Source organism: Dictyobacter halimunensis (genome assembly GCF_036245075.1).
Genome location: NZ_BSRI01000002.1, coordinates 1,903,161 through 1,960,831 on the forward strand (window position 1 = coordinate 1,903,161; position 57,671 = coordinate 1,960,831).

At 54.9% G+C, this 57,671-nt stretch carries 42 protein-coding genes (1 of these 42 only partly in view); 26 read left to right on the forward strand and 16 right to left on the reverse strand.

All coding sequences use genetic code 11. From position 1 onward, the window contains the following. The 7 genes from AABA21_RS21935 to AABA21_RS21965 all read left to right on the forward strand — a co-directional run. Nucleotides 1–744, forward strand: partial view of a peptidase C39 family protein gene (locus AABA21_RS21935; protein WP_338253676.1) — the 3' portion only. 636 nt of this gene lie to the left of the window's left edge; 744 of the gene's 1,380 nt are visible here — the last part of the coding sequence; its start codon lies off the left edge, out of view; the stop codon is at nucleotides 742–744. Between the two features lie 521 nt (nucleotides 745–1,265). Then, complete coding sequence (alaS, locus tag AABA21_RS21940; protein WP_338253678.1) at nucleotides 1,266–3,914, forward strand: alanine--tRNA ligase; 2,649 nt, start codon at nucleotides 1,266–1,268, stop codon at nucleotides 3,912–3,914. 590 nt (nucleotides 3,915–4,504) lie between these two features. After that, nucleotides 4,505–5,857: a cell division FtsA domain-containing protein gene (locus AABA21_RS21945; RefSeq protein ID WP_338253679.1), complete on the forward strand. Its 1,353-nt coding sequence runs from the start codon at nucleotides 4,505–4,507 to the stop codon at nucleotides 5,855–5,857. Nucleotides 5,858–6,015: 158 nt separating this feature from the next. Then, nucleotides 6,016–8,709, forward strand: coding sequence for a baseplate J/gp47 family protein (locus tag AABA21_RS21950; protein ID WP_338253680.1), 2,694 nt, complete (start codon nucleotides 6,016–6,018; stop codon nucleotides 8,707–8,709). Nucleotides 8,710–9,197: 488 nt separating this feature from the next. Then, nucleotides 9,198–9,671, forward strand: a complete 474-nt coding sequence (gene ruvX, locus AABA21_RS21955) for a Holliday junction resolvase RuvX (protein ID WP_338253681.1) — start codon at nucleotides 9,198–9,200, stop codon at nucleotides 9,669–9,671. 19 nt (nucleotides 9,672–9,690) lie between these two features. Beyond that, on the forward strand, nucleotides 9,691–10,797 hold the full coding sequence (gene mltG, locus AABA21_RS21960; RefSeq protein ID WP_338253682.1) for an endolytic transglycosylase MltG: 1,107 nt from the start codon (nucleotides 9,691–9,693) through the stop codon (nucleotides 10,795–10,797). 34 nt (nucleotides 10,798–10,831) lie between these two features. Then, nucleotides 10,832–11,737 carry an undecaprenyl-diphosphate phosphatase gene (locus tag AABA21_RS21965; RefSeq protein ID WP_338253683.1) on the forward strand — a complete coding sequence of 302 codons (906 nt, stop codon included), beginning with the start codon at nucleotides 10,832–10,834 and terminating at the stop codon, nucleotides 11,735–11,737. A 71-nt stretch (nucleotides 11,738–11,808) separates the two neighbouring features. On the opposite strand, the gene AABA21_RS21970 is transcribed toward AABA21_RS21965, so the two are convergent. Continuing rightward, on the reverse strand, nucleotides 11,809–13,089 hold the full coding sequence (locus tag AABA21_RS21970) for an MFS transporter (protein WP_338253684.1): 1,281 nt from the start codon (nucleotides 13,087–13,089) through the stop codon (nucleotides 11,809–11,811). 856 nt (nucleotides 13,090–13,945) lie between these two features. After that, nucleotides 13,946–14,923: a methionyl-tRNA formyltransferase gene (gene fmt / locus AABA21_RS21975; protein WP_338253685.1), complete on the reverse strand. Its 978-nt coding sequence runs from the start codon at nucleotides 14,921–14,923 to the stop codon at nucleotides 13,946–13,948. 384 nt (nucleotides 14,924–15,307) lie between these two features. Between fmt and AABA21_RS21980 the strand changes: the two genes are divergently transcribed. The 6 genes from AABA21_RS21980 to AABA21_RS22005 all read left to right on the forward strand — a co-directional run bounded on the left by AABA21_RS21980 (nucleotide 15,308) and on the right by AABA21_RS22005 (nucleotide 23,580). Continuing rightward, nucleotides 15,308–15,856, forward strand: coding sequence for a hypothetical protein (locus AABA21_RS21980; protein ID WP_338253686.1), 549 nt, complete (start codon nucleotides 15,308–15,310; stop codon nucleotides 15,854–15,856). Between the two features lie 213 nt (nucleotides 15,857–16,069). After that, nucleotides 16,070–18,271 carry a tetratricopeptide repeat protein gene (locus AABA21_RS21985; protein ID WP_338253689.1) on the forward strand — a complete coding sequence of 734 codons (2,202 nt, stop codon included), beginning with the start codon at nucleotides 16,070–16,072 and terminating at the stop codon, nucleotides 18,269–18,271. Between the two features lie 50 nt (nucleotides 18,272–18,321). After that, nucleotides 18,322–19,023 carry a fused MFS/spermidine synthase gene (locus AABA21_RS21990; protein ID WP_338253691.1) on the forward strand — a complete coding sequence of 234 codons (702 nt, stop codon included), beginning with the start codon at nucleotides 18,322–18,324 and terminating at the stop codon, nucleotides 19,021–19,023. A gap of 84 nt (nucleotides 19,024–19,107) precedes the next feature. Next, nucleotides 19,108–20,388 (forward strand): M16 family metallopeptidase, encoded by a 1,281-nt coding sequence (locus tag AABA21_RS21995; protein WP_338253693.1) that lies wholly within the window; start codon nucleotides 19,108–19,110, stop codon nucleotides 20,386–20,388. Nucleotides 20,389–20,804: 416 nt separating this feature from the next. Next, nucleotides 20,805–21,707 carry an aldo/keto reductase gene (locus AABA21_RS22000; protein WP_338253696.1) on the forward strand — a complete coding sequence of 301 codons (903 nt, stop codon included), beginning with the start codon at nucleotides 20,805–20,807 and terminating at the stop codon, nucleotides 21,705–21,707. A 472-nt stretch (nucleotides 21,708–22,179) separates the two neighbouring features. Further along, complete coding sequence (locus AABA21_RS22005; protein WP_338253697.1) at nucleotides 22,180–23,580, forward strand: glutamine synthetase family protein; 1,401 nt, start codon at nucleotides 22,180–22,182, stop codon at nucleotides 23,578–23,580. 173 nt (nucleotides 23,581–23,753) lie between these two features. Here AABA21_RS22005 and AABA21_RS22010 read toward each other — a convergent pair whose 3' ends face one another. From AABA21_RS22010 to AABA21_RS22020, 3 genes are all read right to left on the reverse strand, one after another. After that, on the reverse strand, nucleotides 23,754–24,851 hold the full coding sequence (locus AABA21_RS22010) for a glycosyltransferase (RefSeq protein WP_338253698.1): 1,098 nt from the start codon (nucleotides 24,849–24,851) through the stop codon (nucleotides 23,754–23,756). Beyond that, nucleotides 24,848–25,285, reverse strand: a complete 438-nt coding sequence (locus AABA21_RS22015) for a 6-carboxytetrahydropterin synthase (protein WP_338253700.1) — start codon at nucleotides 25,283–25,285, stop codon at nucleotides 24,848–24,850. The genes AABA21_RS22010 and AABA21_RS22015 overlap by 4 nt, the downstream gene beginning before the upstream one ends. Nucleotides 25,286–25,817: 532 nt before the next feature. Further along, on the reverse strand, nucleotides 25,818–26,525 hold the full coding sequence (locus AABA21_RS22020) for an SDR family NAD(P)-dependent oxidoreductase (protein ID WP_338253702.1): 708 nt from the start codon (nucleotides 26,523–26,525) through the stop codon (nucleotides 25,818–25,820). A gap of 268 nt (nucleotides 26,526–26,793) precedes the next feature. Between AABA21_RS22020 and AABA21_RS22025 the strand changes: the two genes are divergently transcribed. After that, the gene (locus AABA21_RS22025; protein WP_338253705.1) at nucleotides 26,794–28,056 is read left to right on the forward strand and encodes a DUF4388 domain-containing protein; all 1,263 of its coding nucleotides are present in this window, start codon (nucleotides 26,794–26,796) and stop codon (nucleotides 28,054–28,056) included. 6 nt (nucleotides 28,057–28,062) lie between these two features. Here the strand turns inward: AABA21_RS22025 and AABA21_RS22030 are convergent, their stop codons facing one another. Both AABA21_RS22030 and AABA21_RS22035 read right to left on the reverse strand, forming a co-directional pair. Continuing rightward, nucleotides 28,063–29,853, reverse strand: coding sequence for an erythromycin esterase family protein (locus AABA21_RS22030; RefSeq protein WP_338253706.1), 1,791 nt, complete (start codon nucleotides 29,851–29,853; stop codon nucleotides 28,063–28,065). 189 nt (nucleotides 29,854–30,042) lie between these two features. Continuing rightward, nucleotides 30,043–31,530: an aldehyde dehydrogenase family protein gene (locus tag AABA21_RS22035; protein WP_338253707.1), complete on the reverse strand. Its 1,488-nt coding sequence runs from the start codon at nucleotides 31,528–31,530 to the stop codon at nucleotides 30,043–30,045. A gap of 348 nt (nucleotides 31,531–31,878) precedes the next feature. On the opposite strand from AABA21_RS22035, the gene AABA21_RS22040 reads away from it, so the two are divergent. Continuing rightward, nucleotides 31,879–33,540 (forward strand): peptide ABC transporter substrate-binding protein, encoded by a 1,662-nt coding sequence (locus AABA21_RS22040; protein WP_338253708.1) that lies wholly within the window; start codon nucleotides 31,879–31,881, stop codon nucleotides 33,538–33,540. A gap of 129 nt (nucleotides 33,541–33,669) precedes the next feature. Here AABA21_RS22040 and AABA21_RS22045 read toward each other — a convergent pair whose 3' ends face one another. Next, nucleotides 33,670–33,984 (reverse strand): hypothetical protein, encoded by a 315-nt coding sequence (locus AABA21_RS22045; protein WP_338253709.1) that lies wholly within the window; start codon nucleotides 33,982–33,984, stop codon nucleotides 33,670–33,672. Between the two features lie 564 nt (nucleotides 33,985–34,548). Here AABA21_RS22045 and AABA21_RS22050 point away from each other — a divergent pair. Continuing rightward, nucleotides 34,549–34,866: a type II toxin-antitoxin system Phd/YefM family antitoxin gene (locus AABA21_RS22050; protein ID WP_338253710.1), complete on the forward strand. Its 318-nt coding sequence runs from the start codon at nucleotides 34,549–34,551 to the stop codon at nucleotides 34,864–34,866. Nucleotides 34,867–34,887: 21 nt separating this feature from the next. On the opposite strand, the gene AABA21_RS22055 is transcribed toward AABA21_RS22050, so the two are convergent. Continuing rightward, nucleotides 34,888–35,373, reverse strand: coding sequence for a helix-turn-helix domain-containing protein (locus AABA21_RS22055; RefSeq protein ID WP_338253712.1), 486 nt, complete (start codon nucleotides 35,371–35,373; stop codon nucleotides 34,888–34,890). Between the two features lie 525 nt (nucleotides 35,374–35,898). On the opposite strand from AABA21_RS22055, the gene AABA21_RS22060 reads away from it, so the two are divergent. Continuing rightward, entirely contained in the window at nucleotides 35,899–37,098 is a 1,200-nt protein-coding gene (locus tag AABA21_RS22060) for a sensor histidine kinase (RefSeq protein WP_338253713.1), read from the forward strand. Here the strand turns inward: AABA21_RS22060 and AABA21_RS22065 are convergent. Both AABA21_RS22065 and AABA21_RS22070 read right to left on the reverse strand, forming a co-directional pair. Beyond that, nucleotides 37,086–37,715, reverse strand: a complete 630-nt coding sequence (locus AABA21_RS22065; protein ID WP_338253714.1) for an RsmD family RNA methyltransferase — start codon at nucleotides 37,713–37,715, stop codon at nucleotides 37,086–37,088. The genes AABA21_RS22060 and AABA21_RS22065 overlap by 13 nt on opposite strands. After that, nucleotides 37,696–38,889 (reverse strand): hypothetical protein, encoded by a 1,194-nt coding sequence (locus AABA21_RS22070; protein ID WP_338253715.1) that lies wholly within the window; start codon nucleotides 38,887–38,889, stop codon nucleotides 37,696–37,698. Before AABA21_RS22070 ends, AABA21_RS22065 begins: the two co-directional genes overlap by 20 nt. A 367-nt stretch (nucleotides 38,890–39,256) precedes the next feature. Between AABA21_RS22070 and AABA21_RS22075 the strand changes: the two genes are divergently transcribed. The 3 genes from AABA21_RS22075 (at nucleotide 39,257) to AABA21_RS22085 (ending at nucleotide 43,833) form a co-directional block, all read left to right on the forward strand. Beyond that, nucleotides 39,257–39,946: a hypothetical protein gene (locus AABA21_RS22075; protein WP_338253716.1), complete on the forward strand. Its 690-nt coding sequence runs from the start codon at nucleotides 39,257–39,259 to the stop codon at nucleotides 39,944–39,946. A 124-nt stretch (nucleotides 39,947–40,070) separates the two neighbouring features. Further along, nucleotides 40,071–42,020, forward strand: a complete 1,950-nt coding sequence (locus AABA21_RS22080) for an AAA family ATPase (protein WP_338253718.1) — start codon at nucleotides 40,071–40,073, stop codon at nucleotides 42,018–42,020. Nucleotides 42,021–42,297: 277 nt separating this feature from the next. Continuing rightward, entirely contained in the window at nucleotides 42,298–43,833 is a 1,536-nt protein-coding gene (locus AABA21_RS22085) for an ArnT family glycosyltransferase (RefSeq protein ID WP_338253719.1), read from the forward strand. A 196-nt stretch (nucleotides 43,834–44,029) separates the two neighbouring features. On the opposite strand, the gene AABA21_RS22090 is transcribed toward AABA21_RS22085, so the two are convergent. After that, entirely contained in the window at nucleotides 44,030–44,383 is a 354-nt protein-coding gene (locus AABA21_RS22090) for a DnaJ domain-containing protein (RefSeq protein ID WP_338253720.1), read from the reverse strand. A 4-nt stretch (nucleotides 44,384–44,387) separates the two neighbouring features. Beyond that, nucleotides 44,388–44,837 (reverse strand): dUTP diphosphatase, encoded by a 450-nt coding sequence (gene dut, locus AABA21_RS22095; protein WP_338253721.1) that lies wholly within the window; start codon nucleotides 44,835–44,837, stop codon nucleotides 44,388–44,390. Between the two features lie 294 nt (nucleotides 44,838–45,131). On the opposite strand from dut, the gene AABA21_RS22100 reads away from it, so the two are divergent. From AABA21_RS22100 to AABA21_RS22115, 4 genes are all read left to right on the forward strand, one after another. After that, a complete protein-coding gene (locus AABA21_RS22100; protein ID WP_338253722.1) occupies nucleotides 45,132–45,557 on the forward strand; it encodes a hypothetical protein in 426 nt (141 codons plus the stop codon). A gap of 7 nt (nucleotides 45,558–45,564) precedes the next feature. Then, nucleotides 45,565–46,407, forward strand: coding sequence for a DedA family protein (locus AABA21_RS22105; RefSeq protein WP_338258463.1), 843 nt, complete (start codon nucleotides 45,565–45,567; stop codon nucleotides 46,405–46,407). Nucleotides 46,408–46,756: 349 nt separating this feature from the next. Next, nucleotides 46,757–47,992 (forward strand): sigma-70 family RNA polymerase sigma factor, encoded by a 1,236-nt coding sequence (locus tag AABA21_RS22110; RefSeq protein ID WP_338253724.1) that lies wholly within the window; start codon nucleotides 46,757–46,759, stop codon nucleotides 47,990–47,992. A gap of 286 nt (nucleotides 47,993–48,278) precedes the next feature. Beyond that, nucleotides 48,279–48,620 (forward strand): hypothetical protein, encoded by a 342-nt coding sequence (locus AABA21_RS22115; protein WP_338253725.1) that lies wholly within the window; start codon nucleotides 48,279–48,281, stop codon nucleotides 48,618–48,620. An 85-nt stretch (nucleotides 48,621–48,705) separates the two neighbouring features. Here AABA21_RS22115 and AABA21_RS22120 read toward each other — a convergent pair whose 3' ends face one another. The 3 genes from AABA21_RS22120 to AABA21_RS22130 all read right to left on the reverse strand — a co-directional run bounded on the left by AABA21_RS22120 (nucleotide 48,706) and on the right by AABA21_RS22130 (nucleotide 54,807). Beyond that, nucleotides 48,706–51,177, reverse strand: coding sequence for a RelA/SpoT family protein (locus AABA21_RS22120; protein ID WP_338253726.1), 2,472 nt, complete (start codon nucleotides 51,175–51,177; stop codon nucleotides 48,706–48,708). Nucleotides 51,178–51,519: 342 nt separating this feature from the next. Next, a complete protein-coding gene (locus AABA21_RS22125) occupies nucleotides 51,520–53,961 on the reverse strand; it encodes a RelA/SpoT family protein (RefSeq protein WP_338253727.1) in 2,442 nt (813 codons plus the stop codon). Nucleotides 53,962–54,501: 540 nt separating this feature from the next. Further along, a complete protein-coding gene (locus AABA21_RS22130; RefSeq protein ID WP_338253728.1) occupies nucleotides 54,502–54,807 on the reverse strand; it encodes a zinc-ribbon domain containing protein in 306 nt (101 codons plus the stop codon). Nucleotides 54,808–55,255: 448 nt separating this feature from the next. Between AABA21_RS22130 and tgt the strand changes: the two genes are divergently transcribed. Continuing rightward, nucleotides 55,256–56,437, forward strand: coding sequence for a tRNA guanosine(34) transglycosylase Tgt (tgt, locus tag AABA21_RS22135; RefSeq protein ID WP_338253730.1), 1,182 nt, complete (start codon nucleotides 55,256–55,258; stop codon nucleotides 56,435–56,437). 72 nt (nucleotides 56,438–56,509) lie between these two features. Then, nucleotides 56,510–57,331 carry a lipoate--protein ligase family protein gene (locus AABA21_RS22140; RefSeq protein ID WP_338253731.1) on the forward strand — a complete coding sequence of 274 codons (822 nt, stop codon included), beginning with the start codon at nucleotides 56,510–56,512 and terminating at the stop codon, nucleotides 57,329–57,331. Nucleotides 57,332–57,671: the final 340 nt, after the last annotated feature.

The window sequence follows — 57,671 nt, forward strand, 5'->3', positions numbered from 1 at the left end:
TTCTTCACCAACAAACAACCCGCCAGCGCTTACCAGGTAAAGGTGGTCCTCTTCAGCACCAGCGCAACGGTGAGCCCACAACTGCGGCGCTTCGGCGTGGTCGCCTCTTACGACGCCAGCACAACCCCTCTCATTCAATCCGATCCAACCAGCCGGGGCATCAACCTGGCGGTGCCACAGCGCTCACAGATGCTGGCGGCCTATACAACGCAGAGCTTCGGGGGTGGCGGCGAGGCCTGGTGCAGTCCCACCTCAACCAGCATGGTCATGGCCTACTGGGCCAACCAGTTAAGAAGACCCGATCTGACGCATACGGTAGCGGAAGTGGCCAGAGATACCTATGACTATACATACAGGGGGACCGGCAACTGGCCCTTCAACGTCGCCTATGCTGGAAACGCTGGCCTGACCGCCTTCGTGACCCGCATGTACTCGTTGAGCCAGGTCGAACAGTGGATTAAAGTAGGTGTCCCCATTATCATCAGTATCGCCTATCAACCCGGCGAACTGGCCCACTCCCCCATTCCCAGTTCCAGTGGCCACATCATCGTGATACGCGGCTTCACCCACCAGGGAGACGTGATTACCAACGATCCGGCCGCCGCCTCAAACGCGGCCGTCCAGATCATCTACCCACGGGCCAACCTCCAGACCATCTGGCTCAAAGCATCGCATGGGACCGCCTACGTCATCTATCCCCAATCCTGGCCGGTCCCAACCACGCAGCGCATCACCTCCTGGTAAACCAGAGCAGCATACGATCGTCTCCCCCTGATGGAACGACAACGCGTCGATGAGCCATCCCGGATTTTTGAAAAATCCGAAAAGCGGGAGGTGCAGGAGGGCGGCGAGCCCTCCTGCCGGGGTGTGGGCGAGCATGCTCCCAGCATGCTCAAGTCCCCCCTTCTCCTCTCGCGCCGCCTGCGGCGGCGCGAGAGGAGAAGGGGGGACCCTGCACCCCAGTTTTGGGAACTTTTTTAAAAGTTCAGGATGACTCATAGACACCTCAACAACTGCAAAACACGTGGAAGCGATTCATTACAGTAGACATTTCGGTACAGAAATTGATATACTACCGTGTGTGTGAAGCTCAGAGGTTTGCCCTCAAACAGCACCCTTTTCCCGCATTTGCGCATGCCCGGTCAGGGGTGTTCACACAACGCGAGAAGCCAGCTTAGGCCATTACGATAGATACCATTCATGGAATGCTGCAGGTAAACACATTCCACCCATCATAGAACACCGATTTTACCGAGGAGGATGTTGTGTCCGTTGAAACGACCTTAACAGGAACCGAAATACGTGCGCGTTTCCTGGATTTCTATGCCAGTAAAGGCCACGTAAAAATGCCTAGTTCATCTCTCGTGCCGCATAATGACCCCACAGTATTGTTGACCACCGCTGGTATGCAGCAGATGATCCCTTACTTCCTGGGCCGTGAGACTCCTCCTGCGGTACGCATGACCTCGGCGCAAAAATGCTTTCGCACGACCGATATCGATAAAGTTGGTAACCAGCGTACGCTGACATTTTTTGAGATGCTGGGAAACTTTTCGGTCGGCGATTATTTTAAGCGCGAGGCGATCGCTTATGCCTGGGAATTTTTGACCAAAGTTCTCAATCTGCCAGCCGATCGGCTGCACCCAACGGTCCACCCCGAGGATGACGAGGCGCCACGCTACTGGCATGAGATCGCCGGTTACGCCGATGAAGCTATCGTGCGCCTGGATGAGAACTGGTGGGGACCTCCCGGAGCCTCGGGTCCCTGTGGTCCCGATTCTGAGATCTATTATGATCGGGGCGTCGAATATGGCTGTGGCGCCGCCGACTGTAAACCCGGCTGCGAATGCGAACGCTTCCTGGAGATCTGGAACCTGGTGTTCATGCAGTTCTACCAGGACCTGGATGGCACGCGTACGCCACTGCCACGCCGCAACATCGATACTGGCATGGGCCTGGAGCGCCTAACCATGGTACTGCAGGGCAAGGAATCGGTCTTCGATACCGATCTCCTGCGTACCATCATCGATCGCTTTGCCCTGATTACCAATACTCCTTATGGACAGAGCGCGAAGAGCGATACGTCCCTGCGCGTAATCGCCGATCATGGTCGCGCCCTGGTCTTCCTGGCCGCCGACGGCGTGCTGCCCAGTAACGAGGGGCGTGGCTATATCTTCCGCCGTATCCTGCGCCGCGCCGTGCGCCATGGTAAGCTGCTCGGCCTGGACAAACCCTTCCTGGCAGAGGCGGCCAACACCGTCATCGACCTGCTGGGTGATCATTATACCGAGCTCAAAACCCAGCGTGAACGCATCGTCGAGGTGCTCAGCCTGGAAGAGAAAAAGTTCAGCCAGACGCTCAACACGGGTCTCAACCTGCTCAATGAACTGCTGGCGGACCTGAGGCAACAGGACAAAAAAGTTATCCCGGGCGAAGAGGTGTTCCGCCTCTATGATACCCATGGCTTCCCCGTCGAACTGACACAGGAGATAGCGGCCGAACAGGGCTTCAGCGTCGACGTCTCTGGATTCGAGCAATCAATGCAGCGTCAGCAGGAGCGCAGCCGCGCCGGCGCGAGCAGTACCTTCACCCAGGCCCAGGATGACCGGGCGCTGACCGAGATCCTGAAACGCCTGGGGACCACAAAGTTCCTCGGCTATACCGGCCTGGTCAGCAGCAGCAAGGTCGCGGCCCTGGTCGTGAATGGCGAAGAGGTGACCGATATCAGCGCGCCCCAGCAAGCCCTGGTCATTCTGGATCAGACCCCGTTCTATGCCGAGAGCGGCGGCCAGATCGGCGATCATGGAGACCTCACGGGCCCGATGGGCAACTTCCAGGTACAGGACACGCGCCGTCCCCTCAAGGGATTGATTGTCCACTATGGCCAGTTGAACGAGGGACATCTGCGCGTCGGCGACAGCGTCCAGGCCGATGTAATCGAACGACGGCGCGAGGACACCATGCGCAACCACAGCGCCACCCACCTGCTCCACAAGGCCCTGCGCGATCTGCTGGGCACGCAGGTGCAGCAGCGCGGCTCACTGGTTGAGCCCGAGCGCCTGCGCTTCGACTTCACCAGTCCACGTCCACTCACCAGCGCGGACCTGCTGCATATCGACAGTCAGATCAACGCATGGATTCGCGCCAACTATCCGGTACAGACCAGGATCATGCCGATCCAGGACGCTATGCAGACCGGCGCGATGGCCCTCTTCGGTGAGAAATACGACGACATGGTACGTGTGGTCTCGATGGGTAACAGTATCGAGCTCTGCGGTGGCACCCATTGCGCCACCACCGGGCAGATCGGCATCTATGTCACAATCCAGGAGACGAGCATCGCCGCCGGCATTCGCCGTATCGAGGCCCTGACCGGGCGCGCGGCCGAAAACTATCTGCGCCAGAAACGCGAGACAGTCGACAGGATCGCCGCCCTCCTGCAGGTACAATCTGAACAGGTTGAGACCCGCATTGAACAGTTGCAACAGGACCTGGCCAGCGCGCGCCGCCAGATCACCCAGTACCAGCGTAACGAGGCTCAGGCACAGTCACAGAACCTGGTTCAGCAGGCCCAGGATATCGCAGGCATCCCCGTTGTCGCCGCCAGCGTCAGCGCTCCCGATGCGAAGGTGTTGCGCGATATGGGCGAAACCATACTCAGCAAGCTGGGGCAGCCGGGCGTCGTCGTTCTGGCCAGCGACCTGGGCGAGCGCATCGCCCTGCAGGTCAATATCCACCAGACATTGACCAAACGCGGGTTGCACGCGGGCAAGCTCGCCGGCACCGTTGGAGAGCGCCTGGGTGGCAAAGGAGGCGGCCGGCCGGACTCGGCCCAGGGTGGTGGTAAGGACAAAACGGCTATTCAGCCTGCGCTGGAACTTGCCAAAGCCTTCGTGCGTGATAATCTCAAGTAGGCTTGCTGCTACCTGGGAGGCGATGCTCTCCATCGCCTCCCCTCTCGCTGTTGGCGCATACAGGCTTTTTAGGCAAAGACATAGAGATATTTCTACTTAAGGGGTGCAGAGCGAGCATGCTGGGAGCATACTCAATCTCCCTGCGGGGGGTGTGGGGACATCCCCATACGCGTTAACTTAAGGGGTGCAGGGTTCTCCCTGCCAGGGTGTGGGCGAGCATGCTGGGAGCATGCTCAGTCCCCACAAAACTTCTTTTTCTCTTTTGACGCGCCGCCGCCTACGGCGGCGCGAGAGGAGGAAGGAAAGAGCGGGGACTTGAGCATGCTCCCAGCATGCTCGCCCGCACCCCGGCAGGAGGGGCTAACCGCCCTCCTGCACCTCCCGCTTTGAGGCGAGGCAGAACGCAGGGCCTCCCAGAACGGGAGGATACGTTATAAAAAAGGAACAGCCTGGCTGGTGTAATTATCAATTTTGCCAATAAAGCAATTTTTGTGCTATAAAGTAAACGAATGCCTTAGATAGCCCAACACACGGGAAAGCTGCTCAAGCGGAGTTGGCAGTGAGTGGAGCAATAATTTTGGGATGGACAAATGAAAAATCTCTTGCAACGTCTGCGTGATTTATTTACGGGATCACAGTCAGATGACTATGCTGACCTGGAGCAGGACTATGCATATGAAGACGAATACGATGAGGAAGATCCAGGTGACATAGGTAGCCAGCGTCAGCTCTTCACAGCCCTCGATATCGGGACAGCCTTTGCGAAAGCGATGATCGTTGAGGTACGCGGCGATCATGCGGAAGTATTGGGCGTTGGGCGTCACCCGCAAAGCTATGCGCATATGTCTGATGGTATCGTAACCGACATTCCAGGGGTGATCGCCAACTGTAACGAAGCTCTGCTCAAGGCAGAGCAGGCGGCTGGCGGTGTCATTGCCCCTTCGGCGGTCATTGGCATCGCCGGTGAGCTGGTCAAAGGCAGTTCCACAACGGTCAGCAAACAACGCGCGCAACCCACCAAGCAAATTACCGCCGAAGAATTAGAATCTTTAATTACGGCGGCCCAGGAGCGCCTGTTAAAGATGGCCAAGGAGCGTATCGCCGCCGAAACCGGCTACGGCAACATCGATGTCCGCCTGACCAATGCCGCCGTCATCTCGGTGCGCATCGACGGGCAACTGGTCACAAATCCAATTGGCTTCCGTGGCCGCCATTTTGCCTTAACGCTCTTTAGCGCGTTCGCGCCCTTAACACAGTTAGGGGCCATTGAAACGGTCGCCCAGGGCCTCGACCTGACGCTGGTGACCATCGTGGCCGAGCCCTACGCCCTGGCCCGTTGCTTGAGTAGCAACGCCAGCGCGGATAGTGGGGCCATCTTTATCGATGTTGGCGGTGGTACCACCGACATCGCGCTGGTGCGCCAGGGAGGGATCGAAGAGACGCGCGTCTTCGCCCTGGGTGGTCGTGCCTTCACGCGCCGCATCGCAACCAGCAAGGGTATCCCGATCAAAGAGGCCGAGCGCCTCAAGATCAGCTATAGCAATGGCGAACTTCAGGGCAGTAGCCACGACGAAATACAGGCCATCCTGGCGCCAGAATGCCAGACCTGGATGGACAGCGTCGAACTACTGATTGAAGAGCTTTCAAAGGGCGAGCTACTTCCGCCAGCCATCTACATCGTCGGTGGCGGATCAGCCCTGGTGGACCTGTATCAACGCCTGGAAGCGTTTCCCTGGACCGAGCGATTGCCTTTCTCGCGCCAACCCATTATCCGCGCGGTACAACCCGAAATGGTAGGCAGCATTCTGGATAATAATGAAATGCTGGAAAGCGGGCAGGATATTACGCCAATGGCCCTGGCTTATCAGGCCGTTGAACTGAATAACGATAATAATGTGTTGGAAAGAGCACTGGATCGCGTCATTAACAACATGCATATCTAGACAATTCGCCAGCAGCGGATTCTCTACATGATGCAGCGAGCCCGATGCGTATCCCTCTCTCCCTTCACATCGATAGCACAAAACACATCAGCCCAGAGCACATGCGCTCTGATTGTAATTTCGAGGAAGTAGGCCATTAGGGGGTGAAAGGGCTTATTATGAGTGATGAGCAAACAATCTATATTAGCCCGGAAGACGATCTGACAACTGTACGCGAACGCCTGGAACAACTACAAACCCGAAAAGTCACACTGGTGGTGCCGGCCCAGACACAACTACGCAGTCATGTGGCCTGGAAACTGCTCTATGCACGCGCGCGTGAATTGGGAAAGGATGTCCTGATTGTCAGTTCAGATCCCCAGGTACGTTCGGTCGCCCACGCGGTGAAATTCACAGTCGCCCATTCACTTGAATCGTCGCAGCAGGGGCGCTCGCGGCCTGCTGGCCGACCGGCGCGCAGTGGTACCACCAACCGCGCGCGACCAGCCAACGCCAGCCAGCGTCCCACCGGAGGACGCCCAACACGTAGCACCAACACGTTACGACAACGCCCGGCAGGCGCACGCAATTCATCCAACCTGGCCAACCGCGAGAACGCGCCGCGCGACCAGCAGCAGTCTCTATCACCTCCAATCGACAATCCGGCCACCTTTCAACTGCCACATGAAAGCTATGAAGATGGCTACAATTATGGTGTTCAGCATACAACACCCCCGATCAGACCGCTGGCGCCCGACCAGATTGAGGAGCCAGATCTGCTGCTGGAAGACTATAATCTGTCCCAGAATATCCGCGAGGCAGCGGGTGATGCGCACAGTGAGCCCGGCTTTTCGGCCTCTCCGGCGCCCCCTTCAACCCCGGCTACGCCACAGGCACCTAAAACGCACGCTTCCTATGGCGCATTGGATGAGGAGGATGACGATCCTTTCGTGCTGATGGAAGATAAGCAGCAACAGCCATCGTTCGAGCAACGCGGCGAGGCGGTCATCGAGAGTCCTGATCAGCGTCGCTATGATCACGTGATTCAAGATGTAGCCGATGTGCCCACCAGCATTATTGGAGATCATTTCAATATCGATAATGATGAAGGCGAGATTCCTGAACCTCGGCCGCGTGGCGCCCAGAATCGGGCGCGCCAGGCGTCCAGAAAAGAGGTTGAACCCCGTGAGCAGCCACGGCAGGACGTTGAGCCTGCGCGCTCGCGCCGTCCCTCTGGCAAGATGGTCTCTCCTCCGCCACCCGCCGCATTTAAGGTGTCGTCTGCACCCTCACAACGCCTGCGCGCTGAAGATCTGGATGATGATGATCTGCCGCCGATCCAGGATCGGCCAACACAGATCAAAGAGGGTGATACGTTTACCTACGAGCCACCGTCACGTAGCAGCCATAAAAGTCCGAGCATGATTCCGCTCCCTGAAGAGCGACCAAGAAACTACGGGGCGCGCAGCGGCCAGATGCAGCGGCCAGCGGCTGCAGGACGTCAGGCCACCAGTCTGCGTCCCTCCGGCGTCCTGACGTCCTCGCGCCGGCCGCCAGCGGCACGTCCCTCGCAGGAGTTGCGTCCACGTCAATCGAAGGCGCTAGCCGGGCCACGCCAATCGAAAGTGCTAGCCGAGCCGCGTCAATCGAAGGCGCTGGCCAAACCGCGTCAAAAAAAACGCAGCAATACGCTGATCTGGATCATTACGGCCGCCATTATCTGCCTGCTGCTCGCCCTGTTATTGGGCGCTTACATCTTGCCCACGGCCACCGTTACGATTACCATCGCGGCCCGCAATTATACCCATCCCGTCAGTACCCTGGCCACGCTCACGCCGACAGGTGGAAATATTCCGGCTCACCAGCTATCCCATGAGTTCACCAAAACGGGTCCCGAACCGGTAACCGGCAGCAAACTGGTCGGCACAGCCAAAGCCAAAGGCAATGTCTGCTTCAGCAACACCGGGAACTCCGACGTCATTGTTCCTACGGGCAGCGAGGTATCGACCCCTGGCGCCAACGGTGTGCTGTTCAAAACGACCGCGGAGGTTTCAATACCTAAAAATACCCTCTGCTCCAATGTGCCTTTGCCCGTTCCGGTCGAGGCGGTCAAGCCTGGAGAGAGCGGTAATATCCCTGCCGGCAGCGTCACGCTGATCCCGGACGCCAGCCTGAATAGCATCGCCAGTGCCAACAATACCAGCGTTGCGCAGCTCAAGCTCAGCGTTATCAGCCTCGATGATATCAAAGGTGGCGGCATGGAACCTGTCCCATCTATAGCCGACAAAGATCTGACCAATGCGCGCACTGATCTGCGCAAACAATTGCAGAGCCAGATCGATGCCTGGGTCAAAAGCCTGCCGCAGAACGGCGCGATCGGACCTCTGACTACGACGGATACCCTGGTCAATCCTCCGGCTAAAGATAGTGTTGTCGAGGGCGGCAAGACCTTCCAGGCGCAGATCAGCGTGAAAGCCAGCGTGCTATTCGTCAACAATAGCGATCTGCAGAACGCGGCCAAAGCACAGCTTAGCAGCGCTATGAAGACGGATAAAACGTTCAAGCAGTATGTGATTCTGAACGATGCCCGGCAGCCGGTCAGCATCAGCAAGTTGAAGCAGCAGCCCGCGGGCAAAGACGGTCTGAAGCTGAGTTATGTCGCGACCGCCCCCGTAGGAGGGGCCTTTGATGCCAATGCCCTGCGCCAGCAGATCGCGGGCCAGGGATCCGACGCGGCCAGCCGCTCACTAAAAGCGAATAACAAAGGGATTGAGGATACGCATATCGATATTCAGCCGGGTTTCTTTCCGTATCTTCCTTTCTATGCGAACCATATCGATATTAAAGTTGTGCCAGGCATAATTAAATCCTGATGGTCGCGCACCTGCGGCGCGCGACCGAGAATGGTATGGTGGTGCAACATGGGGTGCGGTCCGCACCCCATGTTGCACCACCATACCATCACCATTGTGTCCGAGGGTATGTCTGGCTCTTACGATTATCACCCACGGCGAATTTGCGTTTTCACACCCGTGGCGTTCACGAATACGAGTCCGTTGTGTGATGATGCATGGGGTGCGCACTCTCGCACCCCATGCATCATCACACAACACCGGCACGACCGCGTAGCGGACGTGGCCCTCAGGCTTAGCATACCACCTGAATCTGCTACAAAATGGGTGCTAACTGGACAGAATAAACCATGCTTGGCTACAATGCTGTATGGTGGGTAGGTTGTGTCCAACGATATCACCGAAATAGCCTTCGGGAATCAGCATCGGCGGCCGATACATCTTGATAAAAGGATTATTTACACAGCTCGAATAACATAACAGTCCAGGAGTGTCAGGAACATACTTATATGACTCGATTGATAGCTTTGGATGTCGGAGAGGCTCGCATAGGGGTTGCAACCTGCGATACCAACGGTTTTTTAGCATCTCCGTACAAGACCATTCATGTGACCCGCAATGAACAAAAGACCTGGGAAGCCATCCAAGAGCTCATCAATGAACTTGAGGCAGAGAGCCTTGTGGTAGGATTGCCTATCAGCCTGGATGGACAGATCCATGGTCAGGGGCAAAGAATACAGGCCTTTGTCGAGCGTATGAAGCAGCATATCACGCTCCCAGTGACGTTCTGGGATGAGCGGCTCTCAACGGTTGAGGCTCAGCGCCTCCTTACGCAACGTGGTCAGGATGGAAGGGAGAGGCATCAGAAACGTGATGGTGGGCGGCAACGTCCTCAGGGCAAGAAACGTCGGCGCGGTCACGAAATTGATGCATTAGCCGCGACAGTCATTCTTCAGGATTACCTGGATCACCTGGGTAAATAATCCATAAGGGGAACAAAGCATGAGACGACCTAGATCACGAGCAGCCCTTCTTTCAGTCCTTGTTGTAGGAGTGGTGATCTTTTTACTGGTACTTCTTGTCTGGAATAATGTCACTGATATTTTTATGCGGCCCATGAGCAATACCCCGGGTAATGTGACAGTTGATATCCAGCCGGGCGAGACGACGCCAGAAATCGCCAATGATTTGCAGAGCAAGGGCCTCATTCGCAACGCCTTCGCCTTTACTATCTGGGCCCGCATCAAGGGTTTAGACACCAAGCTGGAAGCCGGCGTGTATAAACAGCTCAGCCCGAATATGACCATCAGCAGCATTATTGATACGCTGCAGAATGGCCGCCCGGACGCGATCCTGGTGCTGGTCAAAGAGGGCAAGCGGCTCGAAGAGATCGCCAACTCGACTGCAAATTCTAATCTGCCCAATTTCAGCAAGACGCAATTTTTGACCTACACCAAGCATATCAATAAATTTCCCGATGCCGGCAAGTATCCCATTCTCAAGAGCGTTCCTGAAAATGGCAGTATGGAGGGCTTGCTCTTCCCCGATACCTATGAGCTTTCGCCAAAGGCAACAGCTCGAGATGTCATTAATGCTATGTTAACAGAGATGTCTGATAATATCGCTAAATATCATCTGGATCAGGCGGCTCAAAAACATAATATGAAGCTATACGATTTTCTCACCCTTGCCTCAATCGTCGAGCGTGAGGCTGGCATCCACGACGATAAGAGCAAGATCGCTAGCGTATACTGGAACCGCATCTATACCGCAAATGGTAAAGAGCAGACAGGTGGCGGCAAGATGCAGGCCGATCCCACCGTTCAATACGCGCGCGATACCGAGAATCCGCCAACCACATACTGGCAGCCATTGGCTGATAGTGGCAGCAAGATCGCGTCCAATAGTCAATGGAACACCTACATTGTTACGGGCCTGCCCCCTACACCAATCTGTAGTCCGGGCCTGGACAGTCTGAAGGCTGCCGCCAATCCAGCCAATACGAACTATATCTTCTTCTTTGCGGCTAAAGACGATGGGAAAACCTATTTCCAGGCAACCCTGGATGAATTTAACGCAGAGATGGCTAAACATGGCGGCACTCGATAGAGAGCGTTTCTATTAAAAGAGAGTTTACTATACTATGGATTTAATGCAGATTATTAAAACGGTTGTCCTGGCTCTGTTACAGGGTGTAACAGAGCTATTCCCCATCAGCAGCCTGGGACATACCGTTATCATTCCTAGCCTGGTGGGCTGGGGCGACCTGGCCGGGGGCACCGCCTGTGGTGGCAAAAGCTGCTTTCTACCGGTGGTGGTGGCCCTGCACCTGGGCACCAGCATAGCCCTGATCATTTATTTCTGGCGCGACTGGCTCCAGGTTCTTAAAACCATAGGCAACGTCGCTGTCACCCGCAAGATTACGCGCGGCACCGAAGAATGGGTCAGCTGGCTCATTATCCTGGGAACCATCCCGGCCGGTCTGCTGGGACTCCTGCTCAAAAATAAATTAGAAAACTTATTTTCAGAGCCACAGATCGTAGCCGCGTTCCTTTTCTTGAATGGCTCGGTCCTCTTCATCGGTGAAGCCATGCGCCGCCGCGCCGAGGCCAATCTCGCTTCGCTGCCGCCACGGGAACGCGAGGCGCATTTCCGCTCGCTCAAGACGCTCTCGATTAAAGAAGCCTTGCTAGTCGGATTGGCGCAGTCGCTGGCATTGATTCCCGGCTTCTCGCGCTCCGGCACCACCATCGTCGCCGGGCTGGGTGTACGCCTGACGCACGAAGACGCGGCCCGCTACTCATTCTTGCTCGGCACGCCGGTCATTCTGGCCGCCTCAGCGCTTGAGGTTCCTGTACTCTTCCATCAGAGCCAGTTTCCATTCTGGCTGATCATCTTCGGCATGATACTCTCCGGTGTCGCTGCCTACTTGAGTACGGCATTTTTGACCAAATACTTTGAAAAGGGGCGCCTCGATCCCTTTGCCTACTATTGCTGGGCAGCCGGGCTGATTACCCTGCTTCTCTTTGCCTTTGTCCTGCACGTCTAAACATAGCGGCAGCAACCAAAACGGCCATCCGACGTTCTTTGACGCGGTGGCCGTTTTAGTTTGTGCTCTCGCTAGGGGTATTGGCGCCTCCATGGGGATAGCAGCAGACAGAATGAAGCCATGGTCATGCCGATGGCGCCGCATACCAGCGTCAGGCGGATGTCATGGATAAGCTGGCTGAACAGGGCCGCCTCGATCGCCCCCAGCGGGCCGATCCCCTCCTGCAGCAGGTGCATACACGAGTTGATCCTCCCCTGCAATACCTCGGGGACCGTGCTCTGCCGCCAACTGATCTCGTTGACGATATAGATGGTCAGCGCGCAATCGCCCATGAGCTGGGTCAGCATCAGGATCGCGACGACCAGCCAGGTGGGGCCAGCGGCCAGGGCCGTGACCACAGCCATCACCCCGAACAGCAGCGTCGCGCCAATCATAGATCGACCAGGACCGAAGCGGCGCGCGACCCTGACCGCCAGCCACGCCCCCAGCAGGTTGCCGATGCCCCCCATCATCACGACCAGTCCATAGTCCAGCAACGATAGCCGCAGGGTACGCAGGAGGTACAGCATGTACAGGGTGGCGAAGGTGCCTCCGCAGAAGTTAAAAAGAGCGGTATAGGCGGCGATGGCCCTCAGCTTCGGCTGACCCAGCAGGAAGCGCAATCCATCACGCAGATCGTGCCAGATCGATAAACGCTCGGTGACGGTCGCTGCAGGACGTTCAGGAAGCCGCAGGTGCCAGATGCAGCACGCCGAGATAACAAAGGTACTGGCATCGATCAGCAGGGCCAGAGGAGCCCTGAGTAGCTGCAAGAGCCAGGAGGCGAACGGCGGCCCAGCGATCTCTGCCAGGGCGTCGCTGACACCCAGGCGACCATTGCCGATGATTAGCTCGTCCTCCTGCAACAGCGCGGGAAGCAGTGAGCGGAACGCCACCTCAAAGAAGATCGTGCAGACGCTAACCACCAGCGTCACCAGGTATAGTGCCTCTATGCGCAGGACGCCAGACAGATAGAGCAGCGGGATGATACAAAGCAGAGCGGCCCGTCCCAGGTCCGCCAGCATCATTACCGGTCGGTGTGGTAAGCGATCAATCCAGACGCCAGCGAACAGGCTGATCAACAAAACGGGCAGCGAATTACAGGCCACCAGCAATCCCAGCTGCAATGGGCTGGCCTGTAAAAACTGGATGGCAATCAGTGGCAGACCTGATCCTGAAATGTATGAGCCAAATTTCGACAGCGTCTGACCACTCCATAGCAGACTAAACTGCGGCTGCCGCAGGAAAAACGAACGCCGACTGGCAACTGGAGTGCTCTCCTCTGGCCGCGAGGCTAAGGTCTCCTGATCCATATTCCTCTCCCTGAAAAATGCTTTGGGCACAACAAAAAATCTTCCGCAGCGCACGGAATGCAGCAAAAGGGATAGTGTGCCGCAGGCACGCTTCTCAGAGGGTGAGGACATGTGCTACTACAGGGTCAGAAGCAAACGGGCCCTGAGTAAACTTGAGGTCTGCGTCATTAATCAAGAAGAGATTGATGTCTCACATGAGCGCGGCGGCACTTATGCGAGAACGATGAAGCTGGTACCCATCGGGGCACCTCCGATCTTTCGATGTATGTATCTCTTCTATATTACCGGAAAATGCACCTTTTTACAATCCCGATAATCGGAGGGGGTGTGTCATTCATGTTGTTGCAAAAAGAGAAGGCGACAAGAAACACGAAACGCCCCACCAACGAGAAACACCCATGTAGGGTCGACCTTCAACGGTCGTCCGGCCCGCTTGCGGGCCACGTACCCGGCCGGTTCGGCTTCTCGTGGAAACCATCTCGCCCCACGTGGTACCCCAGGAGGAACGCTCGCTTTTGGGTACGCCTGCGCAACGTTGGCGGGCGGGAACCACGTGGGCGGGCGTGGAAGACAAGGGAAGAGGTGTCGTGGGGGCACGAGGGCTGCCGTCGCTGGCGCTGGCAGCCCGGTCGACCGTTGAAGGTCGACCCTACATGGGCATTGCGGTTTCCGGGGGCATTGCGGTTTTCGGGGGGCGTTCCGGTTTTGCTATCTTATCTTTTTGCAAAAACATGAATGGCACCCAATCGGAGGCGAACTCCGAACCTATGGATGGTGTGTGATGGAACAGGTGCGCGAATGCGCACCTGTTCCATCACACACAAATACCTCCCGCGGCCGCCTGTGCGGGGTGGGGTTATGTTAATGTTTCACCGGCGATGTTGGCGTAACCACGCAAAAATTCATCGACGCCAAGGGCTTTTTTGCCTTCGAGTTGGAGCTGCTTGATCAGCAGGAGGCCTGATCCGGTGGTGACGACGAGCACTTTATGTCCGGCCTCTTCTCGGATGCTGACGGTGCCCGGTGTGGCTGCCACGGTTAATTCTACGTTGCTGAGTGGCTGGGCGCTGATGATCTTTAGCAGTTTGCCGCGCCAGTGCGTATAAGCACCGGGCCACGGCTGGTAGGCGCGTATCTTGCGGGCCAGCACCGCCGCGGGCCGTGTCCAATCGATCAGACCGTCTTCTTTGGTGAGCATGTGCGTATGGGTAGCGCGTCCCTCATCCTGCGGCTCAGGGGTAATTTTGCTCTCAACCCACTGTGGGAGAATTTCGAGCAGGGCCTGGGCACCCAGTTCGGCCAGTTTGCCGGTCAGGCTGCCGGTGGTCTCCTCGGCATCGATGGGGACGGCGTACCTGGCCAGTACCGGGCCGGTATCGATGCCCGCGTCCAATAGCATGATAGATACCCCGCTCTCGTGATCGCCCTGAATAATTGCCTCAGCGATCGGATCGGGACCGCGATACCTGGGCAGCAGCGAAGCATGAATGTTCAGGGTGCCATAGCGCGGCTGATCCAGCACCTTCTGCGGCAGAATCTGTCCAAAGGCCGCCACGATATACAGGTCCGCCTTGTATTCCGCCAGCGCATCGCTATTGGCCTGCTTCTTAAAAGAGCCCGGCTGCCAGACAGGGATCTCATGCTCCATTGCCACCTGCTTCACCGGCGAATAGACCACGCCCCGCCCACGACCAGCAGGCTTATCCGGGCGCGTAATCACCGTCGCAATCTCATAGCCATCAGGCAAAATCTCGCCTGGCGCCCTTCCCTTAATCAAGGTCTCCAGGGCCGGAACCGCGAAATGCGGCGTCCCCATATAGATAATTCGTAACATACAGTGTCCCCCTCTACATCAATAAACATCTTCGCGCAGCATCCACGCAATCGCTTTTTCGAGTATACATTTTCGAGTATACATTTTTTGATACGAAAGAACATCCCTCAAAATTCATACGCTAGCGCATGCAAACAATAGGTGAATGCCCTTTTATCGGCCTGAGTGGCTGGTTTAACCACCTTGTAGCTATCATTATAACTCGCGCATTACCGTATTCTCGCGCTTATGACGAAAGGGCCCAACATGGACATAAGTCACATAATATACCTGTACAACTTTTCTTTTTGGTATATACTCTCTAATATGCATCGCATTCTTCAAACTCAATAATCTAGTGGAGCGTCGTTTTTCGCCCGATACATCATAGATAAGGAGATCGCTATGTCCTGGTCATCACCCCAAGAAGCCATCATTCAACATATTCCACGTTCTCAAGCCTTACATGAAGCCATCTTTGGGCCTGCCAGCACGAGCATCCTACCTGAAACGATCCAGTTCCTCAAGGCCCACTCTGCTGCCCACTACCAGATGCATGTTATTCAATATGAAAACCAGGCACACGAGCAATGGTTAGAGACGCTGCTCGTACAAGAAGACGCCGGACACCAATGGGAGGTCCTGGGAAGCACCGTCATGGTTGACGAGTGGAATCCACTGCGAGAAGCTCCCCCAAACGCTGATTCTCAACCACAATTGCAACTGGTCTGGGAACAGCTCCCCGCCGGCCCATTCTGGGCACGAGGGAAAGTCATCCAGAACGGTTCCGAGATTTCGCACGTGCACCTGCAGGATGCCGCCGGACATCACTTCGAGGATACGGTTAGCAACGGCATTATACTTTTCGCGCACGATAACAAGATCCAGTTTCCCCTGCTGGTGCAGTTCTATAACCAGCTTGACCAGCTGGTGGGCCAGGAAACACTTCAATAGAAGGATATTTTTCAAGGAGTTGGCGGTATGGTGTGGACGCGCACGTGCGCGTCCACACCATACCGCCAACTCCGCGGATGAGGGAGTGGGATAATAGCACTGGCTTTCTACTTCACGACAGCGAAAGAAGGACTTTCAGGCTATTTTAATACCAGAGGGCACAATTCGGTTATGCTATAGGTGCATTGTAGTGTTTATAAGAAGGAGTTGTTCATGCACCAGGGGGATCAACAAGGCAGAGCTACCTCTAACCAATCTCTGGCCCCGCTGCCTTCAACCAATTATAATACGGTGCTTTCACGGACACCGATACCAGTCGAAACAGTTCAGAGGGAACCGAAGATGCTCACCTTTGACCTGAACGCGATCACCCCACCACTGCTCGATCCCCAGACGACGATGCAGCGTACTGATGAGATCAATACGGTTCAACAGATGTTCAGTGATGCGCAAACCAGCGCGGTTATGTTGATCGGCACACCCGGTACCGGTAAGTCGATGCTGGCGGCCTTGCTCTTTCGGCGCCTGCAGATGGCCAGGAATAACGGTATGCCGGCCCCCAAATACCTCGTCTGGCTGACCATCGGGACTTATACGACGCTGCCAAACATTATCGCGGCTATTCTGGCGGGCATAGAGATGCCGGATGAGGGGCTCTTTTTGCTCAAACCCGAGCAGCAGATATCGGCGCTGCTACGCGCCCTGCGCCGCCCCTCGGAAAGCGCATTGATCGTGCTGGATCAGTTTGAACTGCTTCTTCACCCCGAGACCAATCAGGGCGTGGCGGGGCGCGGCGCGCTCACGCTCTTTCTGGATATGCTGCAGACCGACCTGGGCTTCAGCCGCATCCTGCTGACCAGCTATCATTCCCCCTACGATGAAAATAAGATCAGCAATCCACGTGTGCGCTCGTACCTGGTCACGCGCATCAGCCTGCCCGAAGGAGTAGCACTCCTCCAGCAGCGAGGTGTCCAGGGAGCCCCTGAAGATATCTCATTTGTCTGGCAGCGTTGCGCGGGGCATGCCTATACACTGGTGCTCTGCAGCGCGTTAATCCATCTTAGTGGCATCTCTCTCAACCAGCTGTTAAACGCGCCCGAGTACCGACCATTGTGGACGGGCGACGTCATCACCAACCTGATTATCGCCATCCACTACTTTCTCAATCCAACCCAGAATGCCGTCATCCATGCCCTCAGCCTCTTTCATGAGCCGGTTCCCCAGGAAGGCATCTTTATGACCATCACCGGTGATACCATCGAGTCTCAACAACGGCAGGGACAAGAACATATCATTACAGCCTTTGAGCAGGAGCTTCAGACCCTAACCCGCGTGGGTGTCATCCAGCTGGTCGCGAATAAAGATAACACCCCAACCTTTGCGCTGCATCCACTGTTGCGCCAGTATACCCTGGAGCATTTCATGCAAGATATCAGCCATGAGGGGCAAGATAGCAAGGTTCCCCCGTGGCCTGATAAACATGCGAAAGGTCCCAGTCCCGAGCAGGCCGAGCAACAACAAAACGCCTTGATCGCCGGCCATGTCCAGGTAGCGGCGTATTATGAGCACATGATCCACGAGAAATGCCCTCCACGCGAGCAACGCACCAGCCTGCAAGATATCGGGACCATTATCACCACGCTCCGCCACCTCTGCCTGGGACACCGCTGGCAGCATGCCTGCGATCTCCTGTTCCAGCAAGGCCTGCACGAGAGCATGGTGCAGTGGGGCGCATGGAATACATTGATCGGTCTGTATACAGCGATGCTACCACCCTTTGGTACACTAAAACCGCAGGACGAGGGGAGAGTCGCCAGCCATGTAGGCACACTCTACGGTCGCATCGGCGAGTATCAACAGAGCAAGGTCTATTTTGACCAGGCCCTGTCCCTGCAACGGCGCGGCAACAATCAACATGGAGAGGCCGTTACGCTGACCAACCAGGGAGAACTGCTGCGCATCCGTGGCGAGCACCAGCAGGCACGCCAGAACTTTGAAAACGCGCTCAAGCTCATGGAGGCGCAGCCCGATCTACAGCTCAAAAGCGTCGCCCTGCACAATCTAGGCCTGCTCTCGCAGCAAGAGCGGGACTACACCCAGGCTTATAACAACTACGTTGAGGCGCTCAAACTGGCCACGCGCTTGCGCAATCAACAGTATACCGGAATGATTCTCACCAATCTCGGCATGTTACTATATGAACAGCGCCAGCAAAAAGAGGCGCTGGCAGTGCTCTTCGCGGCGCTGCAGATGCGCCTGTCGCTACACGATCCCACAGCCTCCCTGCTGGAGCGCTTCCTGGTCGCCATTGAGCAAAAGATGGGATCGGAGAGATACACCCGGCTCTGTTCAGAGGCATTAGATATACAGCCGGAGGTACTCTCTCGCTTTGTAGCGCCAGATATGCGACAATAAGCCCAGACACTACCTGATTATCCATTGGAGACGAAAGAGGATTTCATCGCATGGCCACTACTACAGGCCCGCTAGAGAAGCAAGCCGCCACGGAGAGTATTGAGACTACTCAACCTGCCTCCTTCCAGGGCTGGCTGCTTCTCCTATTGGTCTTTCTCGCTGGAGCGGCATCGCTTTCAGTGGAGATGGCCGCCTCGCGGCTGCTATCACCCTACTTTGGCGATTCGTTATTCGTATGGGCCAGTATCATTGGTCTTATCCTGCTCTACCTGACGGTCGGTTATTACGTCGGAGGACTGCTATCGGACCGCTATCCACGCCCGGTCTACCTCTACTATATTACGGGAGCGGCCTCGCTGCTGATCCTGCTGATTCCACTGATCGCGGGACCCGTATTAAGCTGGGCGCAGTTGACCTTTGCCTCATATGACGTGGGAGTGCTCTACGGTTCACTGCTTGCCGTGGTCGTCCTGTTCGCGCTGCCAACCATCCTGCTAGGCTGCGTCTCACCATACTCTATTCGCATTCGCATTCAGCAGGTGGGCCGCGCCGGTCGTGTCTCTGGTCTGCTCTACGCGATTTCGACGGCGGGCAGCATCCTGGGTACCTTTCTACCTGTACTGGTCTTGCTACCCTATCTAGGGGTCAAGCTCACCTTCCTGAGCACCGGGCTCGTGCTCCTGCTCATCTCGGTGGTAGGCGTACTCAGCACCAGCAAACAGGCGGGGCAAGACATGCAACAGGGTATTTAAAACATTTTGCCATTCCCTTGTGATATACTAACCATGTTTCCATGTGCGGCCTCCGCTCCTGTCTAAGAAAGGATGTCCCGATAGATGAGTGACCAACAGGGGTTACCACCCAACTATTTCAATCACACATTACCCAATGGCATTGAACTCATAGGTCAATATATGCCCAGTCTGAGCTCGATCAGCTTTGGCTTCCAGCTGGATGCAGCCGTCGTCCACGAGCCTGAAGAGAAGCAGGGGCTTGCTCATCTCTTTGAATATATGCTCCTTCAGGGCACGAAAACGAAAGATGCACGCGCGCTCAATGAAGCCTTTGAATCGTTAGGAGCACGCAAAGGGGCCAGCACCAGCCTGGAGACGGCCATGGTGTGGGGGCAGATCGTCAATACCAAATTTGACGCCACCCTGGACCTTTTCCATGATGTCCTGCTCAACCCGACCTTTCCCAACAGCGAATTAGAGCAGATGCGCAACCTGGTCCTGCAGGAGATTCGCCGCCGCGACGACGAGCCGATGAGCCGCATCTTTGAACTGGTGCGCGCCAATTTCTATAAGGGGACCGCGCTTAGCCGCCTGGTGCTGGGAACGGACGAACAGGTGCGCCAGTTAAAGCGGCAGGATCTACGCGACTTCTGGCAGGCCCGCTACCAACCCAATAATGTGCTCTTCTCCATCGCGGGCAAATTTGATTGGGACCACGTCGTGGAACGCATGCAGGGTCTCTTTGGCAACTGGCAGGGGGAGGCAGCGCCCTCGCCCGAGCAGGAGCCGCATCCCACTCAAAGCATCTCTTTGGAGTTCCGCGAGGGCAAACAGGAACATATCGCCATGATGGTGCCCTTCCCCAACTATACTGACCAGGACTACTACGCAGCTATGGTGGCAGCCGAGGTGCTCGGTGGCTCAATGGCATCCCGCCTCTTCGTAGAGGTTCGCGAGAAGCGCGGCCTGGTCTATAGTGTATCCGCCGGCCTGTCGGGCAATAAGCATATCGGCGCCCTACGCATCTATGCGGGGACCACGCCTGAACAGGGACGCGAATGCCTGGAAGTCATCGTCAACGAACTGCGCAAGCTTGAGAAAGACGGCATTACCGCCGATGAACTGGAGCGCGCCAAGGTACAGCTGAAGAGCGAGAACGTAATGCGAGGCGAGGGTTCGGGATCGCGCATGAGTGCCATCCTCCGCTCCTGGTGGTATGAGCGCCAGATCAAAACCATTCAGGAGATCAAAGATGCCATCGACGCGGTCACCCAGGAACAGGTCCTGAGCATGTTGCAGCGCTACTCGCCGGTCCATCCGCTGACGATCGCGGCCATTGGACCCCTGTCCCAGGAAGAGCTTGTCGGCAACACCCTGTCCTGAGAGACAAAATGACACGGCGCCATCGCTTGAAACTATTCACAGTCTCGGCCCGTTAATATAGCAGAAGCATGAAATTATGTAAGAGCACTCCCTCTGGGGCGGGTGCTCTTACTTTTATGGCGTGAAATGCTTACAGACTATCTTCCCCTTTAGAAAGCGCTTGAATGCGATAGGTTTCGCGCCTGCGGCCCCTGACTTTACGCGCCTATGGCGCTCACCTGTTTTGTGTAGTTGGAGCAACGCAGATGGGTGCATTCGCACCCATCTGCGTTGCTCCAACTACACAAAAATGTGCTTTAAAAAGTGAGGTGTATTTTGCATGCATCTAGCGCATGCAAAATACAATACCATAACAAACTTCATAAAAACCAGGTGGCATTGTTGTCTTATTAGCAGAATACAAAGGAGAGTTTCACGTGGAACGGAGACAATTTGGTAAAACAGATATGCAGGTCAGTGTGCTGGGATTTGGTGGCTCAGAAATTGGATCGGGTACGACGGTGGCGGAAGTAGACGAGATTTTACGTAGCGCCCTCGACGCGGGCTTAAACGTTATCGATACAGCCGAGTGCTATGGTGATAGCGAAGAGCTCATCGGCCGCGCGGTCTCCACGCGTCGGGACGACTACTATTTGTTCACCAAGTGCGGCCATGCTTCGGGCGAGGGCCTGGAGGATTTCGAGGACTGGGACCCACGCACCATCGAGGCCAGCATCGATCGCAGCCTGCGACGGCTACGAACCGACCATGTAGACCTGCTGCAGATACATACCTGTCCTCTGGAAGTGCTGCGCCAGGGCGAGATTATTAACGTCCTGCAAAAAGCCAAGCGCATGGGCAAGACGCGCTACATCGGCTATAGCGGCACCAATGAAAACGCTCGCTACGCCATTCGCACCGACGCCTTCGATACCCTGCAGACCTCGCTCAACATCGCGGACCAGCAGACGATCGATTTCACGGTCCCGATGGCCATTGAGCGCAACATGGGCGTAATCGCCAAGCGACCCATCGCTAACGCGGCCTGGACCGATCCAAATATCGACAAAAGCGCATATGGATATTCCTACTGGGAGCGCCTGCAGCAGCTCAAGTATGACTTCCTGCAGAGCGGACCCGCCACGGCGCTGGCGATGGCCCTGCGCTTCACCCTGAGCACTCCGGGTGTGCATACCGCCATTGTTGGCACCACCAATCCCACGCGCTACGCGCAGAACGCCGCCTTGATCTCCGCCGGCAACCTCTCGGACGAAGAATACCAGGAGATTCGCGCCATCTGGGAACAGCGGGCCGACCAGCACTGGCTGGGTCTCGAATAATCCCTTATCACGTTCACCCTTGCGGGCGGCATATGTCGCCCGCAAGGATGGAAGAGGCATTGCGGCCGGGTACGGGGCCGCTGCGCGGCAAGCGCCCGCAAGGGGCGCTACGGTGGTCATTTCCTTCGGGGCTTCATTTCCCTCCTCTTGTTCGCTTACATTGAAATCAACCAGCAAAAAAAGACCTCAAAAAACTCCCTCTTCTCGGCGTTGATGCTATACAATGTAGGTAGATCGTTATAAGTAGTGCATACCCTCTTGCGAAGGCCACTGGCAGGCAAGCAGCGACGAGTATGCCCACTTCCAACCAGCAGTTGGCTTGCGTATAATGAAGATACGAAAAAAGTAGATGCGACAACCACCTGGGGTCGTCTTCTCCTTTTGCGATAAAGGAAAAAGCATTTGGTAATCAGCGAGATGTCAAAGTAGACGTTAATACTAGAACAGCAATGGCGCGAAGGAGCAAAAGAGCATGGCAGACAAACGTGGGGACCATACCAGCTTTGAACAGGTCATGGCCACCATTAAGAACGAACGCATCCGTTTTGTGAATCTGGAATTTACCGATGTAGTAGGGGTCGCCAAATGCGTGACTATTCCAGTGGAGCAGTTTGCCGATTGTGTGCGGCACGGCAAGTGGTTTGACGGTTCCGCGCTTGAAAATATAGCCCGCGTGGCTGAAAGCGACATGTATCTGTATCCGGACCTCTCAACCTTTACCGCGTTGCCAGGTACGGTACGTCCCGCTCCAACCATTGATGCGCACCTGCAAGACTCTCAGAGTGAGGGGGAAGCGGTGGCACGCGTCATCTGCGATATACGCGAACCCGATGGGGAACGCTTCGAAGGGGATCCACGAGCAGCACTGCTGGGGGCCATTGAGGAGGCCCGCGCTATGGGCTTCAAGTATCAGGTAGCCCCGGAATTAGAATTTTTCCTGCTGCAGGTCAAAGATAAGAAGCCCGTCCCCCTGCAAGACGATCCCGGTAGCTATTTTGACCTCTCGACCAAATTTACGGTGACCATTCGCAGCGAGATGGTGCATGCTCTGCAGAGCATGGGCATTAAAATTGAGAGCAGCCATCATGAGGTGGCGCCAGGCCAACATGAGATCGACTTTGAGATCGGTGATGCCCTGCGTATGGCTGATAGCTTGATGACCGCCAAGTACGTTATCAAGGCCATCGCTTCGCAGCATAACCTGTACGCGACCTTCCTGCCCAAACCTTTTTACCGCACCAACGGCTCCGGGCTGCATATTCACCAGCAATTAATCAGTACCGATACGGGTAAAAATGTCTTTGTTGATGAGCACGCGGAATATGGTCTCTCCGAAATTGGACGTGGATTTATCGCGGGCCAGCTGGCACATGCCCGTTCAATGTGCGCCATCCTGGCCCCCCTGGTCAACTCGTATAAGCGCCTGGTGCGCGGCTATGAGGCGCCTGTGCTCGTCAACTGGGGACGCGTTAATCGCCAGGCTTTGATCCGCGTGCCGCGCCCCGGCACAGATCCGCAGACGTCGATGCGTATCGAGCTACGCTGCAGCGATCCCAGCTGCAATCCACACCTGGCGCTGGCCGTCATGCTACGCGCTGGCCTGGATGGGATCCAACGGAAGATGACGCTGCCACCGGCCATGGATGAGAATATTTTCCTGCAGGACGAGGGAGAGCGTCTGCGTCCCCGGGCACGTCTGCTGCCCGCAACCCTGGGCGAGGCCCTGGATGGGATGCGCGAAGATACTTTGATCCGCGATGTGCTGGGCGATACCATCTATGAAGGGTTTATCGATGCGAAGAGCATCGAGTGGACCGAGTATCGCCAGCAGGTTCATAACTGGGAGATTGAGCGTTATCTTCCTGTTTTTTAAGAGTGGGGGCGCCAGTGCGGCGGTTCGCGCCTTCGGCCATAACGATACGCGCCTTCGGCGCTCACATATTCTTAAATAAGCAGTTGATGCAAAAATGCAGTTCCGGGCAATGCCCGGAACTGCATTTTTGCATCAACTGCTTATTTAAAACTTCAACGCTCGATTAGCTGTGGTCAGCTAATCGAGCGTTGATAGATTGCTTCGTGGGCGTCGAGCATGTGTTGTAGGGAAAAGTTGGATTGGGCGTGGGCGCGACAGCCCTCACGAGATAGAGAAGAGAGATGCTGGACGGCTTCGGCGGCACGGGGGCAATCGCCGGGGGGAATTAAGAAGCCAGTCTGCCCATGCCGAATGATTTCGGGCATGGCGCCGCGCTGGAAGGCGATGACAGGGGTGCCGGCCGCCATGGCCTCGACAGGCGTCAGACCAAAGGGTTCATCCCAGGCGATGGGGAACAGCAGTCCCTGGACCTCAGTCATTAGTTTCCAGAGCGTGGTGTGGTCCAATTGACCCACATAGGTCAATTGCTCTGGCTTGCGCGCGATGCGCGGCAGGATACGCTCTTCATGATAGCGGCGATCGTAGATGCCACCGGCTATAATCAGGCGTCGTTCGGCTATTTCGGCAATCTCGATCGCCTGCTCTACGCCTTTCTCTGGCGTAATGCGCCCGGCAAATAAAAGTGGTGCGTCAGGGGACACGTGGGCAGAGAAAGGGATCGCCTCGATATCCAGTCCGTTGTAGATAACGTGATCGAAGGTGCAGTAGTCCGCGTAGTCGCGGGCACATGCCTGCGAAACTGTCAGCAGATTTACCGGGTGTTGCTGGCGCTCCAATACGCTCAGCACGTTGTTGATTTCGGGCGAGATGGCGGGCAGGTGGACGGTATGCAGCACCGGGATGGCCGTGATCAACGTACTACAGGCAAAGCTGGGCCAGTCGAAAGCATGGGCGTGAATGAGATCAAATTCCCTGGCGCGCTGGCGCAGCTGCAGGTAGAGCTCCAGAAAAACGTTGGCCTGGGCCATAAATCCTGGATCGAGTGATTGCTCTTTGCCCGGCTCCGCGAAGCTCGATGGCGTGACATGCTCGGGTACCGCCACCGACTCAATATGAATCCCTGGCACAGACGAGCCCCTGCGCGCGAACAACGTCACCTGGTGTCCACGCTGCGCCATACCCATAGCCAGATCAGCCACCATGGCCTGCGATCCACCCAGAAACGGTTGAGAGATCGGCGTAACCAGGGGTGCCACCAGTGCTATCCTCATGGCAGTCTCGCCTCCAGTACATCCGCGCGCTCCCCACGATAGCTGGCGCTATTATTCTCGGTCTCATGCAGGGTAACTTCATAAAGCAGGCCCGGGGGAAACTCCTGCTCCAGCCGTTCCCAGAACTTGATCACCAGCAACTCGGCGGTTGGGATCACCCCTTCCAGCCAGGGCACATCATGATTGAGATGCTTATGATCCACCCAATCCACCACCTGCTCATTGGTGATACGCTTCATATCGGTCAGATTCATGACCATCCCCGTCTTCGGATCTGGCTGTCCATAGACCGTCACTTCCAGGGTATAGTTATGCCCATGACCATTGGGATTGGCACATTTATCGTAAATTTGATGATTCTCTTCGTCGGATAGTTGATTGCTCCACAAGCGATGCGCCGCGCTGAAAGTGACACGCCGGGTCAGATAGACCATGTCAGTATCCTCTTTCTCTATAATTTTCCAATCTCTATGGGTGTGTTTGACTTCCGTCTCATGTTGGGGACACGTGCGCGCCTCCGCACGCGCGTCCGCGCTAGTTTTGTGTGTTGGTGCAGCAGGGGCGCTTTCGCACCCCTGCTGCACCAACACACCGTGGACTTGTGAGCACCACAGGTGCGAAAGCTCAGGCGTGCTGCAGGCGATGATCATGAGAAGCAGACACACTCCATGCTATTAAGCCGCGCACATGAAGGCTGGCCTGCTATAATCTACAAGATTGCAAAGCATCTATTTATTCCCTGTACACTGACTATGTGTTGGCGCGACAGGGGCGCAATTGCACCCCTGTCGCGCCAACACACAAAATGACTCCTGATTTAGTGTTCTCTACTATTTGACGTTTGGTAAGCTCAGACGGGATACTCAACAATTTGTATCCGAAGCAGGTGTTCTCGCGCCAACTGGCCTGGCAGGCGCCAACTATCCTCCCTATAAGCTGGCGCGCATCAACAGGTAGAAACGGGACTTATGAGTTGGTGAACAGCTCGATGTTGCTACCGCTAAACATGCGACCAGTATCGGCAGCCAGGTAGACGAGGATCTCAGCCAGTTCGTCGGCGGTCATGCCCGCTTTGAGATGTGGCGCGGCCTGGCGCAGCATCTCGGTATCCACCGCTCCGGGGCTGACCGCGCAGACACGGATGTTATGCGGCTTCCCCTCGACGGCCAGGATCTCGGTCAGTCCCGCCACACCGGATTTTGAGACATTGTAGGCGCTCATTCCGGGGAACTTCTCAACCCCTTTAACGCCCGAGAGGGATGAGAGGTTGATGATTACGCCCTGGTGTTGCGCCATCATCAAACGAAAGGCCTCCCGACAGCAAAGAAAGGTGCCGCGCAGGTTGATATTGATCACCTGGTCCCAGGTAGCTGTATCCATATCTGGAAACGGCTTTACAGCCACAATGGCGGCACAGTTGATCAGCACGTCCAGGCGTCCATACGCCGATTGGATGTGCTGGAAGACGGCCAGCACATCCTCTTCGCGCGAGATATCCCCACGAAAAGCCAGCGCGTGACCACCACGATTCGTGATCTCCTCCACGGCCTCTTCCAGTTGCGTCCCGGTGCGGCTGAACAGGATCACCCGGGCTCCCGCCCGGGCCAGCAAACGGGCCGTCGCGCGCCCAACTCCACGGCCAGCACCAGTAATCAAAGCGACTTTATCATTCATATTCATCATACTAAATTATAGCAGCCAGCCATGGTAAAAAGTACGTATAAATATTCGTTTATATATCAAGATGAGCCATATGTCAGCAACTTGTTGAATAAGGTAAGGCTCTGATATAATGCAGAGCATGGGCGCGTCAATGGAGAACGTGTAATGCGCAAATTACAGATGTTCAAAGGTGCCTCGGCAGACGCTTTCTATATATTTGCATGATATTTGCATGGCAATCACTACAATCAAGCGCACCATCTGGCTTATGGGGGAGAGAATGAATACGGACACCGTCCTGTCTGGTAATCTGAATGACTTTGGCCTGGTAGAAATTCTACAGATCGTAGAACTTGGCAGCATGACGGGCGCGATTCATCTCAAACAGAGTACCGGGCGCATAGGCATCCTTTATTTTAATGAAGGGAAGCTGGCCAATGCGGCAGAACTGGACCCGGGGGCGCTGGCATTGGGTGATGTTTTGCAGCAGTTGGGAATGACCACCTACCATCATATCGAAGAAGCCTACGCCCAGCAACTTCAGGACCCCCTGGGCAAGCGTATCGGTGAACGACTGGTGATGATGAAGGTCATCACAGAGCAACAGTTACGCGAGGCATTGCGTACCAAGACATTATGGACGGCGCGCGAGCTCTCTCTGTGGAGTGATGGTCAGTATGAGTTTATCGCCAGTCCCAATGTGCACAAGCTGCTCCCCTACGGCGAGGCCTCGCTGGATATTGAGGTAGTGCGAGCGACCATGGAGATGGTGCGCTATAGCGATGAATGGCAGGAGCTCATCACAGTACTGCCACAGGGTATGCGCACCCAACTTCAGCTATCCCCATCCATCTCTTATGCCATGCGCTTTGATATTCGCAGCCTGGAGCTCTTCACGCATGTGAACCTCTATCGGCGCGTGCGACGCATCGCCAGTGCGTTGCGCCGGCCCGAACTAGATGTGGCGCGTGACCTGGGACAGCTCGCGCAGCAGCGCTTTATCTATCCTGTACACCAGGAAACGCAACACCTTAACGGACTCAAGGTTCGCCTGCCCGATCCAGCTGAAAAGCTGCGCCTGGAGAACTTCGAGCTACTCAACCTGATCAGCCGTATGGAGCAGGAGTGGGAGACAAAAAATACGCCAACCGAACAGCTGTCAACGCTGGTCATCTTCATTAACTGGACCATGGATGCGCTGGACGAGACCTGCCGGGCCAACGGAGTTGAACTCGACCCGCGCACCCTGCATACGCTGATGATCAATGAGAATCTCTGGCATATGGGTAGCTATGAGTTCCGCGTCGATCATAATCATATCGACGTCGAGAATTTCACGGCGCTCTGCCATGAAATCCTCAACGGCGACATTAAGAAGGCAGCCGGTTTCTATGATGAAGCCTCCATGGTGCTCCAGCGTTTGCTTAGCTGCATTTTTGAGATGATCAATGGGCGTGTCGCCAATCCCCTTGAACGCATTGAGAATCAGGCGGTCTGGGAGGCGATGTTTGATCAGTTTGCCCTCCAGCGTGGAGATGCTTGATCCGCATCAATACAGTCTATCGGTGGTGGGAACGTTGGTAGAGACGCTTTCTAGCTCCACATCGTCGAACCAGAGCTGACCACGTCCAGAGAGGTAGAGACCAAAGACGATCTGCGTACTGTCTTCGGGCACATCCAGTACGACCTCATAACGCTTCCAATCGTTACTGCCCGTGATGGGCCGGTCATACATTCCATCAAAACGCAGGGCACCCCCTGGGCCCTCGATACGCATCCAGAGACCGGCCGCGCTCTTCACCTGCTTTGCCATGATGTATGCGGATAGGCGAATGCGCTGATTATGATAAGAGGTCGCCCCGATCAACTGGTGAAGCGTGCTAAAGACCAGCGGGTCCTCTTCCAGTGACTTCAGATAGGCGCAGGCGTCGCCGCTGTGGGCCTGAGTGGTCTCGACACCGCATTCATGGCCTCGTGGTGTGTTATAGAGCCAGTAGGCCAGTCCCGCCGCAAAGTTGCCGTTTCTTGGGCGCGTCGAAATCAGGGTGTGAATCTTTGGCGTCTCGCCGGTCTGTAAGTGGCTGTTATGGATGAGCCGGGAGGGAGTAGAATCGTTCAGGTAGAATATAAAATCAAACTCGTAGGCCAGTTCGATCAGCGACCAGTATGAGGAATCTTGCTCAGGCGCATACATGGCACCAATCGCGCGGTAGAGGTGAGGCTGCAACAGCCAGGCACTACGAGTCTCGCTATCAGGAAATCCTTGCAGATCAATCATCATGCGCGGCAGGCCAACGGCATGGAAGGCATATTCATAGCTGTCCTTCGGCGGCAGACCCACCGGCAAGGACAGTGGATCGCGGGGATGCAGGCGATGCAGCGCGTTACAGCTTCCCTGGTAAAAGAGCATGCCGATCGTCAAGAAGTCATCCTGATAATGTTCGCTCAGATAGGTTCCCATAAATCTACGCTGCTCGTTGCCCAGCGGAGCGGCCGCGTGCCCATTGTGGGTCCAGATGAACATTTTGGCGTCCGGGCCCGCCTGGTCGACATGCCAGATAGCATTCTCCGCCATAAAGCAGTCACGCAATTCATAGTTGAAAGATGCGAACATCTCTTCGGCCTGAATGACGATGCGGGCACCATGGAGCGCGTATTCGAACTCGCGGGCGGAGGAGAGCCGTTCGTAGATGGGACGGCGCTGGTTGAGGAGATCGTAGACACGCTGCAGTTGCAGTTGACAGGTCTGCTTGACCTGCGCCGTCTCTTCTCCGTAGCGCCCCGGCTGGTCCGCGTACTCCCCGAAGGTGCTATAAAGCTCGTGGGCCTCCTCAACCGAGTCAGGATCAACCTGCTGTACGAAGTTCAACACGTCCTGCATCGCCAGGTCGTAGGATTGCATGTCGATGCCGCAAAACTGTATGGCAGGAGCGCTGCCGCGTCGCTCATTGTACGCACGCATCCATAGGATAATATCTAGCATCTCCTGCGTCTTCCAGGTCCAAAAGCGCAAACCGTCCAGCAGACGGAGCGGGTCGCCATGTCCATAGCAGACAAACTCATTGATGCGCCGGGCTTCGACCCAGCCCTCCTCAATGGCAAACAGGGTAAATCCCTTCTCTTGAACCAGGAGCTCCAGGAGTCGATGTTTTAATGTAAAAAACTCATGTGTGCCATGAGTTGCCTCACCACATGCCAAAATACGAGCACTACCTACAAAATCCATAAATGGTTGAAGGTCTCGCTTATCCCCTCCAGGCTGTGTACTGCTGAAGGGTTTCGCGTATCCTTTTAACCAGTTAATCACCTCTTCCAACTCCGTAACGTGCTGCTCTTGCATATTCCCCTCCCTAATCCTTCACATCTACAGTCCCTATATTATATACGAGCAATGGCTGTTATTTGTTGTATTTATACTTTTGGGTATATTTTTACATCAAATTATACAAGAATTAAAGAATATAGAGCATAAGCAGAGAAGGATGGCAGCTGAGCTGCCATCCTTCTCTGCTTATGCAACAACTTATGTTTAGTGTTTGCGTGGGGGGTAGGAGATGAAGACGCTTTTGAGTTCGCAGAATTCGTTGGCGGAGTCGGGTCCCAGTTCGCGGTGGCCGTTGCCGCTGCCCTTCATGCCGCCGAAGGGGAGGTGGATTTCGGAACCGGTGGTGCCGGCGTTGATGTAGACCAGTCCCGATTCGATGTCGCGCATGGCTCTGAAGGCCAGGCGCGCGTCTTCGGTGAAGATGCCTGTGGAGAGGCCGTATTCGGTTGAGTTGGCGACGCTGATGGCTTGTTCGTAGGAGTCAACCGGGATGAGTGAGAGGAAGGGGCCAAAGACCTCTTCTTGCGCGATGCGCATGTCAGGGGATACGTCACCAAAGATGGTGGGCTGATAAAAAGCTCCCTCCTGATAGGAGTCCTGGGTGAGCGTGGCGCCTCCGGTTAGCAGGCGCGCGCCTTCTTGCTTGCCGACCTGCGTGTAGGCATCGACGGCTTTGGCGCGTCCCCGGTTGACCAGCGGCCCTACCTCGGTCTGGTCATCCAGGCCATCACCAATGCGCAGGCGCTCGGCCGCTGCCACCAGGCGGTCCACCAGCTGGTTATAAGCTGCGCGATGAACGATGACACGGCTGGTCGCTGTACAGCGCTGGCCGGTGGTACCGAAGGCGCCCAGCGTGATGTTGTTGGTGGCCAGATCCAGGTCGGCGTCATCCATGATGATCACGGCGTTTTTCCCACCCAGTTCCAGGGCGCAGCGCCGCAGGTCTCGACCACAGATTTCGGCCACGCGCCGCCCGACCTCATTTGAGCCGGTAAGAGAGATCATATTGATCTTCTTGTGGCTGGCCAGGGCATCACCAAGGATACCGCCAGAACCCGTGATGACATTAAAAACGCCGTCGGGCAGGCCGGCTTCCTGTAAGATCTCAGCCAACTTCAGGGTCAGCAAGGGGGTATCGCTGGCGGGCTTGAGGATCACGGCATTGCCGGCCAGGAGGGCGGGAAAGGTCTTCCAGGCGGGGATGGCCAGCGGAAAGTTCCAGGGGGTGATGATGCCGACGATGCCCATCGGCTGGCGAATCGTCAGGCAGAACTTATCGGGCAGGGCGGAGGGAATCGTCTCGCCTTCGGCTCGGCGTCCTTCGCCCGCGACAAATTTGGCCACGTCGATAGCGACCTGAACGTCGCCGCGCGTCTCGCGCAGTATCTTGCCCATCTCACGCGTCATCAGATTAGCCAGTTCCTCGTGATGCTGCTCTAACAGCAGGGCGGTGCGCAAGAGGATGTCGCCACGCGCTGGCGCTGGTGTAGCGGCCCAACTACGCTGCGCCTTCAATGCCGCCTCAACCGCGGCCTCCAGGTCCGTGGCGTCTGACAACTGATAGTGTCCGATCACCTCCTGGGTATGGGCCGGATTTGTACTGACAAATGTTTCACCACTATGTGAATGTCGCCATTGTCCTCCAATAAAGTTCTGGTAGACGGGGGATTCAGTCGAGGGTGTCTGTACCATAAATAGATGTCTCCTGTCGGCTATGATGTATCGATGCTCTTCTTTGAACAAGGGGTTGTTGATATAATATGTTCACACATATTATATCAGAGCCGGGGCTCTCACTCCCCGCCTGCGGCGGTGAGAAAAGAGAAAGAGGTGCGGTGGAAAAGTAGGGGATGGGCTGGCAGCCCATCCCCTACTTTTCCACCGCACCTCTTTCTTTATTAACTATCAAGAGCAACCAACCAGACTGCGGAATAATTTGTTGAGTAGTGATTGTTTCTTCTAGCGAGGATTTTATCCCTGTTCTTTTCTTATTTTGTGGAGATAGATGCGTCTCATGCAGTCAGAAAGAGAGTTCATAGTATGGTCAATTGCCCTCCGCATGCCAGGTTTAAGGGTGCGCCACGAGCAACTCTGCCATTCATATTTTTTAGCCTGCTACTGGTAGTGCTGGCCGCCTGTGGTGGTGGCAATACCTCCACAGCTCCGTCCAGCTCACAAAAGTCGAGCATGGCGCAACAGCAGGTACTGAATTTCCCTGATGTCGGCATTAACGACCTGGCAGTGTTAGACCCAGCTCAGGGACCGGATGGTAATTCGGCCCAGGCCGTCAACATGATTTATAGTGGACTGGTCAAAAACGATCAAAGTCTGAAGACAGTGCCAGACCAGGCCACGTGGCAGATCTCCAGCGATCAGAAGGTTTATACCTTTAAGATCAAGCCCGATGTCGCGTTCTCTGATGGAACGCCGGTGACGGCACAGACCTATGTGTATACCTGGACCAGGGCCCTGCTGCAGGAGACCGCTTCCCCGATCGCTTCGTTCTTTATGGCTCCGATCCAGGGTGCCGATGCTCTGGCTAACAATAAGACTAAAACCCTGTCCGGTGTTAAAGCCGTCGATGATCATACCCTGCAGGTAACTCTAACCCATCCCACACCATACTTCTTGAGTGAGCTAAGCAATTCGCTCTTCTTCCCCCTCAACCAGAAGGTGATTGAACAGTACGGCAAGCAGTGGACCCAACATGCGGCTGGCAATGGATTGGGTACGGGTCCCTTCATGGTAAAGGATTGGCAGCATAGCAAAAAAATGGTGCTGGTCCCCAATTCCCACTACTATGGCAACAAACCCAAACTAACCCAGGTCAATCTTCTATTTGTCGTCAATCCCGCCACGGCCCTGCAGACCTACCTGGCCGGTCAGTATGACTTTATGTGGAACATTCCAGCGGAACAGCAGGTGACAGTCAAAGATAAGCCCGGCTTTGTACGCAAGCCGCTGCTGCAAAGCGATCTGCTCTTCTTCGATAACACAAAAGAGCCCTTTAACAAGGCGGCTGTGCGCCAGGCCTTTGCCTACGCCACCGATAAACAGGCGCTGGTGAAAGACGTCTTGAAAGACGCGGTCACGGTCGCTCCAACTATCATTCCTCCAGGTATGCCTGGCTACCAGCCCGGCTACGCGGGCCTGGCATATGACGCCAATAAAGCGAAGTCGCTGCTCCAATCGGCCTATCCCGATCTCAAAAAGATGCCGAAGATCACCTTTTCATATCCCAGCTCACAGGTATCGGCCAACGAGGCCGCCGCGCTGCAGAGCATGTGGCAGAACGCGCTCGGCATTCAGGTAAAGCTCGACCCGGTAGAGCTGAGCGCTTATAATGATCGCACCTCTAAACACGAGGTGCAGTTTGGCTTCACCCAGTGGGGTGCCGACTTTCCAGATCCTTATGACTGGCTGACCCTCAATTTGACCAGCAACGCCTCCAATAACAATGGTCAGTGGAGCAATGCGCAGTTTGATCAAACCGTGAAAAAGGCGGAGCAGACCAGCGATCAAAACGAGCGCATCAAGCTCTATAATCAGGCGGAACAGATCGCCATCAGCGATGTAGGCTGGCTTCCAATTGACCATCAGGCCCTGGCCGCCATTATCCCCAGCTGGATTCATGGATTGACCATGAGCGGCAACGGCCTCTACTTTGGCGATTGGTCGGATGTCTATATATTGCAGCATTAAATGCCACGCTGAGGCAAGCCCAGCGCCTACGAAAGATTATAAGACAAATAAAGACACAGCTCGTATGGTTGCCGTCAGGCGGTAGCCATGCGAGCTGTGTCTTTGGGTGCATCTACCTTGAAATGCGTGCTAGACGCTTTCGATGGTAGGACCGGCACCCTCGGTAGAAGTCGTGGGTGGAGGTGTTGTCGGGGTCTCCTGTGCGGCGGCAGGCTGATCGGCATAATCGCCGTCCTGGGCCGGACGCTTAAACACATAATACGCGGAGTTAGCAGTCAGGGGTTGATTGCTGGATAGTTCCCAGCCATCGCGACCGATGCTATCGAAGTAACGCCGTACAAAAGCGCTGCGGCGCTCGTTATTCCCAATCAACGTCTCCACGCCCTCGCAAGAGATACGCCCTCGATAATCGACGTATACGACTTTATATGTCCATTGTCCCATTGTTGCGCACTCCTCCTTTCCAGGAAATGATTTCCTTGCTCTCTAATTTTAGTGTGACTGAGTCATCCATCGGTCTGGCTCCATTGATACTATATCCGATAGCATCCCCGGTCACTACTTTTCTGCTCGATGCTAACCTGTCACGCCTCGCCCGCAGACAAATAGCACATCACCAGTAGCTAAACCGAATGATCATAACGTAGCCGGGTTCCACAGTCAGCACGCTATTTCTCACTGGGGACCATCCCGATGGTTCCTCTGCACAGTCGTAGTATACCCACACGGCGCGACGGCGACACCGCTATTTCCGCCAGTCTTTCAGACCGGAGAAACTACCTGCTTGCTACCTGTCTTTTCCTACAGGTATGTCAGGGGACAAAAAAAACAGGCATCCCTAACGTTACAATCTATACGAGAATGCGTCTTACCATAGATAAGGCGGAATAATTCCACTATTTGATAATGGTGGATCATCCTATCGTTAAACAGTTGATCATCCAATACAGTGAAGCAGAGCAGAGCATGTATGTACCAATGCAGGACAACTTACACGAAGGGAGTATCATGTCCGAACGCCATTTGTCGTTATCCGAGGCCCAAAAGCAGCTGGCAGATTTGCCGCAGCTCTTTCAGGAGATTGAAGAACCAATTATTATCACGCAAGACGACGAAGATGTAATGGCTATTTGTTCTATGAAGAGCTATATGCAGCTACGCGAAACGATTGCCTCCCTCAATCAGACGCTGCAGATTCTGCATGATGAAAAATTTATGGCATCGTTTCGCCTGTCCCAGCGTGGCATAAAGGGGGATCCCCTGGTCTCGCTGGAACAGCTCAGGCGTGAGCTTGGCTGGGAAGATGAGAACCTGGAATCAAAATGATGAGCATGGAGACTATGCCCATCATGCCTGATCGGCCTCGCGCCGCTGCGCATCTTCGATCAAACCGACCATAAATTGTAGCTTCTTGATGGAATGTTCCGCGTTGCGCTTGTTGCGTTCATAGCCATCGGGCGCCAACTGCTGAAACCAGAAACGAATATCGTCCTCTGAAATGTCATACCACTTGGCATCGGCCTGCAGGCGCAGATAGACACGCATCTGTGGATCTTGCTTTTTGCGCGCGGGCCGGGCCGGGGCTGCATCCTCGGCGGTCTCCTGCTCATCCTCAGCCACTGCTTCAGCCATCTCGGCCGTTGGATGTAGCTCATTGTACAGCGCCTCCACATCGCCCGCGCGGAAAAAGACATCGCGCCCCACACCCCGATGGGTCTTTATGCGTCCCTCTTTTACCCATAGGTCCAGTGTTACCCGATCTATACCCAGGCGACGCGCGGTCTCGCCCGCGTCAACAAATGCAAAACGTCCGCTCCCTGGCTTACCAACCATTGTACCAACCCTCCTTTAGACTTTTGACAATCTTTTCCCCTGTATTATAGCCCACAATGGTATGAGTCATCCCAGATTTTTGAAAAATCCGCAAAACGGGCTCCGCGCTCCCAAAGCGGGAGGTGCAGGAGGGCAGCCAGCCCTTTCAAGTGTAAGTTTTTTCTAAGCAAGCGGGGATGCAAGGGGCGGCTAGCCCCTTGACTGGAGGCGTTGGGGGCTGTGCCCCCAACGCCTCCTCTTCCCCAGCCGCCCGCAGGGCGGCATGGGGGTCCAGGGGCACAGCCCCTGAAAAAACCTATACCTGTAAGGGGCCCTGCCACCCCCGGTTTTGGGAACTTTTTCAAAAGTTCGGGACGACTCATAACCTGAATCCCGCAATATAGGAATTTAATACTTTTTATACAGGAATATGCCTGTACAATGATATAGAGATATGCTATGCTTACAAATGGCTAGTACTTGATATAACAAAGTTCAAACAATGAATATAAATGTATTTGCATTGGGTAGCAAAGGGGGAAAGATATGTATGGGAATCAACGCTCGCCATGGTTGATGTCGATAGTAAACATGCCACTCTATGTGCGGCTATGTGCCTGCCTGTTCAGTACCCCCATCTGTGTACTCATTTACGCACTAACATTTACGAATTTCTATGATAGCCGTATCCTGGTGGTTCCGATGCTTATCTGGGCCTGGACCTTCGGGAAGCGAGGCGCCTTCATCTATGGCGGAAGTTTTATGGTGGGAGTATGTAGCTATTATCTTCTCTCGCAGAGAAGCACGCTTCACCTGCCCGTGGTCCCTGCATCCCTTCTTATCAATATACCGGTGATGGCTGTGGTGGCCGTAGTGGTCATCATATTCAAGAATCGGCAGGCGGACAAAATCACTGAACCATTGAGGGTGCTGGCCGAAGAGAATAAACAACAACGGCAGATGGCCGCTGAGCAGGTGCGTCAGTTTGAGCAGATTAAGACGCAGTTTCTGATCAATGTCAATCATGAACTGCGCACACCATTGACCGCGACCTATAGCTACTTTGAATTGCTGGAAATGCTTCTTGAGCAGCAGGGGCATTTAGACTATAAAGACCACGGTATGTACCTGCGTGATGCTTTACGGTATTGTGAGCAGCTGCGTTCGATCGTCAATAACATCCTGGATACATTGGATATAGATAACACACAGCCGGTTTATCAAGGCGAGCCATGCAATGTAGCCCAGGTTATCCTGGATACATGCACCAATCTCGATATTGTGCAACGTGAACAATACCGCATCCATATCCAGGTGTCATCCAACCTGTACGTGCAGTCCAACACGCTGTATCTGCGTCACATCCTGCACCAATTGCTCTCCAATGCCTTTAAGTATACACCGCCTGGCTCGCCCATCATTATCCGCGCCGAGCTCGATCCAGCCGAGGAGCATACCATTTGCATCAGCATCAAAGATCGGGGGCCGGGCATTCCCTTTCGCGAGCAGGCGCATATCTTTGATCAGTTCGCGCGCCTGCCTCGCGATATAGCGGGAACCGTGCGCGGCACAGGGCTGGGACTCTACATCTGTAAGCAACTGGTCGAACGCATGCACGGCTATATCTGGGTGGAAAGCTCGGGCCTGCAGGGGAGAGGCTGCTGTTTCCGCTTTACCCTGCCGCAGGCAACTGTCACACCAACCGGTAATAATCAGTTGCCAACGGATCAGGCTCAGGCGTTTTGATGGCGGTAGAACATTAAGAGCGTGCTGCCGTAGCGGCGCTCATCGGTGAGCACAAAATTATGGCACTCAACCGCCGCCACGCCGGGACGCTCCTTTGGATGGATCTGCACGATCACGACGGTATTGTCCTCCCACAGCTTCGAGCTATCAACCAGTCCCAAAGCACGGGCCGCCATCTCTTCATATTGAGGAGGAGCAATATAGATGATATCGTAGACGCGCGGTTGCCCCTGGGCGGGGGCCGGAAAGTAAGCGCGCCGCTCGTTTCCATGGACTGGTGGCAACGGTTGCGCCTGGTGGGCCTGCAAAAATTTAAATGAGTCCCCCTGCAATGTCTCGGCATGCGCGGTCAGGCCAGTGATCTGCAAATTTTCGCGCACCAGCCGGACGATCTTTGGATTCATTTCGATAAAGGTAGCACGCGCGGCCCCACGGCTCAATGCCTCGATGCCAACGCCGCCAGTACCCGCGAAAAGATCCAGAAAGCGGGCGTCTGTAACCTCATCGGCAAGGATATCAAACAGGGCAGTCTTCACCCGGTCCATAATCGGCCGGGTGCCAATTGTTTTGGGAGACTTCAGTTTTTTACCCTTCGCCTCACCGGTTACCACGCGCATAGCGTTCCTCCTCTAGCACTACCAGAACAGCTTCCACCTGCTCAATAAAATCATCTTCCAACTTCGCCCAGGAGATCAACGCTTCTACCTGGTCAACCTTGAGCTTCTTGTTCGCTGTAATATTCCAGACGCCCTCGATCAATTCGCGCAATTGGTCATCAGAGATCTGCGAGAGGACCACATTGCTTAACACCTGCAGACGCTGAGGGCTGGCAGTGGTTGCGCCCTGTGATTCGCGCAAAGAGCTGACTTTGGTGCGAGCACGCTCAAGCTCCAGTGCGCTAAACTCATCGGGCGAGACCGGAAAATCGTCCAGTTCCTCCAGGTCATCACCGGAGCCGTTCCCATCGTCCAGGTCTTCGGGTCCGATCTCTTCCACAAAGCCGGTCCCCGAACGGGGCACACGCATCTCGATGATCGAAGAATCATGATCCCCACGCCCGATGCGCGGGAGCTGACCCGAAGGCTGCGGGCGAATGGGATTGGCTTCCTCGTGCCCGTAATCAGGGAGGCTGGCGCTATCGCTATCACGTCGCTTCGATAGAGAGCTGGGAGCCGGGCCGCTCTGACCAACCATCTCCTTTAACTGCTCCAGCGCGTCACGTAGATTGATGCCGGTGGTCAACGAGCGCACATTGAGCATTTCCATTGCCTGCTTGGGCGTCAGGTCCATATTCTCTTTGATATATTGGATAAACTGGGGCAACGGCATATTGCTTCCCGGTTCGCCGCCCGATACGGTCAGATTACCCGTGCGAGTGCGCTCTCCATTGCGTCCAGCTGACGGTGGTTCCGCCGGGTTCGTCTGTGTAGTCGTCTGAGGCGCGGATATAGCGGCTGACCGGTTGCCTGGAGTATTTGTGCGTGGATTGGCAGCGGGTTGAGCAGGCGCAGGTTTGGTCTGGGCCTGTGGTTGAGGGGTAGAACGCGTCACCTGGGCACGCGCCCCCTGTGGCGACCGTTGATCCATATGGGTCGTCAGCTGCTGCATGCCTTCTTCGGCCTCATTAAAGAGCTGTTCCCGCTCCTCCGCGCTGGCGCCAAGGGGCACTGGCACACTCATCTCAACGGTATGGGTACGGCCATCCTTCGTATATTGGGACGCATAGCGTAGCCAGATATATGGCCCCGACTCTTCCTGTTTTTTACTATTGCCGTCCATGGACGCGCTCACCTACTTTCTCCTACAATGCTGCTCTACCTGCAATTCCAGGGACTGATGGTCGATTATAAACAGTGTACATATATTATATCAAAAACGTTCAGCCGACACATCCTATATCATCACATTTCTTCGCTTTGTTTACTCATGCAAGCCGGGCAAAGATAGATATCATAAGCAGCACACATAAGCGCAGTGAAATGTCTTGATTAATGCTAAGATATAATGTATGGTACTACAATGAACCCATATTGTGGGGGTTAGTTATCAACAGCCATCTAGCGCAACCAGCATACACTGTTCCATAACGATAATACGTGTTGTATAAGTTCGTAACCGATAGTCTGCTTCTGTGCCAGAAAGTTGAGATACGCTATCTATGATACCAGCACCGACTCAACCGCCTCCTACCCGGGTTATGCCCCCACCCACGCCGGATGAACAGACCACACCAGCGGAATCGCCTAACATCATGCTCACACCGGCGCGTAAAAGAATGGGGCAGGCACCGCTGGCTCGGGCGATCAAAGCGACTCTGCGCCCCATCTTCAAGCTGCTCTACTATACGATTCGCTGGATACGCTCGCATAAGCTTGCGGCACTGCTGGCCATCTTGCTCATTGTAGGCAGCGTTTTCGCCACCAATTATCTCTTAGCTGGACAAATACCGTTCAGCCCTAACACATCGACCAACACACAACAACAATCGGGGCAGGCCAGTTCACCGGTAAGCTCCGATGTCCAGGATTGGCTGCTGGCCCTACGCTCGGGTGATTTGAATACGATGCTCAATATCCAGAAGTCGATGAGCAGGCAACCAGACAGTTCGATGTATCTGCTCCAGTTCAGTGAGAAATACGCCCAGGTGAAGTGGACAGCGATCAGCGTTAATGGCGCAAGCAAAGGTCCCGATGGCATGCTGGATCTCTTCATTGAGGTAGATATGACCTCAACCAGTACCAGTTCAAGCAGCACCAGTGCCGCTACTACCATTACACTCTGGCATTTTACAACCTCACCAACAGGCCACATTTACACGATCGACTATGTATCAGGACGATCAGCCTGATAACTTCCTCATTGTAAGTGAACGGCATCTCGATACCGTATTCCCGTAGCGCGAACGACCGGTACCTCACCAATACGACATCCTGCTCATGCCTGGCATGCAGTATGCTGAAGGGATAGAAAAAGTGTCAACAAATACAACCAGAACCAAGCGGCCACGTAGTGACCTCGATAAGTCCATTGATCTGGGTCTGGATCAGTTTGGACGCTTTATCCGCCGAGCCTGGTGGTGGATCGCCCTGACCATTTTCGCCATCTGGTTCTTTACCTCGGGCGTCACCATCGCCGGACTGGACGGTGGCACGGCCTTAAGCGGAATCATCCAGATCACATTCGCCATCTGTTATATCCTGATTCAGTTTGTGGCCCTCTTCTGGTTCCTGGCGCGTCCGCGCCTCTACTGGGTGATGCCTGGAGAGACCGGCGTTACCTTTGACGACTACAAAGGTAATCCAGAGGTGCTGGAGGCGGCCCGTCGCATCGTCGCCCTGCTGCGCGGCGTCAAAGAGTTCCAGGAGATGGGCGGCAATCCCGTTCGCGGTCTTCTTCTTTCGGGACCTCCCGGAACCGGTAAAAGCTACCTGGCGCAATGTATGAGTACCGAGGCGGGCGTCCCCTTCGCCTATGCCAGCGCCGCTAGCTTCCGCGCCATGTTCATGGGTATCGATGTCCTGATGATCAGCAACCTCTATCGTAAGGCTCGTCGCCTGGCCCGCGAGTACGGCGGCTGTGTCATTTTCATGGATGAGGTCGATGCCATCGGCGGCTCACGCGGCAATAACGGCGGCGGCATGGGCATGATGGGCATGATGGGTGGCATGATGGGTGGCGGCACCGGCGGCCTGAACCAGCTGCTGATGGAGATGGACCCGCCCAATATCGAGACCGGCTGGTTCAAAAAGATCCTGCGTACGCTGGGCCTCTACCACGGTCGCGCGCAGCACCAGCCCGTGCTGACCATCGGCGCCACCAACATTCCGGATTCACTGGACCGCGCCCTGTTGCGTCCCGGCCGCTTTGATCGCCAGATCAACGTCGCGCCCCCAACCGATAAATATCGACCCGAGGTCATTGAATACTATCTCAACAAAGTTGATCATGAGGACAACATTTCTATCACAGCCCTTTCGGCTCGCCTGGTTGAGTATACACCTGTCGCCATCAAGCACGTCGTCAACGAGGCCGTGATCATCGCCCACTTCGCCGGACGCACAAAGGTGACCTACAAGGATCTCACCGAGGCCCAGGATGTGCATGAATACGGTCTGCGCCAGATCAGCGAGCTCACAGAGATCGAGCGTCGCCGCCTGGCCTATCACGAGGCTGGCCATACCGTAGCCAGCTACTACCTGATGGACCGCTTCTTCCCCGCCTATGTCACTATCCATATGCGCGGTGACGTGGAGGGCGCGGCAGCCTTCGCCCATCCACGACCGAAAGAGACCGTCATTACCCAGAATCGCGAAGATATTCTGGCTCGTATTCAGGTTTCCCTGGCTTCACGCGCGGCGGAAGAATTATTCCTGAATACAAAGCTCAATGGTGTTGCCGGAGATTTTGCGAGTGCCACAGGCCTGGCAGCGCGCTACATTGGTGTCTTTGGCATGGACAATACCATCGCGTCATACCTGGCCTTTGGAGAGGGAGGAGTCGGAGGAGCGGCGGCTATACCCCACTTCGCGGATCGGGTAGAGGCGCTGCTGCAATCCCAACTGAACGCGGTCAAGCAGCTGTTTATCGAACATAGCGAGGCGCTCATCGCTGTCTCTGAGGCGCTCATCGAGAAGGATGAGTTGGTAGCGGAGGAGATCAAAGAGCTGATCGACAACGCCGATGCGCGCCAGGCGTCCAAAGGCATCTTCAAGGAACTGACTCCCTTGCTGGAGGCCGGTTCCGGCTGGAACGGTAACGGCAACGGCAACGGTCACAGCAATGGCAATGGTAGCCATAGCAACGGTCATGGGCATGCTGGCGAATCGATCGCCAGTCCCCCCTTCAACAACATGAACCTGAACCTCAACGTAGATGGGGTGCACCTGCCCCCGCAGAGCTATACAGATAATCTAGATCTATAACATCAACCATAGTTCCCACGAGGCACTCCAATCGGGGTGCCTCATTTTTATCTATTATGTGTTGGGGCAACAGCGGTGCGAATGCACCGCTGTTGCCCCAACACATAATACCAGGGCGGCCGCGCGTGCGGGGGCGCTCACGCTCCCCTGTAAAAAGTGTGTCTGACACCCCCAAATAACTTAAAGTCGTGGCTACTTGAAATAATGCGGGTTATTTGCTACTGTTGTCAGAGATTATTGGTATTTTCCCCATCATAGAGGAGATATGTACACCGTCATGAATACAGTTCTCTCGAATGCGACCAGTACAGATGAACATCCTTCCACGTCCATGACCAGGAAAGGGGTTCTTTTGATCGTTGGCGCCCTGCTGGCGCTTTTGATCATTGGACTGTTGATGCGCCTGTATACCCTGGGCGTGCCCTTTGACCGGGACTCATATGATGAGGGAGTATACTGGCAGACCCTGCGCTCGCTGGCTGCTGGCTCGGCGCTCTACCATCCAACGTTCTATTCGCAGCCGCCAATGTTTATCCTGTCGATCTTCCCGACCTACCTGCTATTTGGCCAGACGCTGTGGGCGGCACGACTGGGGATCGCGCTGATATCGTTGCTGGGCCTGGTTGGAATATTTCTGCTGGGCTATACGCTGCGCGGCTGGCTCGGCTCCATTGTTGCCCTGTTACTCCTGTTGCTGGCGCCACTCTACCTTTCAGCATCACAAACCATTCAGGCAGAAGGTCCCCAGGTGGCCTTCTCGATCCTGGCAGTGGCCTTTGCTTATCTCTGGTGGCATAATCCCTCTGGACGACGTGGAGACGTCTACGCGGGCCTCTGTACGCTTACACTAACGTTAAGCATATTTAGTAAGCTCTTCGCGCTGGCCACGCTGGTACCGATCCTTCTGCTGGCTGTGGCCCATCTCTGGCGCATCCGGCAGCAGACGGCGAGCGACCGCTGGCGGGACAGCCGCTCACTGCTTGTCGGCGTCGCCGTCATGATTATCGCGATGCTGTTGATCATGCTGCCTTACCTGGGTCATCTGGGAGATTTCTGGTCGGGGGTGATTAGCTTCCATACCGCGGCAAGCAAGGTCACCGGCCATATCAGCAATACCGGCCGCGTGGTACGCTTCTTTATCGCACCACTGGGTATTGCCGCCCTCTACGGCAGTATCGTCGCCCTCGTGAGAAGGGACTGGCGCGTCGTGCCGCTGCTGGGCTGGGCACTGGCCTGCGCCATCCTGCTCTGGCAGCAAGAGCCGCTGTTTGACCATCACTTTGTGATCGTGATACCCGCGCTGGTCGCTTTAACCTGCATGGGGCTGGGTCCCCTGCCCCTGAACAGCCAGCGGTGGCGTCAACTCCCGGCACTCCTTACCGCAGGGAGTCTGCTGCTCGTACTGATCACCCTTGGCGTTGGGGCACGCGGCATCCAGGTCAATTATCGCAACTGGCAGGCGCAGGCCGCCTCGGGGGGCACCCAGGGATCGCTGCGTACCGCCCACGACCTGCAGCAGGCCATCGCACCCGATCAACTGGTGATTACTGATGGACAGTTTGTTGCCGCCCTGGCCGGACGCAACACCCCACCGGAACTGGTCGATACATCCAGCGTACGCATCAACACCGATTATCTGACCAGCTCTCAACTCATCCAGCTGGCCTCCCAACCCAGAGTGCACGCCATCCTGTTCTATACGGGACGCCTGACCAACAGCAAGCTGAAGCCCTTCCGAGACTGGATACCCACCCGCTTCCGCGAGATCCACAGCTATGGCAAGAATAGCTCCCTCTGGGTTAAAATACAATAAAGTAATTTTTTTAAGTGAGAAGGAAGAAGAAAAAAATGGAGAAGAAGAAAAAGACATTTAGTACGATGGAGATCGTACTGGTCGGAGTACTGGTCGGCTCACTCGTACTCTCATTCCTGCAAGCTCGCCAGGAAGAAAACAAAAGATAAGACACTGGTAGAGATTAAGCGGGACGCGGCCTGAGGTCGTGTCCCGCTTAATCGTTTTTCATCCCTTTTTTCAGTTCGCGCACAAAGCCGATGGCTCCTTCTTTCCAGGTCATACGCGGCTGCTGTTGCCTGTACCGGGCCTGTTCGCGCTGCTGCAGAATAAAGTTGAGCAACACCTCTCGCTTCATAGCTTCCAGGCGTTGGATATCATAAGCTACGCGCCGGGTGGGATCGCTCAGGACAGCGTACGCTTCATTGATCTGTTTGATGTGCCGATCTTCAGCGGTACGATTGATATCAGGATGATACAGACGTGCCAGGCGCCGATATGACTGTTTGATATCTTCGAACCGCGCCGTAGAAGGCACTTCAAGAATGGCATAATAGTCTGGTAGAGCCATAAATCTAGTCCCCTGTACTTCCGAAGCCTCCCCGAGCACTCCCAACCTGTTCCACTTCGTTCCATGCAAAGCGTCCAATCGGAATAAAGATTCCCTGCGCGATCCGCTCACCACGCAGTACGGTAACCGGCTCATCTCGAAAGTTGTAGACCGATACCAGCAATTCGTCGCCGTCGCCACAATAATCCTGATCGATCACCCCGACGCCATTGGGCATCAATAAGCCTTTACGGCGCGCGGTACTGCTGCGCATGGTGAGCAACAACATATATCCGGGCGGGGTCTGCACAATCAGGTTACTGGGGATCAGCGCCAGCGAACGTGGCGCGACCTCAGTTGTTTCCCGGCTGAGCAGATCAAAGCCGACCGATCCCGCCGTCGCGTACGTAGGCAACGGCAATTCTGTATCAACGCGTTTAATATTAACCTCTAGAGGTTGTGCACAGTCATCCATATACGTTATTCTAGAGAATAGAAGATGTCCCGTCAATAGTAATTGGGAAACATCCCCATTGCTATCGAACTTAAGGGGTGCAGGGGGCCCCCTGTCGGGGCGTGGGGTGTCCCCACAAAAATTCTTTTTCTCTTTTTTCGCGCCTCCTGCGGCGGCGCGCGAGGAGAAAGGAGAGGGTGGGGACACCCCACGCCCCGGCAGGAGGGCTGGCCGCCCTCCTGCACCTCCCGCGTTGACGCGGAAAAATGTTCTCGAAGATTTAACCTTTGTGGTCGATTTATTCGTAATATGAATATGCAAACACATACAGCGCCAAAGCCGTCAATGCAACGGCGCTTTCTTATTATTAGCTTCTTTCTGATTTTATCGATTGGGGCGACTATCATAGCGACACATGCGACGATCGACGCGGTGCAGAATGTGCATCAACACCAGGTGATGGCACATCAGGGGGATGTGCATCTCATTCGGCAGTGGATGACAATTCCCTATATAGCCCATGTCTATCGCGTGCCAGATAGCCTGCTATACTCAACGTTAAAACTGAAAGACGATACGCTCACGCGCCATAGCACGTTACAAACCATTGCTCTCCAGCGCAAGCAGTCTGCTGATGTCATTATCCATAAGCTCCAGGCGGAGATCCTGGAGTATCGCAAAACACATCCCTTTAAACCAGATCCGACGCCGACGCCAACGGCGCAAGAGGGGAGAGCATAATCATTTGATGAATACGCTACTGCCCCTTATGATTACCTGGTTGCAGCTGTATGGCTATCCAGTGCTATGGATTTGCGTATGCATAGCCTCCATTGGAGCACCCCTACCCATCGGGCTTTTGCTGCTGGCAACCGGCGCCTTTGCCGCATTGGGAGATTTTAATATTTTCGCACTATTTATTACCGCGTTAAGCGCCTCGGTCTGTGGTGATAGCATCGGCTATTATATTGGCCAGAAAGTGGGCACGCGCGTCATTGCCCGGCTACTGCGGCAAAAACGCTATCGTTTTATCTCACCAAAAGTGATTAACCGCTCGCAGGAATATTTTCAGCATCGTGGCGGCTGGGCGGTCTTCTTGAGCCGCTGCCTGGTGCCAGCATTGGGAGGGACCATCAATATTCTGGCCGGCACGGAGGGCTATCCCTATCGCAAGTTTCTCCTGGCCGACTCCACGGGCGAGGCTCTCGGCATCTTTCCTCCTCTGGTACTCGGCTTTGCCTTTGGCGCCAGTTGGGAGGCGGTCGGTAATTTACTCACTATTATTTCAATCCTGACACTATTATTACTCATTGCCATCTACCTGATCGTCTTACTCATACGCACCCTGAGAAAAATGAAACCGGGGCAAGCGCAAGCTACGGAAGAAGAAACAGGAGAGCCAACGACTTCCCAGAAGAAGGTGCAGGACTCAAAATTTCATTATAAACAGTCAGGCAAAGAAAAAAATCCGAAAACAACTCCATTTCTTGCCACTTTAAGGCGGGTTCAAACGTATAAAAGTACAGATGGATTACACACGGGTTACAGTTTTCCCAAGGAAACTACGTCAAATCCACGCCGTAGGGACTAGAATGAAAGGATGACTTGCGTTATAATTGAGGTAAGGACGTAGTTCCTTGAACTGATTGACAACAAAACTGTCATTTTTGTTTGACAACCCGATTGACAAAGCTGGCAACATTGCAACGCTTTCAAGCCAACATCGGGCAAACATCATTTTGTCAATGAGTCCGGGAATATTTTCCAAACCGGCGATGTTTCTACTAGTAGAGACTGATTGCATGTCATTGATTTTCCTCCCACTCGGCTCGGACAGAATGGTCCGACGAAGGGCGTAAATTCCCTGAGTGTAGGACCAGACTGACGACGAACAGATATCTTGCTGCTTAGGATATACTACTTTTCATGGAGGGCGCACAATGATAGACACCAAGCGTGCCATGACGGGAACAACGCTTACCTTAAATAAATCACATACCACAGATCTTGACAAGCCGTTCAATATTGTGGAACAGCTTCTCTCGAAAGATCTTGATTATACATCAGATGATGACCCAGAGACTACGGTAGAGAAAGACGACCACGAGTTGGAAGACAATATGGGTGGCATTGATACCGGTGCGCTCGATATCGAGACTGGTCCACTGGACTTAGAAGAGGATATGTCCGATTCCGACATCCATGAGGAGCCACATACCGCCGAGCTTGAGCATGATTCTCTGCTCCATATGCCTTCCATTCACACCAATGACGAGCCCGCCGCTCGCCGAACCGCTCCCCGCCGTCGCCGTTCTGAAGATCAAGAAGAAAACCAGGTAAATAACGCTGACGCAGGCGAATCTGACGCAGTAATGACCTACTTGCGTGAGATTGGCCGCGTTCCTATGATTACACACGAACGCGAAATTGAATTAGCCAAGAGAATTGAGGCTGGCGATCGCGACGCGATGAAGCAATTTATCCTGGCCAATCTGCGCCTGGTCGTAAGTATCGCCAAGCGTTACGTTGGTCGTGGTTTAACGCTACTAGACCTGATTCAGGAAGGCAACATCGGGCTTATTCGCGCCGTGCAGCGTTACGATTGGCGGCGAGGGCATCGCTTCTCGACCCATGCGACCTGGTGGATTCGCCAGGCTATCAGTCGTGCCGTGGCCGATAAGGGGCGCACCATTCGCCTCCCGGTATATGTCAATACGGCCCTCAATAGAATTCGCCGCGAACGCCAGAGGCTCCTACAGGAACTTGGTCGCGAACCAACGGAAATGGAGCTGGCCGAGGCTACCGGCCTGGACCCGATTCGCATGGTTGAATTGCAGTCGGCCCCCGGCGCACCGGTCTCCCTCGAACTGCCTGTTGGCGAAGATGAAGAGCAGGAACTGGGAGATGTGCTGGCGGATACCGAGTCAGCCTCACCTGAAGAGCTAGCCACTACGCAGACATTGAAGGATGAAGTGCAACGCGTCCTTGAGTCGGTGCTCACACCACGCGAACAACTGGTCCTGCAACTGCGCTTTGGCCTGGGCAATGGCCAGGCACATCCACTGGAACAGGTCGGACGTGAGCTGGGCATTACACGCGAACGCGTGCGCCAGATCGAGGCGGGGGCATTGGCCAAGCTGCGTCAGCCACCGGTGCTCGAACGGTTACGCGGCTAATCTGCGCGGCAGCATAACAGAATAAACACATGAAGTCCTCCGGGAGGGCGCGTTTCAGCGAGACGCCTCCTCCTGGAGGACTTCATTTTGTGCCGGGAATTTTTTTTCTTCCTCGCGTCTATATATAGAGACATTTATCATAGCGGCCTCCTACCAGACTAAATGTCCTGAATACAGTCCTTTAGTCTATTTTCATTTTGGAAATTGGCGGTTATGCTAAGTGTGGTAGTGGCCATAAAGCTATCCTTCAATATGCCAATCTGTGAAAAGGGGAAAGAATACTGGTATGGATGGTAAAACATGTCCCGAGGAGAGTAAGAATAAAATCTCGCGCATCCATTGGACAGCCTATCTAGGTATTACCCTGTGCTTGATCTCGGGCATCTGCCTTTCGCTGGATACCTATCTATCATCCGTTCTAGGATTGCTACCACTTGGCTTTGCGCACCTCTCGGTGTACCTGTTTCTGGCCTGTCCGTTGCCAGCCTTGATTTTAGGCATTGTGGGCCGCTATCGAGCCCGTAAACCACTGTGGCAAAGTGGAAGGATGCTAGCAACCCTGAGCCTGATCATCGGCAGCATCCTCCTGATCATGGAGATCGCCATCGTCGTAACAGAACTCCCATAACAATTTTTGAGGAGTTGGAGCGATACCATGGGTGCGAATTGCACCCATGGTATCGCTCCAACTCCTCAAAAATTGTTACACGATGTTATTTGCGCTGACCCAGGTCACGCGCGACATGGATCACCCCTTTAACCTTTTCAAGTTTGACGAAGAGGCGATGCATCTGATCGAGATCGGCGATCTCCAGTGTAGCCATAATCAGGACCGTCTGATGATTGGCGCTGACGCTGGAATTGATGGACATCAGATTCGCGCCCGAGTCGGAGACTACAGTCGCGACGTCACGAATCATACCGGTCCGATCGTGGGCCGTGATCACAATCGGCGCATGATACGGCTGCTGGCTCATACCAGCCCAGTTAACGTGGATCAGGCGCTCACGATCCTGTTCACCCAGGCGCGCGATATTGCGGCAGTCGGAGCGATGCACAATGACCCCTTTACCACGGCTGATAAAGCCAACGATATTGTCATCTGGCAGGGGATAGCAACAGTTCGCCAACCGAGTCAACAAACCACTGACACCCGCCACTTCAAGCTGGGCGGGCGGGGCCTGTTTGGCTGAAACCACCGGTAACGCCAGGGTATCCTCGCTCTCCTTCGCTTCTTTGCCATCCTTGCTCTCGCGCTGCCAGTATTCGAGCAACTTGACCACGACCGCGCGGGGCCGCATATCGTCGGAACCGATGGCCGCCAGCAGATCTTCAAAGGAATCGGCACGCATACTGCTGCAGACCCAGTTTTCCGCATCCTCGGTAATCGCGTCCGGTCCACGGACACCGGCCGCCTTCAGCTCACGCTCCAGGCGCTCTTCGCCAATCTGAATATTGATCGGGCGCTCATTGAGTTTGAGATAGCGACGAATCTTGTTGCGGGCCGCCGTCGTACGCGCGAAGTTCAACCAATCACGGGTCGGATGGGCGCTCCGGCTGGTCACGATATCCACGATCTCGCCATTTTTCAGCTCATAGTCCAGTGAGACCATGCGCGAGATGAGTCGATCGCCATTGCCATCGCCGTCGGAAGCAATAACGCGCGCGCCCGCGCAGTGATCGCCCACCTTTGAATGGATACGGTAGGCAAAGTCTAACGGCGTCGAACCAACGGGAAGATCTTTCACTTCCCCTTTAGGAGTCAGAACAAAGATCTGCTCCTGGAAAATATCATCCTTGACTGCTTCCACGAATTCGGTATCGCTGGTATTGGCGGTACGCAGGTCTTGCTGCCATTCAGTCAGCTGCCGCAGCCAGGTCAGGAGCTCTTTGGCCGACGCGGAAGCATTATCGCCGACATCCTTATAATGCCAGTGCATAGCCACGCCATACTCGGCCGTTTCATGCATCTCATGGGTGCGGATCTGGATCTCGACCAGCTGATCATCCAGGCAGAATACGGTTGTATGCAGGGCGCTATAACCATTGGGCTTAGGATTGGCGATAAAGTCTTTGATGCGCCCCTCCTTTGGCCGCCACAGGCTATGCACATGGCCCAGCGCTATATAGCAGTCCGTGGTGGTATCGACCAGGATACGGAAGGCTAGCAGATCATGAATCTGGCTGAGGTCGGCCGCCGCCTTGAGATGTTCCAGATCCTCGGTATCGCCCGCGGTACGCGCGATCTTCTTATAAAAGCTATAGGCATGCTTGACGCGACCAGAAATATCGGCTTTAACGCCGATCGAGGCCATCTCGGTTCGTAAACGCTCACATACCCGATCCACATAAGAACGCCACTGCCTGGTCTCTATATCCAGCATGTTGCGTACCCATAGATAGCGATCGGGCTCCAGAACCTGGAAGGCCAGGTCTTGCAGTTCGCTCTCCACGAGCGACATACCCAGACGACCGGCCAGGGGAGCATAGATCTCGCGTGATTCTTCAGCCAGCGTCATCAGATCCTGCGCGTCTCCCTTATAGGAGGGTTCACACATCAGACGCATTGCGTGCAGTCGATATGCCAATTTGAGCAATACTACACGAGGATCGTCGGCCATGGCCACAAACATCTTGCGCACCGTCTCGGCCTGTTGCCGTCTCATCGCTTCTCGCACACGCGGCTTCTTGTTTTCAAATGAGGGAGAAGTGATATCGTCGTCACGCTCAACATAGGACTTCTTTGAAGACGAGAGCGGGGGGTTTTGCACGGCCAGCATAGCGCCGGTGGCGGCGTTCTGCTTTTTCCGCTCCAAAATATTGAGGCGCAACATGCTCTCAACCACGCGGGCCGCAGGTACACCCAGCGTATACTCGACCTGCTCAGGGAGTAGCAACTCAGCGTCGACGGCCTCGTATACCAGGCCAGCGGCGATCCCAATGGCATCCACGTGCATCATGCGCGCCATGATCGTCGTCACGGCCAGGGCATACTCCAACGGCGGAATCGGGCGCGAGCTCGTACCGGTAACGCCTCCACAGGCCTCTGAAGACAACTGAAAGGCTTTCACAACAAGATCAACTTCCGGCAACGTCATATACTGATTGACCAACGCCAGCAGTTGCTTCATAGCGGTTGGGTAAGGAGGCTCAACAAATTGTTGTTCTACAGAGCTATCTATCATAATCATCTATGGCCATCTGACATATCCAGTGCAGGATTGTCGAAATATCATTCACTCCAAAGCATTCTAGTTGGTTCACGCTACATTCTGGACTTAACACGAATTGGACCTACAATAGTATACGTGCCAACAAGGTACGTGTTGGATCGGCGCATACACTTCTTTCCATGGCCAAACAGCGGCTCTATATCTGCGCAGCACGTGAACGCTTGATGTATGCTCTATCTATATTGTCGCACATTTATAGCAGATGTCACTTACAGTGAGAGTGGGGATGACACACCCTGAAACAAGGGCTGGAGCACCTGCCCTCACGTCAAGTGCTCACATTGACAGGGGGCCTTATTTTCCTATCGCTCTCTCAACGCTGACCACAGTCTTAACCTGACGTAAGCGCCGCAGGATGCGTTCCATCTGATCGATTAACTCACCCTCGCCCGGATAGATCTCCAGCGTCGCTGTAATTACAGCTCTCTGGGACGCGGGGGAGGTGGTCGAGGTGACCGATGCCATGTTAATACCAGCATCCGCCACGACGGCGGCCACATCACGCAATAAGCCTGAGCGATCATGGGCGACCAGCGAGATAGACACCAGGTAGCTGGTAGGATGGATCTGCCGCCAGTTGACCTCAACCAGGTTGGTGGGCAACTCAGGATTGCGACGCAGCAGATCGCAGTCGGTGCGGTGCACGACCACGCCCTGGTCCGGGGTCAGTTGACCGATAACCGAGTCACCTGGAATAGGACAACAGAATCGATCTAGCTGGATCAGCAGTGACCCTTCTCCGTCTTTCTGCGCATACAGGCTATTCTCGCTGTCAGAGGCGTCAGAAGCCGTGCATTGCGGTAGCCGGGGCTGCAGCAGGCTCAGCACCTGCTCGACCAGGAGATCCTCTCGTCCTAGCGCTACGTAGATATCTTCAATGGTAGCGTATTTTTTGAAGGTTGTGCTGGCCGTTGGCTCTTCCGTGCACAGCTCGCGCAAGAGCACTTCAACCTGCTCATCTACACCGGCCTGGTAGCCACTGGTTTTTAAGGCGAAATCCAGACGCTCACGACCCAGTTGCAGATTAATCTCGCGCTCATAGGTCTTGAGATAGCGGCGAATCTTGTTGCGAGCCGCCGCCGTACGCGCGAACGATAACCAGTCGCGCGTCGGGTGGACGGTACGGTTGACCATGATCTCGACGATCTCGCCGCCCTTTAGCTCATAATCCAGCGGCACCAGCCGCGTCACCAGACGACCGCTATCATCGGTATTGGTGATGATGCGCGCGCCCGCGCAATGGTCGCCGATATCTGTATGGATGCGATAGGCCATATCCAGGGGCGTCGAACCACGCGGCAGGTCCTTGACCTCGCCCTGCGGCGTAAACACAAAGATCTGCTCCTGGAAGATATCGCCCTTGACCGCCTCGACAAATTCATCGGCGCCCTGCGGCAGGGCCCGCTGCCACTCCCGCAGCTGCTCGATCCATGTCACCATCTCGCGATACGACAGACGCCAGCTGCCTGGCGCACCTTCATTGGCATGCTCGCCACGCTCTTTATCCTGGTCCGCATTACCCATGCGCTCGCGTAAAAACCAGTAGCTGGCGATCCCATAATCAGCGGTACGCTGCATATCGTAGGTACGAATCTGAATTTCAGCCAGGCGATTGTCCAGGCAGAACACAGTCGTGTGCAGCGACTGGTAGCCATTGAGTTTGGGGGTGGCGATAAAGTCTTTAATGCGGCCATCCTTTGGTCGCCAGAGCGCGTGGATATGGCCCAGCGCCAGGTAGCATTCATAGTCAGAGTCAACCAGGATGCGGAACGAGATCAGATCGTGGATCTGGCTGAGCTCATTGCCATTCAATTGAGAGGGCACATCCTCCAGCTTACGATTAATGCTGGCCAGGTGCTTCTGCCAGGCCATGACATCGGCCCGGATACCGGCCCGCTTCATCTCGGCGCGCAGGATGCGGCAGACCTCATCGACAAATGGCTGACGGCGCTTGACCTCTTCCTCAACCTGCCGGGCCAGCTGAACATACTTCTCCGGTTCCAGATAGCCAAAGGCGAGGTCTTCCAGATCGGCCTGCACGATAGACATCCCCAGGCGCCGGGCCAGGGGAGCGTAGATCTCGCTCGTCTCGCGCGAGGTGTTTTGCTGCTGCGCCGGCGACATCGCGCCAAGCGTGCGCATATTATGCAGGCGATCGGCCAGCTTCACCACGACCACACGAGGATCCTCGGCCATCGCCAGCAGCATCTTGCGCACCGTCTCTGTGCGGATACGGCGCTTATCAACTAAAGAGGGCGGGGCGGGATCTTTTGTCTCGACCGCAGGTTTGGCGGGCTTGTTACCGGCCAGGGTATCAAACTTGGTAACACCATCCACGATATTGGCCACGGCCGGCCCGAACTGCTCTCGCAGATCCTCAAGGGAGTATTCAGTATCTTCAACAACGTCATGGAGGAGTGCAGACACAATACCATCTGCATCAATACGCATTCCAGCAAGCAGTAGGGCTACCTCCAGCGGATGTTGAATGTAGGGCTCACCTGAACGGCGCACAGCCCCCTTATGCGCGCGATTAGCTAAATCGTAGGCGCGCTGAATTTTCTCCATATCCTCTGGAGTAAGGTAGTGTTTTGTTTCATCTAATAAGTCTTGAAGCGTCATCCGAGAGGGCGCTACTTTCGCTCCCCAGGTTGTCGTCGTACGCACCATGGGTAGGATCGCCTGAGGATCCGATTTACCAGACTCATCAGCAACTTTATCGAAATTGGTAGCCATTCTCTAATACCTGCTACTACATGCTGTACCATCTGCCCATATCTGCCTGGATAGTTGGTAGCTTTTTACTAATAAAGTGTTCCCTCAATAGAGCTGTTCTCTATGCGGAAACACTTACACCCGGGCAAAACTGATGTTACTTCTCTATTATAAGGAGCAATGAGCGACTGTCAAGCAGATACTATGTCACTTATGCTGGAGAAGGAGTAAAAAGAAGACACTCAGGCAGGAAAATAAGGCTATAGCTGCACCTTTTACAGGCCTTTGAGGCATGTAATTCTTCAATTACCACAAACGGTACACATACTTTACTAATTTATAGTTAATTATACCACATAGGACCAGAACGCTGCCGGGCGCTAAAAGTCAGGGGGAAATAAAAAGAGAAAGGCCAAGTCAAGAACACACCTTGACCAAGCCTCTTTTTTTTAGGAAAGTTCAGTAAACTGGCGCCTGTTGCTCACCAGCGGAACATCTCAGAAATAGAGCTTCACACTGATAGAAGAGGTGAGCGCGGCACGCAACCAACCAGTATGGAGGTTAGTCGCGGGCAACACGAACCTTATCGTAGCAGGGGCTGCAATAGACCGGGCGGTCATTCTTTGGTAAGAATGGCACCTGTGTCTCAGTACCACACTCAGCGCAAATTACTGTGTGCATTTCACGGGGAGCACGCTCGCGGCTACCGGAACCTCCGGCTGCCTGGCGACGAGCCGCGCGGCATGAAGGGCAGCGACCAGGCTGATTCATCAGACCCTTTTGCTGGTAGAACTCTTGTTCTCCTGCGGTGAATACGAAATCTGATCCGCACTCACGGCACTTTAAGGTTTTGTCAACGAAGTTCAACTAGGGACCTCCTGTGTGATATGTTGGTTATCCTCCGGGTCCATATCCTAGCAGTTGTCACCAGTCATGTGTTCCCCCTACCAGCGTGGGATTCTATAACCCTGGACGAGCACTGTATGCGAGACCGAGATTGGATACCGATTGAAAGCATACACTATTGTTTCGAGATTTGCAAGTGTTTTTGCGATAAATTATCGTTATGGTACATATTTTTATATACCCTTTATATGCAAATGAATTGAGCGATTTATATATGTTAACTATAGTTGATTCTCATCAACGCATATGATTATACTTACTCATCCTTTTCTACAAACCCGACCACAGCGGGGGACGCGACCCCACGACAGACACCCTTGACGCTCATGAGAAAATACAGGCAAGAAAGAGCAGCTACCCTCTCAAGGCAAATTGTGCTCACTGTTACCAATCCACTTTAGAGAAATGCATGTCATCATTCAACTTTACAATTGAGGCTGAGTGTCCGGAAACATGGGCGCGCGCCGGCACTATTCAGACCCCCCATGGGACAATTCAAACGCCTATTTTTATGCCTGTTGGGACGCAAGCAACCGTTAAAAGCGTAGCTCCGGAAGAGTTGCACGCGGCTGGCGCCCAGATTATCCTCGCCAATACCTACCATTTGATGCTGCGGCCCGGCTCGGCCCTGATCGATTCCTTTGGTGGCCTGCATTCATTTATGCAGTGGCATGGCCCCATTCTGACCGATAGCGGTGGCTTCCAGGTCTGGAGCCTGGGTCATCTGCGCAAACTCAATGAGGATGGGGTGGTATTCAAGTCGCATATCGATGGCTCGCTGCATACCCTGACCCCTGAGCGTGTGATGCAGATCGAGGCCGAAATCGGCGCGGATATCATCCTGCCGCTCGATATCTGCGCCCCCTATCCCTGCAGCCCCAAAGAGGCAAGCAAAGCGATGGAGTGGACCCATCGCTGGGAGGAGCGCGCCCTGGTAGAGAAGGAGAAGCAGCGGCCCGAACAGACGCTGTTCGGCATTGTGCAGGGTGCCTTTGAGCCTGAGCTGCGCGCGGAGAGCGCCCGGGTGATCGGCAATATGCCGTTTCAGGGTCTCTCGATCGGCGGCCTCTCGGTCGGTGAGCCGAAGGAAGAGATGTGGGGGATGCTGAAGCATGTAACCCCGAATCTGCCGCGCGACAAGCCACGCCATCTGCTAGGAGTCGGCTCTCCAGAGGACCTGGTGGTCGGCGTGGGACTGGGCATGGATATGTTTGATTGCGTGCTGCCAACACGCGTGGCGCGCCACGGTGGTCTCTTTACCCGCGATGGCCGCGTCAGCATCAAGGGCGCGCGCTTCCGCACCACCAGGGGTCCTATTGAAGAGGGCTGCGACTGCTACACCTGCCAGCACTATAGCGCGGCCTACGTCAATCACCTGGCACGGGCCGAAGAACAGCTGTATTTCCGCCTGGGCAGTATCCACAATATTCGCTTTATGCTCCGCCTGGCCGGTCAGCTGCGTCAATCGATTATCGATGGAACCTATCCCGCCTTTCGCGATGAATTTCTGGCCCGCTATGTACCGGCATCAGAAAAAGTGCGCGAGGCGCAGCGTGAAAAATGGAAAGAGGCTCGCGATAAGCGCGCGTAACTATGCTGGCGCCAATGGACGTGCCGACGAGCGAACTTTTTTACCGGAAGCAACAATCAAGGAATCTTGTTTATGCAGACAACCCCATACCGTTTTGTGAATACAGGCGTTCAGGATGCCGCCTTAAATATGGCGATCGATGAAGCGATCCTGCTGCACTATCTACGTGGAGACGCGCCCCCCACCCTGCGCGCCTTTCGCTGGAATCGTACGGCGATTTCTCTGGGACGTTTCCAAAGTGTCGAGCGCGAGATCGAGCAAGAGTACTGTGAAGAGCACGGGATCGCCCTGGTGCGCCGTCCCACAGGGGGACGCGCGGTCTACCACTGTGACGAGTTTACGTATAGCATTGTGATCGGGAAGAGTGAAGGGGTACCGTCCGGGGTGGTCGCGGCCTATGCCTATCTCTTACAGGGATTGCAGACCGCCCTCCGTCTGCTGGGCGTACAGGCTGAGATCAGCGATGAACACGTCAGCAAGAATCCTTCAGCGGCCTGCTTCGCATCATCTACCCAGGCCGATCTCACCAGCCAGGGATTTAAGCTGGTGGGCAGCGCCCAGGTCTGGAAAGAGGATGCGCTGCTCCAGCAGGGCTCGCTCCCACTGGAAGACCGCGCGGCCGAGTTCTTTGATACGCTTCGCTATCCCGATGCCCGGGCGCGCGAGGAGGCACTGCGCATCTATAACCAGAAGACCACGCCGCTGCACACGTTCGCGCCCCAGGCCAGCTGGGATGATGCCGCGCAGGCGTTCCGCCAGGGCTTCAGTACGTTTTTACAGCATGATCTGCCCGAAACAGAGCTCAGCGCCTCCGAATGGGAGCTGGCGCGTCAGCTGGTGGAGGAGAAGTACAGCAAGCTTGACTGGCGCCAGGAGCGCATCTCGCTCTCGTAACCCGCAGGCTCATGCTTGCGTAGATAGTAAAAAATGTACATTCTTTCGAGTGTGGAGTGTGTGGTGGGCGGCCGCATCCATCTACCACACTCCCAGTGCGGGAGGACCCTGCACCCCTGGTTTGGGAACTTTTGAAAAAGTTTGGGATAACTCATAAAGAGGAAAATGAAAAAGCCCTGCCAGAGAAATCGACACATTGCGCGTAGATGGTATGTGATGTACAATGAGCAAACATACACGTAGTTATGTTTTTTAACTTTTTGAGTGGGTGCATATAACCATCTTCATCTATCTCTAGAAAAGCATGACATAGCAACAGGGAGACACTACCTCACCAGCA

What these genes read in the sequence shown, in the direction of transcription:
- tgt (WP_338253730.1), top strand. Translation starts at nt 55,256, where the DNA reads ATGTCATCATTCAACTTTACAATTGAGGCTGAGTGTCCGGAAACATGG.
- AABA21_RS22010 (WP_338253698.1), bottom strand. Translation starts at nt 24,851, where the DNA reads ATGAGGATAGCACTGGTGGCACCCCTGGTTACGCCGATCTCTCAACCG.
- AABA21_RS22030 (WP_338253706.1), bottom strand. Translation starts at nt 29,853, where the DNA reads ATGCAAGAGCAGCACGTTACGGAGTTGGAAGAGGTGATTAACTGGTTA.
- mltG (WP_338253682.1), top strand. Translation starts at nt 9,691, where the DNA reads ATGAGACGACCTAGATCACGAGCAGCCCTTCTTTCAGTCCTTGTTGTA.
- AABA21_RS22115 (WP_338253725.1), top strand. Translation starts at nt 48,279, where the DNA reads ATGGATGGTAAAACATGTCCCGAGGAGAGTAAGAATAAAATCTCGCGC.
- AABA21_RS22025 (WP_338253705.1), top strand. Translation starts at nt 26,794, where the DNA reads ATGAATACGGACACCGTCCTGTCTGGTAATCTGAATGACTTTGGCCTG.
- fmt (WP_338253685.1), bottom strand. Translation starts at nt 14,923, where the DNA reads ATGTTACGAATTATCTATATGGGGACGCCGCATTTCGCGGTTCCGGCC.
- dut (WP_338253721.1), bottom strand. Translation starts at nt 44,837, where the DNA reads ATGGATGACTGTGCACAACCTCTAGAGGTTAATATTAAACGCGTTGAT.
- AABA21_RS21995 (WP_338253693.1), top strand. Translation starts at nt 19,108, where the DNA reads ATGAGTGACCAACAGGGGTTACCACCCAACTATTTCAATCACACATTA.
- AABA21_RS22090 (WP_338253720.1), bottom strand. Translation starts at nt 44,383, where the DNA reads ATGGCTCTACCAGACTATTATGCCATTCTTGAAGTGCCTTCTACGGCG.
- AABA21_RS22075 (WP_338253716.1), top strand. Translation starts at nt 39,257, where the DNA reads ATGATACCAGCACCGACTCAACCGCCTCCTACCCGGGTTATGCCCCCA.
- AABA21_RS22005 (WP_338253697.1), top strand. Translation starts at nt 22,180, where the DNA reads ATGGCAGACAAACGTGGGGACCATACCAGCTTTGAACAGGTCATGGCC.
- AABA21_RS22110 (WP_338253724.1), top strand. Translation starts at nt 46,757, where the DNA reads ATGATAGACACCAAGCGTGCCATGACGGGAACAACGCTTACCTTAAAT.
- AABA21_RS22040 (WP_338253708.1), top strand. Translation starts at nt 31,879, where the DNA reads ATGGTCAATTGCCCTCCGCATGCCAGGTTTAAGGGTGCGCCACGAGCA.
- AABA21_RS21980 (WP_338253686.1), top strand. Translation starts at nt 15,308, where the DNA reads ATGTCCTGGTCATCACCCCAAGAAGCCATCATTCAACATATTCCACGT.
- AABA21_RS22125 (WP_338253727.1), bottom strand. Translation starts at nt 53,961, where the DNA reads ATGGCTACCAATTTCGATAAAGTTGCTGATGAGTCTGGTAAATCGGAT.
- AABA21_RS22015 (WP_338253700.1), bottom strand. Translation starts at nt 25,285, where the DNA reads ATGGTCTATCTGACCCGGCGTGTCACTTTCAGCGCGGCGCATCGCTTG.
- AABA21_RS22105 (WP_338258463.1), top strand. Translation starts at nt 45,565, where the DNA reads ATGAATACGCTACTGCCCCTTATGATTACCTGGTTGCAGCTGTATGGC.
- AABA21_RS22035 (WP_338253707.1), bottom strand. Translation starts at nt 31,530, where the DNA reads ATGGTACAGACACCCTCGACTGAATCCCCCGTCTACCAGAACTTTATT.
- AABA21_RS21985 (WP_338253689.1), top strand. Translation starts at nt 16,070, where the DNA reads ATGCACCAGGGGGATCAACAAGGCAGAGCTACCTCTAACCAATCTCTG.
- AABA21_RS21990 (WP_338253691.1), top strand. Translation starts at nt 18,322, where the DNA reads ATGGCCACTACTACAGGCCCGCTAGAGAAGCAAGCCGCCACGGAGAGT.
- AABA21_RS22020 (WP_338253702.1), bottom strand. Translation starts at nt 26,525, where the DNA reads ATGAATGATAAAGTCGCTTTGATTACTGGTGCTGGCCGTGGAGTTGGG.
- AABA21_RS22140 (WP_338253731.1), top strand. Translation starts at nt 56,510, where the DNA reads ATGCAGACAACCCCATACCGTTTTGTGAATACAGGCGTTCAGGATGCC.
- AABA21_RS22045 (WP_338253709.1), bottom strand. Translation starts at nt 33,984, where the DNA reads ATGGGACAATGGACATATAAAGTCGTATACGTCGATTATCGAGGGCGT.
- AABA21_RS22060 (WP_338253713.1), top strand. Translation starts at nt 35,899, where the DNA reads ATGTATGGGAATCAACGCTCGCCATGGTTGATGTCGATAGTAAACATG.
- AABA21_RS22055 (WP_338253712.1), bottom strand. Translation starts at nt 35,373, where the DNA reads ATGGTTGGTAAGCCAGGGAGCGGACGTTTTGCATTTGTTGACGCGGGC.
- AABA21_RS22085 (WP_338253719.1), top strand. Translation starts at nt 42,298, where the DNA reads ATGAATACAGTTCTCTCGAATGCGACCAGTACAGATGAACATCCTTCC.
- AABA21_RS22120 (WP_338253726.1), bottom strand. Translation starts at nt 51,177, where the DNA reads ATGATAGATAGCTCTGTAGAACAACAATTTGTTGAGCCTCCTTACCCA.
- AABA21_RS21970 (WP_338253684.1), bottom strand. Translation starts at nt 13,089, where the DNA reads ATGGATCAGGAGACCTTAGCCTCGCGGCCAGAGGAGAGCACTCCAGTT.
- AABA21_RS22100 (WP_338253722.1), top strand. Translation starts at nt 45,132, where the DNA reads ATGCAAACACATACAGCGCCAAAGCCGTCAATGCAACGGCGCTTTCTT.
- AABA21_RS21950 (WP_338253680.1), top strand. Translation starts at nt 6,016, where the DNA reads ATGAGTGATGAGCAAACAATCTATATTAGCCCGGAAGACGATCTGACA.
- ruvX (WP_338253681.1), top strand. Translation starts at nt 9,198, where the DNA reads ATGACTCGATTGATAGCTTTGGATGTCGGAGAGGCTCGCATAGGGGTT.
- AABA21_RS21945 (WP_338253679.1), top strand. Translation starts at nt 4,505, where the DNA reads ATGAAAAATCTCTTGCAACGTCTGCGTGATTTATTTACGGGATCACAG.
- AABA21_RS22050 (WP_338253710.1), top strand. Translation starts at nt 34,549, where the DNA reads ATGTCCGAACGCCATTTGTCGTTATCCGAGGCCCAAAAGCAGCTGGCA.
- AABA21_RS22065 (WP_338253714.1), bottom strand. Translation starts at nt 37,715, where the DNA reads ATGCGCGTGGTAACCGGTGAGGCGAAGGGTAAAAAACTGAAGTCTCCC.
- AABA21_RS21965 (WP_338253683.1), top strand. Translation starts at nt 10,832, where the DNA reads ATGGATTTAATGCAGATTATTAAAACGGTTGTCCTGGCTCTGTTACAG.